Here is a 56,903-nt window from a genome sequence, read left to right on the forward strand (position 1 = left end):
CGGGGGGGCGGGGTTTGTTTCTTCTGTCTTCTTCTTTTTTTTTTTTTTGTGTCTGTGGCGGTGGGGGGTCGTTGGGGGGGGTGGTGGTTCCCCCCCCCCCCCCCCCCCCACCACCATTCCGATACGAGTCAGCGCCGGGACTCGGCGTTCCGGCGGCGGAGCGCGTAAGCGCCACCGGCCGCCAGGGCGACGGCCGCCGCACCGCTGGCTGCCAGCAGCGGGCCGGCGGCACCGGACTCGTCATGTGCCGTGGCTCCGCCACCCGCCGGCACTGCGCCCACCGGCCGCTGCTCGACCTGCGGTCGCTGCTGCGGCTTCATCGGAACGGCGGGCTTGGCCGTCGGCTGCGGCCTGACCGAGGTCGGCCTGGCCGCAGGCGACTGCTGCGCCGGTTGCTGGGCCGGCGGCGGTGCTGCCGGCTGCTGGGCCGGCGGTGCCGGAGGCGCCGGAGGCGGTGCAGGCGGCAGGGCAGGTTGCTCGACTGGCGGCTTGACCTCCTCCGGTGGGCAGTTCTCGAAGCAAGGCGGCGGCTTCAGGCAGTCCTCGGGTTTGCACTCCGGCGGCTGCAGGCAGTCTTCCGAGTTTTCGCACTGGTCATCGGTCGTGGACACCAGCGGTGGCTTCGCCAAATTCCCTTCGGCGTTCCCCACAGGAGTCAGGCCGATCGACGTGCCCAACACAAAGGCGGCGATCCCGCCAAGGCGAACAAGCGTTGAGGACACTCGAGCCTCCCTTTGATCATTCGAGCGAGAATCCCGCATCCGAGATCTTTTCCCCGATCGCCTCGCTAGATCTGAAGGCGACTATTCGTAACGGTAAGCACGGTCATTCGGGTTGGCAGCGGCAGCAATGCATGATCATACGATCGGGGTGCTGTTGATATGTCCAATTGGGAATACTCTTCACGCAAGGTGAGATCGACACCGATGTAGCGCTCCGATCACCCCGTTGGTCGTCGATCGACGCCGCGAAACCAGGGAGAATCGTCACAGATCGTCACCACTGGATTGCGTCGTGAGGCGACGATCGTCCATTTAGCCAGATCGTCCGCAAATATGATCTGAACGCTTTGGAGATCAATTGTTCAAGGTTGTCGAAAAATGATTTTGAGAAAACGATCGAGGCTGTTGATCTGGGGTGATCGCGCTGACGTCGGATATTTGCGATCAATTTTCGATCAATTCGCGCGAGGATGTTCCCCAAAGTGCCCCGAAAAGCCGGAAAGGTGCCGCGCGGACGCCGCGCGGCGCCGCCGGTCATCGGCGGTGATCAGGTAGCGGTGGTGCGGCCTGTCGTATTCGACGCATTCGCCGTGGAACCGGAATCCGAGCTTGTCGAGCACACGCGCCGATGCCGGGTTCCGCGGGTCGACGACCGCGGTCAGCTCCGGCAGGTGGAGCCGGCCGAACGCCGCGGCGAGGCAGAGGTGGCCGACCTCGGTGGCGAGGCCGTGTCCCCACCGCCGGCGCGCCAGCGTGTATCCGAACTCGGCGCCGTCCCCGTTCGCCTCGAATCCGGCGTCGCCGATGAGGTCGCCCGTCGAGCGCTCGATCACGGCCCAGAACGCGTAGCCGTGCGAGCGTTGGTGCTGGATGTAGTCGTTCACCATCGCCGCGCTCTCCGCCGCCGAGGCCGCGTTCCCGTAGGCGACGTAGCGCATCACTTCGGGATCGCCGTAGACCTCGTGGATCGCGGCGTGATCTTCGGTCCGGAACGGGCGGACCTGCAGGCGGGCGCTCATCAGCGGGAACCGGATAGCCACGCGGCAACCCTTTCGCGTTCGCGAGCCGGAAGGCAAGCCATTAACCGCGCTGCGGGGCGCGCTATAGTGACCGTCTACCTGATCTCGGTCACTACGAGCCGGAGGTGTTCCCGTGCCGCGACCGCTGATCCCCGACCGAGTGGGCGCGATCCTCGGCGCCGCCGAGGATCTGGTGCTGCGCGACGGTTTCGACGGCGTGAGCGTCGAGCGGATCGCTCGCCGAGCGGGGATCGGCAAGGGCGCGATCTACCGCGAGTTCGACGGCAAGCACGAGCTGATGGACGCCCTGCTCACCCGGTGCATGCGTCGCCTGGTCGAGCGGGTGCGCCAACGCGTCGTCGCGGCGCCCGCGCCGGTCGGTCTGAGCACCGTCTACCGGTTCGGGTTGGAGGCGTTGCTCGACGACGCGCTGATGACCGCCGCGTTCCTCGACGACGAGGCGGTTCTCGGCTCCCACGCCCGCGCGGTCGGCGGCGATCGGTACCGGCAGCGCTTCGCCTGGATCACCGACTACGTCGAAGCCCTCCACGAGGCCGGATCGCTGGCGACCGACGCCCGGCCCGAGGCGGTTTCCCTCGCGCTGTCGTCGTTCACCATCGGCCTGCTGTCGGCGAACTCCATGCTCGGGCCGCTGACCCGGGATCAGCTCGCGGCGGCGGTGGACGTGGTGATCACCTTCGTCGAGCGGGGCCTGGAACGCCCGCCCGAATCCGCCGCGACCGACGCCCACCTGCTGCTCCTCGGCCGCCTGACCGAGCAGCTCGGCACCGACCAGGCGGGACGGCCATGACCGGTTTCGCCACCGTCTCCGATCTCGAACTCGCCGGTGGCCCGGTGCGGCTGTACGCGGCGGGCGCCGAGGACCGCGAACCGGTCCTGCTGCTGCACGGGGCGATGTTCGACACCGTCGAGCTGCTCTGGCATCGCGTCCTCCCGGCGCTGGCCCGCACGCACCGCGTCTACGCGATCGACCTGCCGAAGCACGGCGGCAGCCGGCCGTGGCAGCGGACGGTCGACCAGGAGTTGTGCGAGCTCATCGTGGAGCGGCTCCTCGACCACCTGGGCATCGAACGGGTCACCCTGGTCGGGCATTCCATGGGCGGCGGCATCTCGCTCGGATTCGGCCTGCACCACCCGGAACGCGTTGCCCGCGCGGTCTTCTCAGCACCCGGCGGGATAGGCGCCCGGCGCCCGGCGCAACTCGCCACCTGGCTGGCGCTGCGGACGCCCGGCCTGCTGAGCGCGTCGAGCCGCTACCTGGCCAACTCCGCCACCATGATCCGCCGGTCGATGGTGCGCGGTCTCGCCGCCGGTGCGGCCACCGAGGATTTCGACCGCATCGTCGAACTCGCCCGCGCCGAGGCGCAGGCCAAGGCCCGCCATCGCGAAAAGGCGCTCGACGACTGGCAGATCCTCGCCTACGGGCCCTTCGGCATGCGGCTGGACTACCTGCCGGAGCTGGGGCGGCTGGCCGTGCCGAGCTTGTGGTTGCGCGGATCGGACGATGCGCTCGTCGGCGATCGGGAGGTCCGGCAGGCGGCCGCGGCGGCGCCGGGCGGGAGGGTGGCGGTCGTATCCGGAGCCGGGCACCTGCTCCCGCTGGACCGGCCCGGCGAATTCCACCGGCTCATCGCCGAATTCCTGGCCGCGGACCAGTCGTGAGCGGTCCCGGCGTCAGGACCGGTCGGCGGTGGCTTCGGGTGCCCGGACCGGCAGCATGGCCAGGAGTCCGAGCACCAGGATGAGGACGATCCCGGCCATGCCCGCGCGTTGCGTGCCGAAGATCGCGATGAAGCCGCTGAACGCCAGCGGTCCGAGGAAGCTCACGGCCCGACCGGTGGTGGCGTAGAGGCCGAACGTTTCGCCTTCGCGGCCGGGGGTGGCGATGCGCGCGAGGAAGGTCCGGCTGGCCGATTCGGTCGGTCCCAGGAAGGCCGCCAGCAGCAGCCCGCACACCCAGAAAGCGGCCTTGCCGGGCAGCACCACCAGCGCCGATCCCACCACGACGAGTCCGGACAGCGCCGTGACGATGACGGGTTTCGGGCCGAACCGGTCGTCCGCGCGTCCGCCCAGGAACGCGCTGGCCCCGGCGAGCAGGTTCGCCGCGATGGCGAAGACCACCACCTCGCCGGGGCCGAAGCCGAAGGTGCCCGCGGCGATCACGCCGCCGAAGGTGAAGATCGCGGCCAGGCCGTCCCGGTAGAGCGCGCTGGCGACCAGGAAACCGAGCGTCTGCCGGTCGCTGCGCCACATCCGCGCGATCCGCCGGCCGAGCACCCGGTAACTGCCCAGGAACGACCGATGCGTCCGGCCCGCGCGAGCGGGTGCTTCCGGGACGACGAGGAGCACCGGCAGCGCGAACAGCGCGAACCACGCGGCCGCGAACAGCGCCACGGAACGGATGTTCAGCCCGTCCTGCGAGGTCACGCCGAACAGGCCAGCTTCCGGCTTTACGAAGCCGAACAGCACCACCGCGAGCGCGATCAGCCCGCCGAAATAGCCCATCGCCCAGCCGAATCCGGAGACGCGGCCGATCGTCGCGGGCGTCGAGACCTGGAGCAGCAGCGCGTTGTAGTTCACGCCGGCGAACTCCACGAACACGCTGCCCGCGGCGACCAGGACCAGGCCGAGCAGCAGGTACGCCGAGTCGTCCTGGACGAAGAACAACGCCGCGGTGCAGGCCACCACGAGCGCGGTGTGCACCGCCAGCCATCTCTTGCGGCGCCCGCCGGCGTCGCTTCGCAGGCCGGTCACCGGCGCGACCAGCGCGATGCACGCCCCGGCGATCGTGAGCGTGACGCCGAGCGCCGCCGAGCCGCCTTGCGGATCGTCGGCGACCGAGCCCGTCAGGTACACGGTGAACACGAACGTGAGGATCACGGTGTTGAACGCCGCCGAGCCCCAGCCCCACAACGACCAGCAGAACACCGAACGCCAGTCCCACCGGGCCGCAACGCCCGGATCCGCAGCCACGTCCACCACGCGATCAGACCAGCCCGCCGCCACCCGGGCCACTCGGCGGAATCCGCGTCACCGCCGGGTTCACCAGCGGATTAGGGGAAGCCGGGGGCCTCGGCAGCGCCGAGTCCCCCGGTCGTTCACCCCTTGACGCACACGACCTGCTTCAGGTGGGTGACCACCTCCACCAGGTCGGTCTGCGCGGCGACCACCGACTCGATGTCCTTGTAGGCGGCCGGGATCTCGTCCACCACGCCCTCGTCCTTGCGGCACTCCACCCCCGCGGTCTGCGCCTCCAGGTCCGCGGCGGTGAAGGTCTTCCGGGCCTTGGTCCGCGACATGCGCCGGCCCGCGCCGTGCGAGGCCGACTCGAACGACCGCTCGTTGCCGAGGCCGCGCACGATGTAGGACCCGGTGCCCATGCTGCCCGGGATGATGCCGAGATCACCCGCGCCCGCCCGGATCGCGCCCTTGCGCGTGACCAGCAGCTCGACGCCGTCGTAGCGCTCCTCCGCCACGTAGTTGTGGTGGCAGGAGATCGGCGTGTCGAACCTGGTGCCCGGCACCGTGTCCGCCACCGCGAGCTGCACCAGCGCCAGCATCGTGGCCCGGTTGCGCGCCGCGTAGTCCTGCGCCCAGAACAGGTCCCGGCGGTACGCCTGCATCTCCGGGGTGCCCGCGACGAACACCGCGAGGTCCGGGTCCGGCAGGTCCGCGTTGTGCGGGAGGCGCCGGGCGATGTCGATGTGCCGCTTCGCCAGCTCGTTGCCGATGCCGCGGGAACCGGAGTGCAGCATCAGCCACACCCGGTCGGCGTCCGGGCCGCCCTGTTCGAGGCAGACCTCGATGAAGTGGTTGCCGCCGCCGAGGCTGCCGACCTGCGCCCGCGCCCGGTCCTGGAGGCTCTGCACGCCCGGGTGCAGGTCGCCGAAGGCGGACCAGAACTCCTGCCACCCGCCGACGCCCGGCACGCGCGCCGGGTTCACCGGCGTGCGGTGCATGGCGAAGCCGACCGGCACGGCCGATTCGATCCGCCGCCGCAGGACGCCGAGGTCGTCGGGCAGGTCGGCGGCCGTCAGGGACGTGCGCACCGCGCTCATCCCGCAGCCGATGTCGACGCCGACCGCGGCAGGGGACACGGCGTTGCGCATGGCGATCACGCTGCCGACGGTGGCGCCCTTGCCGTAGTGCACGTCCGGCATCACGGCGAGGCCGTGCACCCACGGCAGGTTGGCGACGTTGTGCAACTGGCGCATGGCAGCGTCTTCCACGGACTGCGGGTCTGCCCACATCCGGATCGGTACCCTTGCGCCTTCGACTGCCGCGTACATCTTTCTTCCTGACTCCCGGTCGACTAGACCCGGCAATGATCGCGGGTTTTCCTCAGCAGTGCCACCGAATTAACCGAACTCCCGCGAACTGATCACGTTGGACGGTCGAAGGCCGGCCGGCAACGTCCTCTGAGGACACGATGTCCCGGAGCCGACGCGCGCTAGTCGCTCGCGCGACACCGGATCATCACCGCGGCGACGCGGAATCGGCAGTAACCTCCCCCGCATGACCCGCCGCATCGAGTACCGGAGCACCTACGAGTGGCCCGCCGCTCGGGTGTTCGCCGTGCTGATCGACCCCGACTACGTCCGCGAGCGGCTGCGCGTGCTCGGCGGCGACAACGAACTGCTGGAGCACGAGGCGACCGGGACCGGTGCGCGGTTCCGGATCCGGCAGGGCGTGCGCGCCGAAGCGGTTCCGGCGATCGCCCGCACCGTCGTCGGCGGCGATCTCGCGATCGACCGCGCCGAGGAGTGGCGACGCGAAGCCGACGGGAGCTTCGCGGGCGAGGTGACGGCAGGAGCCCTGGTGATGCCGCGCTCGATCACGGCGGTGCAGCGCTTGCGTGCCTTGCCTGCGGGCCCGGCCTGCGAGTTCGTCGTAGAGGGCGAGGTGAAGGTGGCCATCCCGCTGCTCGGCGGCAAGTTGGAGGGCCTCTTCGCCGGCGAGGTGCGCGGCCTGCTCGAGTCCGAGCACGAGTTCACGGTCGGGTGGCTGGCCGAGCACGGCTGAGGTAGCGGCTCGCCGGAAAACCGTTCGATCGGGCCGGAAGCCGTTTGCTACGGTGACTCCGATCGGAGCAAGGGAGACCAGACGTGGTTGGTGACGACGACATCTCCGGGTGATGCCCGGACGTGAACGGCCGCCGGTTGGCGCGCGGGAGCGCAGCCGCCGCGTGGCGATCTTGTCGTCCCTTTCTCAGCCGTCGGGCGCCCAGGCGTGCCCGCATCACCACGAGGGTTCTCGCATGTCCGATGCATTCATCATCTGCTCCAACCTGTCCTTCTCCTGGCCCGACGACACCCCGGTGTTCCAGGACTTGTCGTTCACCGTCGGGGGCGGGCGCACCGGGCTGGTCGCGCCCAACGGCGCGGGGAAGAGCACGCTGCTCAAGCTGATCGCCGGCGAGTACCGGCCCGGCGCCGGGACCGCGTCCGCCGAAGGCGTGCTCGGCTACCTGCCGCAGACCTTGCCCCTGCTCGGCGATCCGACCGTGGCCGAGGTCCTCGGGATCGCCCCGGTGCTCCGCGCGCTGGCCGCGATCGAGTCCGGGGACGCCGGCGAGGAGCACTTCACCACGATCGGCAACGACTGGGACGTCGAAGAGCGCACCCGCGCCCAGCTGGACCGGCTGGGCCTCGGGGACGTCTCGCTCACCCGGCGCCTGCACACGCTCAGCGGCGGGCAGGTCATCTCCCTCGGCCTCGCCGCGCAGCTGCTGAAGCGGCCCGACGTGCTGCTGCTCGACGAACCGACCAACAACCTCGACCGCGGCGCGCGCCGCAAGCTCTACGACGTGCTCGACGACTGGAGCGGCTGCCTGCTGCTGGTCAGCCACGACCGGGCGCTGCTCGACCGGATGGACCGCATCGCCGAGCTCGAGCGGGGAGAGGTCCGCTTCCACGGCGGGAACTTCACGTCGTACGAGGAGGCGGTGCGCGCCGAGCGGGAGGTCGCGGAGAAGAACATCCGCAGCGCCGAGCAGGAGGTCAAGCGCGAGAAGCGGGAGATGCAGCAGGCGCGCGAACGAGCGCAGCGCCGGGCCAGCAACGCCGCCCGGAACATCGACAGCGCCGGGCTGCCGAAGATCGTCGCCGGCGGGCTGAAGCGGCGCGCTCAGGAATCGGCGGGCAAGGCGAACGACACGCACGCCGCGCGGCTCAGCGATGCCAAGGCGCGGCTCGACGATGCCGAGCGGTCACTGCGCGACGAGCAGCGGATCACGCTGGAACTGCCCGGGACCAACCTGCCGGCCGGGCGCACGGTCTTCCTCGGCGAGCGGCTGCAGGTGCACCGCGGCGAGCGGGCCCTGTTCGCCGGCGACGGCGTCGACCTCGCGATCCGGGGGCCTGAGCGGATCGCGCTGACCGGACCGAACGGCGCCGGGAAGTCCAGCCTGCTGCGCGTGATCAACGGCGATCTGGCGCCATCCGGGGGGAGCGCGAAGCGGGCCGACGGGCGCGTCGCCTACCTGTCCCAGCGGCTGGACCTGCTGGAACTCGACCGCACGGTGCTGGAGAACCTGGCGGCGTTCGCGCCGGGAATGCCCGAGGCGCAGCGGATGCACCTGCTCGCCCGGTTCCTGTTCCGGGGCTCCCGCATCCACCTGCCGGTCGGTGTCCTCTCCGGCGGCGAGCGCCTGCGCGCCACCCTGGCCTGCGTCCTGTTCGCCGAGCCGGCGCCCCAGCTGCTGCTGCTCGACGAGCCGACCAACAACCTCGACCTGCTGAGCATCGGGCAGCTGGAGAGCGCGCTCACGGCGTACGAGGGCGCGTTCGTGGTGGTGAGCCACGACGAGCGGTTCCTCGCGAAGATCGGCGTGGATCGCTGGCTCCGGCTCGCCGGTGGCCGGCTGCTGGAGACGGCGGCACCCGACGGCGAATCCCTTTAGCCGCTGGGGAATCACCAGCCTGCGGCGGTCCGGACCTTCTCGGCGAGGACCGCCGGCGGCTCGTGCGAGGAGTCGAGGACGACGTCGTCGAGCCCGGCCGCGTCGATGATCCCGGCGAGTTCGGTCGTGCGATCCAGGTGCCAGCGCAGGCCGGGCTCGTCGTCGGCGTGCCGCCGCCGGAGGCGGTCGCGGGCGACGGCCGGTTCGACGACGAGCCGGACCAGCAGGATCGCCGTCGAATCCAGCGCCGCCTGGTAGCGGGCGACGGCCGAGCGCTGCTCGATCACGCCCGCGACGATCAGGTGCCGCGCGCCGGCCCGCCGGTAGTTGGCGGCCAGGTCGCGCAGGTTCCGCAGTTCGAGCACGTGGTTGAACGGGTCGTCGGCGGGGCTCGGCCAGCACTGGCGGATGTGGTCGAGGTCGATCAGCGCGTGGGGCAGGCCCGCCCGCACCTCCAGCTCGCCGATCGCCTCGGCGAGGGTGGACTTGCCCGCGCCGACGGTTCCGTTGATGAAGACGACGTCGAATCCGGTCATGGCTTCCTCGGGGACCTCCCGCTACTGCGCTGGCGCGCGCAGGGCGGCGACCGCGGTGGCGAACATCGTGGACTTGATGGCGCTCAGGGTCGCCCGGTCCTTGCCCGCCAGCGGGCGGACGATCTCCGCGGCGTTGCGGACGACGTCGGCCTCGGGCGCGGTCTCGTCGACCAGGCCGAGGCCGCGGGCCTGATCGCCGCCGAAGCGCCGGCCGGTCGTCATCGACGCGACCGCCGCGGCCGGGGTGATCTTGCCCTGGATGAGCGCGGCCATCCCGGGCGTGAACGGGATGTTGATGTCGGCCTCGGGGAAGCAGAAGTAGCCGCGGTCGGCGCGCATGACCCGGAAGTCGTGCGCCAGGGCCAGCATCGCCCCGCCGCCGAAGGCGTGGCCGTTGATCGCGGCGACGGTGGGGACCGGCAGGGTCAGCACGCGGGCCAGCAGCTCGTGGATCTCCGTGCGGTAGGAGTCGAGCTGGTCGTAGTTGTTCAGCAGCCAGTCCAGGTCGAGCCCGTTCGAGTAGAACTTGCCCTGCCCGGTGGTCACGAGAGCGCCGGGGGACGGGGCGTCGACGACGGTGTCCAGCAGCGAGTGCACCGTCTTCAGCCACTCCGGGGAGAAGCGGTTCTCGTCGTCGCCGAGGTCGAGGACGTAGACGTCGTCCTCTTCGCGGAGCTCGGGCATGGTCAGTCCTTTCCGGAGGATGTGCGTGGTCTTTCGCGCCGGTCGGGCGGCGGGAAGGCGAGGACCGCGCGGACGGCCGCATCGAGGCGGCGGCGCGCGTCGGCGCTGATCTGCGTGGTGCCGTCCGTGGTGGGGGCGGTCAGTTCCCGGCGGAACAGCGCGGTCGGCAGGTCGACCACGCAGGTGGTGATCACGTCGACGCCGGGGCCGTCGCGCCGGTCCCAGAGCGCTTGCGCGAGGCGGCGCATCAGCGACACCAGCCGCCGGTCGAGGCCGATGAGCTCGTCGGCGAGTTCCGTCGGCAGTTCCGGGCCGAGCAGCTGGTCCCGGCGCACGGTCATCAGCATCCTGGCGGCGGCCGGCCGCCGGTTCGCGAAGACCGCCGGGGTGTCGGCGGCGGCGACGACCGCGTTCACCGCCGAGTCGAGGCCGGGCAGTTCCCCGAGCGCCTCGTCGACGAGTTCCTTCTGCAGTTCGAGGAATTCGGTCGCGGCACGCAGCCACAGCCTGCCCCGCAGCGTCGCGAGCGAGCCGAAGGCGTGGTAGATCGCGCCGTTGGACACCCCGGATTCGGTGGCGAGCCGCCGGATCGTGAGCCGCTCGGGGCCGCCTTCGGCGATGAGCCGTTCCGCGGTGTCGAGCAGCCGGTCCAGGTCATGCGTGCGTGGGCGAGGCACGCCGCCAACATAACAGAGCACGTGCTCTGAAACTGCGATGGTGACGCGCACCACTCGGCGAGCGGTGGTGGGAGCTGCTTGAGCGCGGCAGGCGTCCGGGCATCGCCACGCGCACGATTCCCTTGGCGCGTAGACGACTCAGGCCAGGCTCGGGGGGGTGCCGACGGCTCAACGACGCTCGGGCGGCGCACCAATTTCGGAGGTCTTTCCAAAGGCTCCATCGGGCTCACGCGAAGGCGTCCGGTGCCCGACACCGTTGGCGATTTCGCGCAAAATCAACACCCTGCACCCCCGGCGGCCACGTCCCGCACTTGCCCGCATGTTGCTCTGAAACGGCACCTTGGGCAGGATCGGAAACCTCCCGTGACGCATCGGGAGAGCGCCGGTGCACGCGGGATCGCCACCGGCTCCGTGCCACCCGGGACGGCGCGGTTTCGCGGGAAATCGCGCCATCGCCGGGTGATCAGGGTTTGCGGGCGAGGCCGCCGATGTGCATCGCGTGCGCCGGGTTCTGCGGGTCGGGGACGTCGTCGCCGGGACGCCACTGGTTGTTCGGCACGAGTCCCGGCTCGATCAGTTCCAGCCCGTCGAAGTAGCGGATCTGCTCGTCCCAGGTGCGGAAGCAGCGGGTTCCCATGCCGCTGTCGGCGAACACGCGGGCCAGCTCCTGGGCGCGCGGCTCGCCGGTGTCGCAGGTGTTCGACACCAGCAGGTAGCCGCCGCTGGGCAGCCGGTCGCGGATGCTGGCCGCGACGCCCTCCGGGTCTTCCTCGTCCTCGAGGTGCATGAGGATTCCGCCCAGCAGCACCGCGAACGGCTTGGTGGCGTCGATCAGCCGCGCCGCCTCGGGGTGATCGAAGATCGCGTCCGGGCGGCGCAGGTCCGCGTTGATCACCGTGGTGGTGGTTTCGTCCGCCAGCAGCGCCCGTCCGTGGGCGAGCACGATCGGGTCGTTGTCGACGTAGAGCACGCGGGTCTCGGGCGCGATCTCCTGCGCGACCTCGTGCACGTTGCCCGCGGTGGGCAGGCCCGACCCGATGTCCACGATCTGCCGGATGCCCGCCTCACCCACCAGGTACTTGACGGCCTGGCGGAGGAAGCAGCGGTTGGCCTGCGCCAGCAGCGGCGTCTCCGGGACCACTTCCTTCATGGCCTCGCACGCCGCGCGGTCCACCGCGAAGTTGTCCTTGCCGCCGAGGCAGTAGTCGTAGACCCGTGCGATCGAGACTTCCTCGGTGTTGACGTCGACGAGTTCCGGCGGCTCCTGCCCGGTGTCGAGCAGTCGTTCCAGCGGCCCCCTGGGTTCAGTCACTCCGCCCCGTCCATCCTCGTCGCGGTAAAAGTGTCACCGACAGTACAACATCGACTCCACCTACCTGGTGCTTCGGTGGAGATCGTGGACCGCGTTTCGCTCGATCCGCCACGAATTGCGTCGAACGGAGCAGAACCAGTTCGTACCGTGGTTCGGTGCTGCGTGCTGCCGCGGGAGCAGCACGGGCAAGCTGGGCGGGTGGACGAGCACGACTGGTACTACGACAACGCCGAGCCGCCGCCCCGGGGTGGGGCGGCGGTGGAACGCGCCTGCGTGGAGCGGATCTACTGCCTTGCCTGGCCGAGGTTCACCGACGCGGACTGGGAGAAGCTGGGCCGGGTCTACCAGGTCCTCCCCGGCTGGCAGGCCGACTCGCCCGACGTGGCCAGGTGGTTCTCCACGGCCGAGGACGATGTGCACCTGTGGGCCTCTGTCGAACCCTCGGGGGTTGCAGGTCTGCGGCGTGCTGCCCGCCGGCACCTGGCAGGAGTGGGACGTCCGGTTCCGCCAGGCCGTCGCGGACGCGCGCCTGCCCAGGTTCAGCTGACGTCCCGCCAGGCGCCTGCGGCCGCCGCGGCCTTCACGTACTCGCTGAAGTTGCGGGGTTCCGGGCCGAGGGCGCGCCGCACGCCACCGGAGACGCGGTTGTCCATGTCCCGCCGGAGCGGTGCCACCGCCTCGGCGAAGTCGGCCGCGTCTCGCGGCGACCAGCCCGAGGCCGTCAGTTCGGCGACGAAGTCCTCCGGCGACAGCGGGACGTAGCTACGACATGATCGGCTGCGCGAGCCCCGCGAGCAGGGCGTGGAGCGTCCGGCTGGGATTGTCCTTGCGGTACAACAGCTCGACGTTCGTGTGCAGCTGAGGGGTGAACTGCACGATGCGCGTGCCGGGCACCGGCGCGCGCTCGGCGTGCCACCGGTCGGTGAACGCGCACCCCAGTCCGGATCCGGCCATCTGCTCCCAGACGAGGCGCTCGTCGGTCTGGCACACCACGCGCGGGCGCAGGCCGAGCGAGCTGAACCAGGCGTCGAGCTGACTGCGCCGGTATCCGCTCGCGGGCACGATCAGCGGCAGCCGGGCCAGGTCCTGGTGCGGCAGGGGAGAGGCCGCCGGAATCCCGTCGGGACACAGCAGCACGATCTCGCGACGCCCCAGCGACAGCGTGGCGAGCCCGTCGGCGGTGGAGAACTGGTGCGGTGACGGGACTTCGACGATCCCGGCCGTCGCCTGGCCGTTGCGCACGACGGCGGCGACCTCGGCCGGCCCGTCGAGCCGTTCCAGCAGCACCGTCGCAGTCGGGCACCGCTCGGCCAGCACCCGGAGCAGCCGCGGTGCCGCGCCGGCACCGAGCGTGGGCGTCGCGGCCAGCACGAGTTCGCGCTCGTCGCCCAACGACAGGATGTCCGCGACGTGGCCGAAGATCGCTCTCGCGTGTGCGGTGACCGCGAGCCCCGCCGGCGTCGGGTACAGGCGTTTTCCTGCGGAAGCCAGCAGCGGGGTGCCCACTTCCCGCTCCAGCGCCCGCACCGCGCGGCCGAGTGCCGGCTGCGAGACGTGCAGCGCGCGGGCGGCAGCCGTCATCGTGCCGTGCTCGACGACGGCGGCGAGGTAATGGAGCTGCTGCAGGTTCATGCCGATAGAGCATGTAAGCAAGCCCAACCGGACTTGGACAAGTGCTTGGTTGGGTCGATCCAATGGATGAGCCGGTTTTCCCAGCGAAGGGGCGAATCCATGAGACGGATCTTCAGGTCGGCGGCCGCCTCGGCGGTCGCCGTCGCGTTCTTGACCACCACGGCGTCCGCCGCGCCGGAGCAGGAACCGCTCGACATCCTGCTGACCGACGACGACGGGCACGCGGCGCCCACCCTGGCGGCGTTGAAGCAGGCGTTGACCGCGGCCGGGCACCGGGTCACGGTGGTGGCCCCGTGCGACGACCAGTCCGGCAGCGGCACCCAGCTGTCCTCGAACTACGCGTCCGGGGAGCCGGGGCCGGAGAACACCATCACCGCCGAGCAGCTGGCGCCCGACGTCTGGTCGGTGTGCGGATCTCCCGGCGACGCGGTGCTGTTCGGGCTGCAGCACGTCTTCACCTCGGGACCGCCGGACGTCGTGGTCTCCGGCGCCAACCCGGGCCAGAACTCCGGTGCCGTGGCGAACCACTCCGGCACGGTCGGCGCCACGATCACCGCCGGTGAGATGTCGATCCCGGCCATCGCGATCAGCGTCGAGATCGATCTCACCGCGAACCCGCCGCAGCTCGGGAACGTGGCCGCCGCGGCCGACTACACCGCCCGCGTGCTCGATCGGTTGCAGGGCACGTCCGGCGGCGCGGGGCTGCTGCCCGAGCACGTGAGCCTCAACATCAACTACCCGGTGGCGCCCGAGGTCAAGGGCACCCGGATCACCAAGACCGGTCGCAACGCGTTCGTCCGGCCGAAGTACGAGCCCACCGACCTGTGCGAGAACTGCTACGTGATCCGGCCCGAGGTGGACCTGTCCCGGGACCCGGTGGCCGACTCGGACAACAACGCGTTGGCGGCCGACTACGTCTCGATCACCCCGCTGGACGGCGACTGGACGGCCTCCGACGGAGTCCGCTCCTCGATCCGCCAACGGCTCGGTACCTTGCGCTGAGCCGTCACGGGCAGCTCCGGGTGTCCAGCGACACGGTTCCCGTCGCGTAGCCGTGCTCGTCGAGGAGCCTGCCGACGAGCTTCACCGGCCGGACGACGACGCTGCGGTCGACGATGTCCAGGTGCGGCAGGCGGCGCGCCATGTGCGTCTCGAGCTCCTGCACGTCGATCAGGGAACGCAGCCACACCGCGATGATCAGGTTGTACGGGCCGGCGGTCGACGTGACGGCGCGAACCTCCGGAATCCGGGCCAGCGCGCGGGCGGTCTCCTCCAGGTGCGCCGGCGACACCCGGGCGAAGAACCAGGCGTAGACCGGCCAGCCGGACAGCTTCCGCGCGAGCTCGCAGCGCAGCCGGAGCTGCTGGTTGGCGATCAGCCGGGCGAGCCGCCGGCGCACCGTGCTGGTGCTCGTCGCCGCCGCTTCGGCGAGGGTGCCGACCGGTGTCCGCCCGTCGGCGGCCAAGGCCACGGCGATCGTCCAGTCCGCGTCGCTCAGCGGCCCCGGGGCCCGGTCGCCGGCCTCGTCGGCCTCCCGGAGCATCCGCGCGACCTGGTCGTGGTCGAGGGCGCGCAGCCGCCACCGGCTGGCCTCCGTGTACGCCCGGACCACCAGGTGGCTGCGCACCTGCCGCAGGTGCTCGACGCGGGTCATCCGGTCCAGCAGGTAGCCGGACAGGACCTCCGGGCTGGGCGTGTTGACCGTGACCAGGACGTCGCGGCCGCCGGCGGTGACGTCGACCGTCATCGCCTGCGGGTCGGTCGCCAGCTCCCGGGCCACGGTCAGCCCGCGGCCCGGCTCGCACTCGATCTCGACGAACGCGTTGGCCTGGGTGGGGGAGATCGGCGGGTAACCGGAGATCCAGGCCAGGCCGGACCGCTCCAGCCTCGCCCACCGGCGCGCGGCGGTGACCGGGTCGACCCCGAGCACGGCGCCCACCTGCGACCAGGCGGCGCGGGGGGCGATCTGCAGGGCGTTGACGAGTTGGAGGTCCAGTTCGTCGAGGGACGTGGCTTGATCCTGCATCTGGGCCGTGATTCTGCTGCGTTCCTGCGTTCGGGCTAATGAAAGCGTCTCATCGCTCACCCTTCGTGTCCAGGTTGGCGGCCGACATCGAGGAGCGTGCAGTGGGCGGTCAGGGCATCGAGGGCGACATCACGGCCTACCGGGGGCTGGTGCGGGCCGAGCAGGAGGCGTGGCGGGAGCGGCTGCTCCGGCTCAGCCACGACCTGCACGCCGAGCCGGAGCTGTCGTTCGAAGAGCACCGGTCGGTGACCAAGGTGACCGACGTGCTCCGCGATGCCGGCTTCACCGTCGAGCCCGGCCCGGCGGACGTGCCCACTGCGTTCACGGCCGAATACGGCTCGGGCGAGTTCACCGTCGGCATCTGCGCCGAGTACGACGCCCTGCCCGACATCGGGCACGCGTGCGGGCACAACATCATCGCCTCCGCCGCGGTCGGCGCGGCGATCGGGCTCGCCGCCGTCGCCGACGAGCTCGGCGTCCGGGTGAAGGCGGTCGGCACCCCGGCCGAGGAGCACGGCGGCGGCAAGGTGCTGCTGCTGGAGCGGGGCGTCTTCGATGACGTCACGGTCGCGATGATGGTGCACCCGGCCCAGTACGACACCCACCCCGGCCACTTCTCCAGCCAGGCGGTGAGCCGGTTCGCGGTGACCTACGGCGGCCGGGCCTCGCACGCCGCGGCGGCTCCGCACCTGGGCGTTAACGCCGCCGACGCCGCCGTCGTGGCCCAGGTGGCGATCGGGTTGCTGCGCCAGCAGATCGCCGCGGACTGCCGGATCGGCCTGTTCGTGCGCGAAGGCGGCGCGGTCACCAACATCATCCCCGAACGGTCCGTCGTGGACTGCGAGGTGCGCGCGTTCGAATTCGACGAGATGTCGGAGCTGAAGCAGCGGGTGCTGGCGTGCTTCGAGGCCGGGGCGCTGGCGACCGGGGCGACGATGGCCGTCGAACCGACCGAGCCGGACTACGCCGAGCTGGTGCAGGAGCCGGAGATGTCGGAGCTCTTCGCCGCGCACATCGAATCGCTGGGCCGGGAGCTCCGCGACACCCGCGGCACCCGGGGCGGCTCGACGGACATGGGCAACGTCTCCAAGGTGCTGCCCAGCATCCACCCGAGCATCGCGATCACCGGCTGCGAGCACCCGCCGCACACGCACGGCTTCGCCGCCGCGGCGGCCACCCCCGCCGCCGACGATGCGGTCTTCGACGGAGCCGTCGCGATGGCGCTGACCGCGGTCGACGTGGCGATCGATCCGGTGCTGCGGCAGAAGTTCCTGGCCGAGCAGGCCACTCGCGGCACGGCCGCGACGCGGGTCTGACCGCCCCGCCCTAGTTCCCACCTCTCCTGGCGACCACGGAGGAAGCCATGTCCGGCATGACGGTTGCGCGGAAGCTGCCGCGTCCGACCCGCGGTTCGCGCGGGCGACTGGCCTTGTTCGCGCTGCTCGCGCTCGTCCTGGCCGCGGCCGCCGAAGCCATCGGCAGCCACAAGGTCGCCATCGGGCCCGGCGCGATCACCCTGTTCCCGATCATCTGGGGCCTGCTGCTCGGGGCCGTGGTGAGCATCCAGCGGTTCCGCCCGGTGCCCATCGGCATGCAGCGCGCCGCCACCTATGTGGTGGAGATGGGCGTGCTGCTGCTCGGGGTGCGGCTGGCGTTCGTGGTCGGCCACGAGCTGCCGGTGCTGAAGCAGGCGAGCTTCGCGCTGCTGTTCCAGGAGATCGGTCACCTGTTCGGCACCGTCGCGTTGTCGCTGCCGCTGGCCGTGCTCCTGCGGATGGGGCGGTCCGCGGTGGGCGCGTGCTTCTCCATCGACCGCGAGGGCTCGTTCGCGATGGTGTCCGAGCGGTTCGGGCCCGACTCCGAGGAATACCGCGGCGTGCTCGGCATGTACATCTTCGGCAGCGTCGTCGGCGCGCTGTACGTGACGCTGCTCGCGAGCCTGCTGGCCGGCAGCGGGATCCTCAGCCCGCTGGCGCTGGCGATGGGCACCGGCGTGGGGTCCGGCTCGGTGATGGCCGCCTCGTCGGCCGCGATCGCCGCGCAGTACCCGGAGCTGGCGAACCAGATCGTCGCCCTGGCCACCGTGAGCAACCTCGTGACCAGCCTCGCCGGCGTCTACATCGGCATGTTCGTCGCGCTCCCGCTGGCCGACCGCTTCTACGAGCTGCTCACCCGCGGCCGCAAGATCGAGCCCGCGGCCGCCCCGGACCTCTCGGCGGCGGAGCTCGAAAGCGGCAGCCCGAGCCGGGTCCGGCCGTTGCCGGCGATCCTCATCGCGCTGGTGACCATGTTCGTCTCCAACGCCGTCCACGCGGGCGGTGTCGAGCCCCGCGCGCTGCTCGGCTTCGCGCTGGTGGCGACCGTCGTCTTCGCCGGCCTGGGGATCAAGCGGCTGACCAAGCTGCCCGCCGTCGCCGTGACCTCCGCGCTGGCCATCCTGCTCACCTCGCCGATCTCCCCGGTCGCCGACGCGGTGATGTCGCTGGTGAAGCCGGTCGAGTTCCTCGCGATGGCGACGCCGATCCTGGTCTTCGCGGGCCTCAGCATCGGCAAGGACCTGCCCGCGCTCAAGCGGATCGGGTGGCGGATCGTCCCGGTGGGGCTGATGTCCTTCGCCGCGTCGTTCCTCGTCTCCGCGCTGATCGCGCAGGTGTTCCTCGGCTGACCGGGCGAGCGGCGGCTGCGGCGAAGAGATCTTGCGGTGATCCGCTCCGGGTTGTCTGATGACCTCATGCGCAGGACTGGCGCCATCGCGCTGATCGCGGCACTGACCGCAGGCTCGCTGATGCTGGGCAATCCCGGGGCGACCGGGCACGGGGCATTGGGCGTCGACCTCGACACGGTGACGATTTCCGAGCTCCAGGCCAGGATGTCGCGCGGAGCGCTCACCTCGTCGGAGCTGACCGCCGCCTACCTGGGGCGGATCCGCACGATCGATCCGAAGATCAAGGCGGTGCTGCGCACCGATCCGGCGGCGATGGCCCAGGCGGCCGCGAGCGATGCCCGGCACCGCCGCGGCACCGTCCTCGGCCCGCTCGACGGAATTCCCGTGCTGCTCAAGGACAACGTGAACACCCGCGATCTGCCGACGACGGCGGGCTCGCTGGCGCTGGCCGGGAGCCCGCCCGGCTCGGACGCGGTCCTGGTGACCCGTTTGCGGGACGCGGGCGCGGTCATCCTCGGGAAGACGAACCTGTCCGAGTGGGCGAACTTCCGCGCCGGGAAACCCACCTCCGGGTGGTCGGCGGTGGGCGGGCAGACCCGCAACCCGTTCGTGCTGGACCGCAACCCGTGCGGTTCGTCGTCGGGTTCCGCTGCCGCGCTCGCCGCGTCGCTGGCGCAGGTGGCCATCGGCACGGAGACCGACGGCTCCATCGTGTGCCCGGCGGGGATGAACGGGGTGGTCGGCCACAAACCGAGCCTCGGCCTCGTCAGCCAGTCCGGCGTCGTGCCGATCTCGGCGGAGCAGGACACTGCGGGCCCCATGGGGCGCAACGTCATCGACACGGCGCTGACCTTCGCGGTGCTGCAGGGCGAGGAGAGCGCGTTCTCGCCGCTGGGCGACCTGCGCGGCAAGCGAATCGGTCTGTGGCGGCTGCCGTCGCTCGGGCCGGACGTCGACGCCGTGATGGCCGCCGCGGCGCAGCGGCTCACCGCGGCGGGTGCCGCAGTGGTGGAGGTGACCCCGCCCTACCAGGACCGGCTGGGCGAGCTGGAGTTCCCGGCGCTGCTGAGCGAGTTCCACCGCGACATCGACGCGTACCTCGCGACCCGGCACGGCCCCCGCGACCTCGCCGAGCTGAGCGAGTTCAACCGCCGCACCCCGGCCGAGCAGACCTGCTTCGCCGGCCAGGAGCTCTTCGAACAGGCGCTCGCCGCGCCGCCGACGACCGATCCGCAGTACCAGGCGATGCGCGCCGAGCTGGCGGACCTCTCCCGGCGCTCGATCGACGAGACCTTGGCCGCGCACGACCTGGACGCCATCGCCGCGCCGACGAACCCGCCGGCGTGGACGACCGACTGCGAGCGCGGCGACAACGACGTGATCCCGTCCTCGACGCCGGCCGCGGTGGCGGGCTACCCGTCGGTCTCGGTACCCGCGGGTTCCGTCGGTGAGCTCCCGGTCGGGTTGCTCCTCATGGCGGGCGACCGGCAGGACGCCGAGCTGCTGTCGCTGGCGGCCGCCGCCGAGCGCGAGCTGAAGGCCTGGCGGGCGCCGCGCTACCTGCCGACGGTCGGGCCCGACCCCATCGGCTGACGCGGCTTCCACGTGCCGGATGAATCGTTCCGCCGGCAGCGCACCGGTGGGCGGATTTCCGCGCTGTTCTTCGGAATCGCGTGCCGCCTGTCGTCCGATCCGGTAGCGGGGCGCTGCGCGCCCTGGGCGGCCGCGCGGCCCCGGCGTTATGGTGCGCAGGTCCGCGGTGTTCGGCTCGAACACCGCGTGCTTGGGGGAACTGATGCGGGAATGTGCGCCACACCTCGGAAGGACCGCGGACGTGCTTTCACCGGCCGTCCACCCGCGCTGCGCCGTTGCCCGGTGCGCGCGCCGAGGGGCACTCCGCACGGGAAGGATGGATCGTCGTGACTGATGTCGCAGAGTTCGCGCTGTCCAGCCTCGCAACGGTGGTCCGGATCGAAAAGCCCTGGGGCTACGAGGAGATCTTCGCCGTGGTGGCAGGCCGATACGTCGGCAAGGTGCTGCACATCCGGGCGGGCGAGTCGATTTCGCTGCAGTACCACGAGAAGAAGGAGGAGACGATCGCCGTGCAGTCCGGCATCGTGCTCCTCGACCTGGGGCCGAACCGCGATTCGCTGGTCCGGATGGAGCTCGACCCCGGCCAGACGGCGAGCATCCCGTCCGGCGTCGTGCACCGGGTCACCGCGGTGTCCGACGCGGTCCTGCTGGAGGCATCCACGGCGGAGCCGGGCTGGCAGGCGGACATCGTCCGCCTGGAGGACGACTACGGCCGTGCCACGACCGCGGCCCGGTGACTTGCGCCGTCACGGGCGGAGTTCGGCGAAGATCTCGAGACGGCGTGCGTGGTAGGCGAGGTCTTCCGCGTCGTGCACGACGCCGAGCCGCTGCTGCTCGTGGAAGGACACCACCTCGCGGCGCAGCCGGTGCCGGATGAGCTGCGCCAGGGTTTCCTCGTCGAGGAGCCCGGCGGGCCCGTCGGCTGCGGCGTAAGCCTGCACGAACGAGCGCATCGCCGCGGTGTCGATCGCGGACTTCTCCTCGGCCCATTCCAGGGCGGCGTAGGCGACCTCGACCGCGGGCGGGACCACGCACGCCTCGTCCCAGTCCACCACGGCCGTGAGGGCGCCTCCGTCGGTCAGCGTGTTGCCCGGGTAGAAGTCGCCGTGCACGGCCTGGCGTTCCCGGTGGGTGCGGTGGAATTCCGCGAGCCACGAATCGAGTTCCGGGTCCGCGAGAGCCGGTACCGCAGGCGGTTCGGACCCGTCCAGGCCTGGTTCCAGGCCGGACGGGACGGGCCGCGGCGGCGGCCGCATCCCGGCCAAGGAACGGTGCAGCCGCGCGAGCAGCGAGGCGGCCTGCGCCGGGACGCCGGGCGTTTCGCGGGTCGGCCACGCGCCCGGGACCAGCGGCCAGACCGACATCGGGCGGCCGTCGACCCGGACCACCGCGCGCCCGTCGCCCGTGGCGACCGGAGCGACCGCCTCCGGCACCTCGGTCGAAGCGTGCGAGGCGATGGCGTAGCACCACTCGGCTTCCTCCGTGCTGCGCCACTCCGGCCCCACCCGGACGACGTGGTCGCCGACGGCGAACGCGGCGGACTCCTCGCCGCCGTGCAGCCGGACGGGATCGCCCGCGAAGCGCAGACCCCACCGGGCATCGAGCGCCTGCCGCGCGGTTTCGGTGAACGAGATGTCTGCGAACGGCACGGAATCCGGCTCCTTCACCGGCCGCTCTGGTCGCGAACGGCCGGCGCTCGATGCGGTCGGTGGGCGGTTTCGGTCACGTCGCGGTGCCCTGCAGGAGGCCGCGCGCGGCGAGATTGGTCATCAGCGCACGGATGCCGAAGGTCCAGTCGGCCGCGTCCTCCGCGGTGTTCACGACGTTGATCAGGCTACCGAGCGCGGGGGAGGAGATGCGCACGACGTCGCCGGGCTTGTGGGTGAAGCCCTGGCCGGGGACGTCGCGGTCCTCGGTGGGGGCGAACATCGTGCCGGTGAACAGCACGAACCCGTCCGGGTACTGGTGGTGGCGGCCGTGGGCGTGCCCGATCAGCTCCCGCACGTCGCGGCTGATCTCGCGGACCGGGTTGACGCCGTCCAGCCGGTAGCCGTCGGTCCCGGCGATGGCCAGGCCGATCTCCAGGTCCTGCGCGTCGTCGAGGGTGAACTGGTCGTCGAAGAGGCGGAGGAACGGGCCGATCGCGCAGGACGCATTGTTGTCCTTGGCCTCGGTGAGCAGCAGCGCGCTGCGCCCCTCGAAGTCGCGGAGGTTGACGTCGTTGCCCAGCGTCGCCGCCACCGGGACGCCGCGGGAGGTGACCGCGAGGACCAGTTCGGGCTCCGGGTTGTTCCACGTCGAGCGTTCGAGCACGCCGATCTCCGCGCCCGTGCCGACCGCGGACAGCACCGGGGCCTTGGTGAAGATCTCCGGGTCCGGGCCGATGCCGACCTCCAGGTACTGCGACCAGAGGCCCTCCTGGACGAGCACCTCCTTGATCCGCTGCGCCTCGGCGGAGCCCGGCTGCACCTGGGAGATCCGGCCTTCGATGACGTCGCCGAGCTTCGCGCGGATCTCCTCGGCCCGGCGGAGGTCGCCCTCGGCGCGCTCCTCGATCACCCGCTCCAGCATGCTCCGCACGAAGGTCACGCCCGCCGCCTTGATGACCTGCAGGTCGACCGGCGCCAGGAAGTGCGGCCGGGCGCGGTCGCCGGACAGCGTGGCCTGGAGGAGGTCGGCGAGCCGCCAGTTCCGGCCGCCCTCGTGCGTCCGCACGACCTCCCCGGCGTCGGCCCGTTCGAGCAGCCCGGCGACGGTCGGCTCGACACCGGTCAGGTCGACGACCGACGCGCCGCGCACCGCGGCGACGCACGGGCCGCCGCAGTCCGGGTCGAAGACGCGGGCGACCAGCGTCGCCCGGTCCGCGTCATCGGGCAGGACGTGATCGGCGTGGGCGGAGAGGTTCACGGTGCCTGCCTTCCTCGGGACTTGCCGGAGCGATCCGAAGGGGATTGCGATCAGCGCTCCCCGCCGGGATCCGAACGTGGCCCAGGTGATCGCGCGAACTCCGGCGCGCCGCGGCTGCGGATGGTTGCGGCGGCTGCATGGCCGAACTATGGTCCGAACATCATACGAAGTCAACCGGATTCCGGGCCCGGCGCACGCGCCCGCGCACATCGGTGTCCGATGTGGACTCGATGGGGTTCCCGCCGGGCGGGATGATCAGGCTTCGTGCCTCGGCCACGTCCCGGGAGGGGAACTTGAGCGATCTCTTCGCACTCAACGGCAAGAACGCGGTCGTCACCGGCGGCGCGCAAGGCATCGGTGAGGCGATCGTGCTGGGGCTGCGCGATGCCGGGGCGCGAGTGTTCATCTGCGACATCAACCCGGAGGTCGGCAACGCCACCGCCGAGCGGCACGGCGTCGAGTTCGTGGCCGCGGACGTCACCGACCCCGCCAGCGTGGAGGCGGCGTTCGAGCACGTGGCGACGACGGCCGGATCGCTCGACGTCGCGGTCAACAACGCCGGGATCGTGCACAACCACCCCAGCGAGGACCTCGCGGACGAGGACTGGCGGCGGGTGATGTCGGTGAACCTCGACGGCGTCTTCTACTGCTGCCGGGCGGCGGGCCGGCGGATGCTCCAGCAGAGTTCGGGGAGCATCGTCAACACCGGCAGCATGAGCGGCCACATCTCCAACCACCCGCAACCGCAATCTGCTTACAACACGGCGAAAGCGGGCGTCATCCACCTGACGAAGTCGCTGGCCGGGGAGTGGGCCGACCGCGGCGTGCGGGTCAACTCCGTCTCGCCCGGCTACGTCGGCACCGAGATGACCAAGCGCGGGATGAGCAACGAGGAGTGGCGCCGGGTCTGGGTGGGCGACACCCCGATGAAGCGGGTCGCCGAACCCCGCGAGATCGCCCCCGCCGTGGTCTTCCTGGCCTCCGACGCCAGCAGCTACTGCACCGGCACGGACCTCGTCGTCGACGGCGGCTACACCGTCTGGTGATATCGCCTGCGGACGGCCCGTCCTCGACCGGTTGGCGAGGACGGGCCGTCGGCCGGCTACGCGCGTGCGAGCGCGTCGATGACCACGAAGGCGAAGTTGTCCGGTGCGCCTGCGTCGCGGATGAGTTCGGTGAAGCGATCGACCGCTTCCCCGGGATCGCCTGCAGCCTCCAAGGCGTCGCGCAGCTGCTGTTCGGGCACTACCGCGTGGAGCCCGTCGGAGCAGAGCAGATATCGGTCGCCGCTGTGCGCTTCGCGCAGGTGGAGGTCCGGTTCAACGGTCCCGCCGCGTTGCAGGGCGCGGAGCAGCGTTGCCCGGTTCGGGTGCGTCGCCGCCTCCTCCGGCGTCAGCTTTCCCTCGTCGACCAGCGACTGCACGAAGGTGTGGTCGTGGGTGATCTGGGTGAGCTCCCCGTCGCGCAGGAGGTACGCCCTGGTGTCCCCGACGTGCGCCAAGGCGAACTGGGCGCCCGACCACAGCATCGCGGTCAGCGTGGTACCGACGTTCTCGTGCGCCGGGTCGGCTGCGAAGTCGTGGACGGCCTGCCGCGCGCCGTTCGCGGCCGCGCCGAGAGTCTTCAGCAGGTTTCCCGTGGGCGCCTCGGCGTCGAGAGCCCGGAGCGCGTCGACCGCCGCGACGCTCGCCGCGCGGTCCATGCCCTGCGCGCCGAATCCGTCGGCGACGGCGAACAGGTTCCTGCCCTCGTACACCGCGTCTTGATTCTCCTCCCGCACGAACCCCCGGTCATCTCGAGCAGCAGAGCGCAGTTGCCATTCCGCTGGTACATCGGCCATTTCGGTTTCCCTCCTCGACAGGTGATCGAGGAGGAAGGCCGCCAACTCCCCGCGGGCCGCGGTGTCGGCCTCGACCTGGCGCCAGTACGAGCCGACCTCGGCTGCCGCGGCGAGCGGGGGAAGGTCGCAGACCACCCTGATCCGGGCCAACGGCATGCCGAGCCCGCGCAGCCACGCGACCAGCCGGGCGTGTTCGAGCTGGGACCGGTCGTAGGAGCGGTAGCCCGAACGCGGATCGACGTCCGCCGGTGGCAGCAGCCCCAGCTCGTCGTAGAGCCGCAACGCCTTCGGAGTCAGCCCCGTCGCCTGCGCGAACTCGCCGATGCTCAGCCTGGACATGGCTCCCTCCTCGTCCCGGGCGTCTCGCCCGGTGACCCGACCCTGCGGGTTGTCCCTGGGTGAAGGTCAAACTCCCGCCGACGGCGGGCGGTCAGAAGCCGAAGGTCGTGACCTGGGGGAGGGTGCCGGCGCGCAGGTGCCGGAGGATGTACTGCTCGTGGGGCACGGCCGGACTCGGCGGCGTGTCCAGCGGAAACCACTGCAGATCGGCGGTCTTCTCGGGCTCGGCCCGCCTGGGCCGGCCGTTCCAGCGGCGGCATTCGAAGAAGAAGTCCACCCGTTCGTTGATCGCCCGGTGGTCGCCCTGCGTTCGGTGCATGACCGACAGCGGCACGAGGTCTCCGGCGGAGATGCCGATGCCGAGTTCTTCGGCGGCTTCCCGGCGCGCGGCGTCGATGACGGACTCACCGGATTCGACGTGGCCCGCAGCGGCCATCGCCCAATGCCCGTCCATGTACCCGGTGTTGCGGCGCAGCTGCAGCAGCACCTCCTCCTGGGCGGCCGACCTGCGGAGCGCGATGTAGACGGACGGAACGACCTGGAACCGATCAACCATGGAACCGACCCTAGCCCCAGGATTCCGGGGCCGGTGGGCGATATCGGGCTCCCCGGTAGCAGACGGGATCGGAGCGAGGAGGCGCTTTCCCGCCTTCCCGGCCGAATGGCTCGTTCTTTGGTGGCCGATCGGCTGACCGGTGCGGGCCGGACTCGGCCTTGCGGATGATCCGCGATAGGGGTGGTCGCGGCGATCCTGATCCTGATCGTGATCGGACTCGGCGATGGGCCGAGTGGGCTGCGATGTCAGGAGGAACTCGTGTCAAGCTCAGCGGCCGGTGCCGGGGCGATGAAGCCTCTGATGCGCCGGCAAGCGGTTCGGTGCGCGGACGGGCTCGCGTCGTGCGGATCGCGGAGGTGGGGTCGATGACGACTGCCGTGGCGGCACGACCGGTGCGGCGGCGCATCGGTGATCTCGACTCGCTGCGCGGGTTCGCGCTGTGCGGGATCCTGTTCGTCAACATCCCGGACATCGTGCACATGGGCTGGGGGCCTGCGATCGGGGTGGCCGATCCGGTCCGCTCGGCGCTGAACATGTTCGTGCAGCAGCGGTTCCACCCGATCTTCGCGTTCCTGTTCGGCGTGGGATTCGCGCTGTTCCTGGACCGCGCGACCGGGCGAGCGGCCCGGCCCCGGGTGCTCTTGCTGCGGAGGCTGCTGGCGCTGCTGGTCATCGGGATCGGGCACCAGTTCCTGCTGCCGGGCGAGCCGCTGCTGATCTACGCGGTCGTCGGTCTGATCGTGCTGTTGCCGACGTCGGTGCTGCCGCGGTGGGTCGCGCTCTGGGGCGGCGCCGGGCTGCTCGCGGTGGGGTTGTTCGGGCTGAACGGCGGAGTCGGCCTGGTCCCCGGCTTGTTCCTGCTCGGCGCGGCCACCGTCCGGTACAGCGTGATCGACACGCTCGACCGCCGGGCGGGGCAGCTCGCGATCACCTTCGGACTCTCCGCGGTGCTGGCCGGTTTCGCTCTCTGGTTGCAGGTCAACAGCAAGGGCTCGGCGTCGTTCTTCGTGATCTGGGCGGCGGCGGGACTGCTTGGCGGGCTCGCCTATGCGTCCGGTTTCCTGCTGTTGTGCAGGACTCGCGCCGGTGGCGTGCTTTCCGCGGCGTTCGCGCCGCTGGGGCGGATGGCGCTGACGAACTTCATCACCGCCACCCTGCTGACCTTGGCGGTGGCGCCGGTGATCGGCCTGGGGCAGGACTCCATCCGGTACGACCTGATGCTGCTGCTGGCCGCCGGGATCCTGGTGGTGCAGTGGGTGTTCTCGCGCTGGTGGCTGAGCAGATTCGCATTCGGGCCGCTGGAGTGGGTCTGGCGCTGCGTGACGTGGTGGAACCGGGTTCCGCTGCGCGGACAGGTCGTCTGACGCCGGCGTCACCCGGGGAAGGTCTTGGCGCGCGGCCGAGGTGTTTCTAGAACGCGGGTTCGTCAGCGGGCGGTGGAGAAGACGCCGATCCCGTTCGCCACGGCGCGGGGAACGCCGTCGGAGGGAACGTTCTTGATCACCGCCCGGGGCTGACCGGGGTCGCGCGCCGCCAAGGTCGACGAGCCGCCGCCGTCGAGGTTGACGGCATCGGCGGCCCCGAAGGACCGGATCAGGTCGGCCAGCTCGCGGACGCTCAGCCCGGTGCTGGCGGCGGAGCGCCCGTCCACGGTCAACAGGTACGCGATCCGCCCGTCCGAGCTGGCACCCGCGGCGGTGCGCGGCGCCAACGTCCCGGTCTCCAGGCCGGGCAACGGCTTTCCGGCGCGGAGGATCGGGAATCCGCCGACGGCGAACTCCAGCGGCGGTGCCTCGGCCGCCTCCAGCCGGGACTCGACCACGACCCGGTCGCCGAGGTTGAGCTTCTCCAGCTCGGCGGCGCCTTCCTCGCGCCCGACGAGGACGACGGTGTCACCGGGAATGGCGCCGGCGCCCGGCTCGTCGTGCTCGGCGCTGACAACGCCGTTGCGGACGACCACTTCTTCGGTGTCGGTGGTGCACGGCGCGGAGCGATCGGTGTCGGTGCCGCACACCGCTCGCACCCTGGAGACCTCGCCCCACGCCGAGGTGTAGAGCCCGATTCCGCCGACCGGCACCGCGTACTGGTTCAGGCCCGCGAGGTCGGCCGTCGTCCCGCCGCTGCGCACCACGCCGGTCAACGACACGCTGGAGACTCGCGCGCGCCGGTCGACGCCCAGACCGAACACGTCCTTCGTCGAGGTGCCCGCGGGCAATCCCGGCCCGAAGCGCTGCCCGTTGGGAACGGCGGCTTTCAGGTCCACGCCGTCGGCGATCGCGGGCCCGACCGAGGAGCCCGTCGCGGCGACGCCCTCGTGCGTCTCGCTCAGGTGGAAGAAGTCGCCGTTGACGCCTGCGACCGCCCGCTGCGCATTGGTCATGTCGTCGATCTCGTCCCGGGCGGCCACCGCGGGCGGGTGCAGCAGGTCAAGTTCGACGTCGGGATCGCGCAGGTCCGCGGTCAGCAGGTATCCGACGACCGGCCCGTGCTCGGTGGAGAGCTCGAAGGACCGGTAGGTCACGCCCGGCGCGATCTGCTCCTCGGCAAGGTGCGGCTGATCGGCCGACGCGGGCGCGGCCGGTGGTAGCAGTGCGCCGAGGAGGACGACGGCACCGAGCGCAGCCAACCAACGTGGGAATGCCGCAGAAGTCATCGCCGTCCGCCTCTCCGCAAGATCGAACCGGCGGCAGCGTAGCGCCGTGGCAGCGGCCAGGAGATTCTCCGGCGATGAATTGCCAGTGAGGCGCGGGCGAATTCCTCGTTCCCGGTGAGGGCGGAGGAACAACAGGGAGAACGGCCGGGTTCCCGAGGATCCGGGTTCTTCCGGAGGCACGTCGAGTAGGCTCGGCGGTCCTGTTCCAGCCGGTTGACATTCGGTTCAGAGGGGGACGTCATCACCGGGATGGAGACCGTCGCGGGCAAGGTCGGCCAAGCCGTTGCCCAGCGGGCCGTGAAGTCGTGGCTGGAGGAGCGCCGCAAGTCGAAGGAGCGGACCGCGTCGCTGGTGGAACTCGCCGCGGCCGAGCTGTCGACGGTGCGGCAGCGCAAGCGGTTGGAGCACCTCGCCGAAGGCATCGGGCACCAGGTCGGCGACCAGCTGGAACCGTTGCTGGAGACGAAGTTCTCGGCGTTGCCGGACAACGAGGTCCGTGCGGCGCTCGATGCGGTGGTGGACGCGATCGACGACGCGGATCTGTCCGACGAGGCGATCCTCGACGCCGACGCCGACCCTGAGGTGCTGGCGCGGCGCATCCGCCAGCAGGTGCCCAACCACGCCGGGCTGTCCGAGCTCGCCACCAGGCTCCACGACCTCGCCCTCGACCAGGCCTGCCGCTACCTGGTGCAGGTGATCCGGCAGCTGCCCGCGTTCCAGCCCCGCGCGCTCGCCGGGGTCCTCGGGCGGGCGACCGCGCAAACCGCCCAACTGGACGAGATTCTCGCCCGATTGCCCAGGACGAGCCTGCACGCCCCGCAGGGCGCGGAGAACGACGAGGAGTTCCGCGGGGAATACCTGCGGTACATCGCGAACGCGCTCGACCGGCTGGAGCTGCTCGGGCTCAGCATGCGCCATCGGCCCAGATTGTCGTTGAGCGTCGCCTACCTGAGCCTGACCGTGTCCGAGCCGGACGACGACCCGCGAAACGGCGCCGCCACGGCGGACAAGTGGTTCGCCGCCCAGGACGACCACCGCCGGACTCGAACGCGCGTGGAATCCGCGCTCACGAACCGGACCTTGGTGCGCGGCGATGCCGGTTCGGGCAAGACGACGCTGCTGGACTGGCTCGCGGTCACCGCCGCGCAGGGCGGGTTCACCGGCCGGCTCCGGGAGTGGAACGGGTGTGTGCCGCTGCCGATCCGGTTGCGGCGCTACGCCGATTCGCCGTTGCCCGCGCCGGAGCAGTTCCTGGACGAGACCGCCAAGTGGCTGGTCGGCCTGATGCCGCCCGGCTGGGTCCACCGGAGCCTGCGGTCCGGCGAGGCATTGGTGCTGGTGGACGGCGTGGACGAGCTTCGGCCCGCGAAGCGGAACCAGGTGCGGGAATGGCTGCGCGACCTGGACGCGACCTTCCCTGAGACGAAGGTGGTCGTCACGTCGCGCCCAGCGGCGGCGGACGAGCGCTGGCTGACCGAGCAGGGCTTCTCCTCGGTGCTGCTGGAGCAGATGGGGCCGACCGACGTGAAGACGTTCCTCGGCCGTTGGCACGACGCCGCCCGCGACGCCGACGCGCTGCCGTGCCCGGTCGATGCGCTTCCGGCGGCCCAACGTCGCTTGATGAACCAGCTCGACAGCCGGGAGCACCTCCGCGCGCTGGCGGCGAACCCGTTGTTGTGCGCCATGTTGTGCGCGCTCAACCTGGGGCGGACGTCGCAACTGCCGCAGAACCGGATGGAGCTCTACCAAGCCGCCCTGAGCATGCTGCTGGAACTGCGGGACGCCGAGCGGGAGATCACCGGACTGCTGAGCCTGACGGAGAAGTCCGTGCTGCTCCGCGACCTGGCGTGGCGGCTCACCCTCGGCAACCGCAGCCAGCTGTCGACGGCGAAGGCCCGCGAGCACGTCGAGCGCAAGGTGCGGTCGATGCCGAACACCACGGCCGACCCCGGCGCGATCGTCGCGCACCTGCTGGAACGCAGCGGAGTGGTGCGCGAACCGGTGCCCGGCCAGGTCGATTTCGTGCACCGGACGTTCCAGGAGTACCTCGCGGCCGCCGAAGCGATCCAGGACGGCCAGATCGAGGCACTGGTGGCCCACGCGCACCTGGATTCGTGGTGGGAAACCGTGGTGATGGCCTGCGGCCACGCCCACCGCAACGAGGTGGGCGAGCTGCTGACCGGAATCCTGGACCGCGCCGACGCCGAGCCCTCCCGGGCCCGGCGGCTGCGGCTGCTGGCGGCGGCGTGCCTGGAGACCGTGACGGATGTGGATGCCGCGGTGCACGACCGGGTCGACCAGGTCATCCGCGATCGCCTGGTGCCGCCGAGGAGCCTCCGGGAAACGGCGTCGCTGGCCTCGATCGGGCACCGGGTGCTGCACTACCTGCCCACCGACCTGACGGACCTGTCCGTTGCGGCGGCGGAGTCGACGGTGCGCACCGTCGCGCTCACGGCCACGCCGGAGGCGATGTCGCGATTGGCCTGCTACGCGAGCGATCCGCGTCCTGAGATTCAGCGGGAACTCGCGAAGGCGTGGCAGTACTTCGACCCGGAGCGCTACGCGCACGACGTGCTGGCCGATGCGCCGTTGGTGAACGGCTCGATCTGGGTGGATTCCAGGAGGTTCATCCCGCACCTGCCTGCTCTTCGCAACGTCAACCGCGCCGACGTGTGGCTGCCGAACCACGAACCGCTGGATACGCTCGAGGTCCTCGCCGGGATCAGAAAGATCGAGATGATCCGTGCCGTTCTGCGCGGGGACATCGATGTGACTCCGTTGCTGGAACATCAAGGGTTGCGGTCGGTACTGCTGTTCTTCGCCGACAGCTACACGAACCTCGCTGCGCTGGGGCAACTCCCGGAGCTTGTCCAACTGTACCTTTGGCACCGCCAGGAGCACGCAGACTTGGGTTTCCTGGAGAATCTTCCGAAACTCGTCAGCCTCTCGCTCGGTGACCTGGGCTCGGGAACGGACCTCTCACCGTTCGGGCACCTCCGAGCACTCGAGTACTTGAGCATCGACGGCTGGCCGCGCGGGTTCGCTTTGACCGCACTTCCAGAGCTTCCGAACCTCGGGAAGCTGAGACTGGGGCACCACACGGCCCCGGATGCGCTGGAGGGAATCGCGGCCCACCCGGCCCGTGTCGCCGAGCTGACCCTCGTTGGCGACGTCGTGGCGAACCTGGCACCCGTTTCCGAGATGCCGAGCCTGGAACGGCTGGTCGTGCTGGGCACGAGCAGGCAAATCGTCGACCTGCGCCCGCTCGCCGGGAGGTCGCTGCAGGTCGAATTGTCCAGACGAGATCGGCACGTTGGCCTCGGCGAGCTCGGTGATGGTGTCCGCGTGCGCTGGGTCAATTGAGGGACGCTTGCCGAAGATTCGACCCGGACAGTGCGGGGATAGCAGCCCCGGAGCCAACCCCGACGGCGGTGGGGCGTCTACCGGGGAACGGATCGATCGAGGAGGGCACGTGGACGTCGCCTGGGGGATGAGCAACTCCGAGTTCGCCTTCCTGCTCTTCTTCCTGATGGTCCTGTTGCGCGGTGGCATCTCCCTGCTCAACCTGCTGGCCAGGATCGGGCCCAAGACCGGCTACTTCGAGCCTGACCAGTACCAGCTCGCCTACCTCAGCGGCGGCGTCGACAGGGTGGCCGACAGCATCGTCGCCGAGCTCGTCGCGGCCGGGGCGCTGCGCGTCGATGCCGACGGAAAGCTGCGCGCCACCGGCATTCGCGTGCAGCACGAGTACCAGCAGCGGGTGCTGGACTGGGCGGGCGACGGCATCGCGATGGCCGAGCTGCGGCGCGCCTTCCGCCGGTCCGGGACCACCCGTGCGCTGGCGGCGTGGCTGAGCGTCCACGGCCTGATCAGCGGGTCTGGCCGGTTGCAGGCGCTGCGCGTGCTGATCGGGCTGCTCGGCGCCGTCGCCGCGGCCGGGTTGATCCGCGTCGTCGATTCGCTGATCCGCGGCTACTTCTCGCCGGAGTGCCTCCTCGTTTCGCTCGTCGTGTTCCTGTGGGTGGGAACGCTGCACCTCGGGTGGGAGCCGAAGCGCACGTTCAAGGGCGACCGGGTGGTGGACCGGGCGCGGGCCGCGTCGGAGGTGCCGGCCGGAAGCCGGCACGCTCGGCAGGCGTTCAGCCATCCGGTCCAGGTGGCCACAGCGGTGGCGATCCACGGGATGGAGCAGTACCCGGACGAGCGCGTGGTCGCCCATCTGAACATCCCGCTGCCGTGGTGGAAACGGGCTCTCCTCGGCGGCCTCGGCGGCGGCGATGGGGGAGACAGCGGCGACGGCGACGGTGGCGGGGAGTGACGCGGCGGCCCGCCGTTCCGGCAGGGCGCCGAAGATGATCGTCCTATTCGGACGTTCTCGGCCCGCGCGCGGTCGTCGTGGCGCCGGGGGGCGTTACTTAAGGGAGAATTAACCGCGTCGTATGTGGCCGGGAATCACGCACCGCGCATAGTCTGTCACTCGAAAATCTATTGTGGAGAGTGGTTGTGATCGGCGCGTGATCTGAGTATGGTCATTCGACGTGACCGGCCAGTCGGGGCAATGAGGGTCGCTTCTTGACAGGTGCCGCCTACACGCTTTAGGGAATAATGGGTCAGATAGGCTCGATGACGGAGTTCGGTTTCGGCTGGCTGACACCGGTCCTGTCGTACGTGATGGCTTGCGTCGGCGCGGCGCTCGGCTTGCGCTGCATGGTGCGCGCGCTCGCGACGACCGGCCGCGCGCGGCGCAATTGGTTGATCAACGGTGCCGTCGCGATCGGCACCGGCATCTGGACGATGCACTTCATCGCGATGCTCGGCTTCCACGTCACGGGCACCGACGTCCGCTACGACGTCCCGCTCACGGTGCTGAGCCTGGTGGTCGCCATCGTGGTGGTCGGCATCGGCGTCTTCGCGGTCGGCTACAGCCGTTCCAAGGTGCTGGCGGTGCTCGTCGGCGGCCTGATCGCCGGCGTCGGGGTGGCCGCCATGCACTACGTCGGGATGGCGGCGATGCGGCTTTCCGGCATGGTCAGCTACGCCCCCGAGATCGTCGCGTTGTCCGTGCTCATCGCCGTGGCCGCCGCGACCGCCGCGCTGTGGGCGACCCTGAACATCCACGGCCCGCTGGCCGCGTTCGGCGCCTCGCTGGTGATGGGCGTGGCGGTCAGCGCGATGCACTACACGGGCATGGCCGCCGTGAGCGTCCACCTGCACGACGTGGCCGCGCCCGTGGCCGGCGCCTCGCCGATGCAGTTCATCTTCCCGCTCACCGTCCTGCTGGGGTCGTACCTGTTCCTCACCTCGGCGTTCGTCGCGATTTCGCCGAACGCGTCGCGGAAGCCCGATTCGGACGACGCCGGGGGAGCGTCGGAGAATCCCGCGGAGACCGCCGCCGGAAGAATTTGATCAACGGAATTCCCGCCGCGCATATCGCGTGAATTGATCGGTCGCCCGCCGCGTCCGCAACAGTCGTTTCTCGAAAATCCGGGATGGATGGTTCATGCCCGAAAAACGCCGGTATTCCGGCATTGGATTCCCGCGCCTGCAACCGAAATCGGTGCGCGCGAAGACCGTTGCGCTGCTCGCGGTCCCGGTCGTTTCGCTCATGGCGCTGTGGTCGATGGCCACGGTCTCGGCGGTGCAGAGCGCGTGGACGCTGCACCAGGTCGAGCAGCTCAACGAGAAGCTGGCCGGCCCGGTCCGGGACCTGGTCGGCAGCCTGCAGGGCGAGCGCGCCGCGGCCGTGCGGTATCTGGCCGCGCCGCAACCGGCGGCGGAGCAGGCCTTCGCCGCCGAGCGCGCGCGCACCGCGCAGGCCACCACCGCGCTGCTCGACGGCGTGACCGTCGCCAGGGCCGACATCGCGAGCCTCGCCACCGACGTGAACGAGCGCATCGACGTGCTCGTCCAGGACCTCGACCGGTTCCAGAACGCCCGGCCAGCGGACTGGACCAGTGCCTACGTCGAGTACTCCGCTGCGATCGAGCACGCGTTCGCGGTGGAGGAAGTGCTGACCACCGTGCAGGACGGGCAGGCGGCCGCGACCGCACGGGTCGTCCTCCAGCACAGCCGCGTCGCGGAGACGATCGCCCGGCAGGACGCGATCGTGACCTCGGTGCCGGCGGGCGCGAGGATGACGCCCGAGCAGCACCGGGCCTTCGCCGTCGCACTCGGTGGTCAGGACGTGCTGACCGATGGCCTGCTGCCCGAACTCCCGGCTGCCGGCCAGGAGGCGTACCGGCGACTCGTCGATGGCGACGATTACCGTTCCCTCTGGGCGATGCAGAAGGACATGCTCGAAGCGGGCGCCGTCACGTTCGCCCCGGACCAGTGGCGTGGCGCGGTGCAGACCCTGACGCAGGCGGTGGACACCAGCCAGGCCAACGCTCGCGCCGCGGGCGCCGCCGAGGCGGAAGCGGCGAGCCGATCGGTGACGATGCAGGCGGTGTGGACGGTGCTCCTCGGCCTGGTCGCCGTGCTTCTCGCGCTCGCGGTGTCGGTCCGGATCGGTCGCGGCATGGTGATCGAGCTGGTCGGCCTGCGCGACTCGGCGCTGGAACTGGCGAACCGGCGGCTCCCGCAGGCGATGCGCAGGCTGCGGGCCGGGGAGAAGATCGACATCGATGCCGACGTCCCGGTGGTCGCGCCCGGCGAGGGCGAGATCGGCCAGGTCGGCGACGCGCTCAACGCGGTTCAGCGCTCGGCGCTGCAGGCCGCGGCCGAACGGGCCGAACTGCTCACGGGGGTGTCTGGGGTGTTCGTCAACCTCGCCCGGCGGAACCAGGCCCTGGTGCACCGCCAGCTCGGCATCTTGGACGGCATGGAACGCCGGACGGAAGACCCGGCCGCGCTGGAAGATCTGTTCCGGGTCGACCACCTGGCGACGCGGATGCGTCGACACGCCGAGGGGCTGATCATCATGTCCGGTGCCGCACCCGGTCGGGCCTGGCGCCAGCCGGTGCCGCTGATGGACCTGGTCCGCTCGGCGGTCTCCGAGGTCGAGGACTACCCGCGCGTCGAGGTCCGCCGGATGTCCGGGCTGTCCGTGCTCGGCTCGTCGGTCTCCGACGTCACGCACCTGTTCGCCGAACTCGTGGAGAACGCCACGACGTTCTCGCCGCCCGACAGCACCGTGCTGGTGCACGGCGAGCCGGTGGGCACCGGGTTCGTGGTGGAGATCGAGGACCGCGGCCTGGGCATGAGCCCGGAGCGGCTGGCGGAGGCCAACCGGCTGATCGCCGAGGCCCACCGGCTGGAGCTGTTCGAAAGTGATCGGCTGGGCCTGTACCTGGTGAGCCGCCTGGCGAACCGGCAGGGCATCACCGTGTCGCTGCGCCGCTCTCCCTACGGTGGTACCACGGCCGTGGTGCTGCTGCCGATGTCGATCCTCACGCCGGAACCGGCCGAGGACTCCCGCGACCAGCCGTCCGAACCGGACGAACCCGCGCGACCGCCGAAGAAGGCGATCGCGACGAGGCTGCCGGTCCGGACCGCGGTGCCGGCGCGGCAGCAGGTCTGGGTGGAGCCGGCGACGGCCGACGAGCCCGAGCCGGAACCGGACACCGGGGGTCTGCCGCGCCGGACCCGCCAGGCGAGCCTCGCCGCCGGGTTGCAAGCGGACAACCGCAAGCGAACCGACCCGGCCGCCGCGTCCATGCTCTCGCCCGACCAGGCGCGAAGCATGATGTCCGCGCTCCAGCAGGGATTCGCCCGCGGGCGCGGCGCGGCGACCGACGACTCCGCTGACGCCTGAGACGAGGAGCATCCATGTTTGGCACGACCGAACGGTCCGGGGAGCTGAGCTGGCTCCTGGACGAGCTGGTCCACAACGTGCCGCGAGTCAGACTCGCGCTGCTGCTGTCCAACGACGGCCTGGCCATGGCCGTGTCGTCGGGCGTCCGCGACGAGGACGGCGAGCACCTCGCCGCGGTCGCCTCGGCGCTGCACAGCCTCGCGAAGGGCACCGGCAGGCATTTCGACGCCGGCTCCGTCCGGCAGACGATGATCGAGCTGGACGGCGGCTTCCTGTTCGTCGTGGCCGCCGGCGGCGGCACCTGCCTCACGGTGTTCGCCGACGCGGGCGCCGACATCGGTTTCGTCGCCTACGAGATGGCGCGGCTGATCAACCAGGTCGGCGAGCACATGCACGCCGCGGACCGCTCGCCCGGCCAAGCCGGGGGTGACCGATGACGGCATCGGGGTGCGGGCCGTGAACGGGCCTCACCAGAACTGGTACGACGACGCGGGGCCGATGGTGCGGCTGTACGCGATGACCGGCGGCCGCGCCCGGCCGGGCCGCGGCACGCTGGACATCATCACGCTCGTGGTGGCCGCCACCGCGCCCGAGCACGACCTGACGCTCACCCCGGAACAGGTCGGGATCCTCGGCCTCTGCCGGGGCAGGCGGGTGTCGGTGGCGGAGATCGCGGCCCGGTCGAACCTGCCGCTGAGCGTCGTCCGGGTGCTGCTGGCAGACCTGCTCGACGCCGGGCACGTCCGCATCGAGCGCCCCACGCCGCCGCGCGAACTGCCGAGCGAAGACGTACTGAGGGAAGTGATCAATGGCCTCCGCGCGCTCTGACCACCGGATCGGCGGGCCCGTCACCGCGCTGAAGATCCTGATCGCCGGCGGGTTCGGCGTCGGCAAGACGACGATGGTGGGCGCGGTCAGCGAGATCAGGCCGCTGCACACCGAGGAGCGCCTCACCGAGGCCGGCGTCGGCGTGGATTCCACAGCCGGGGTGGAGCAGAAGACCACCACGACTGTGGCGATGGACTTCGGCCGCATCACGCTGCGCGACGAGTTCGCGTTGTACCTGTTCGGCACGCCGGGGCAGGATCGCTTCTGGTTCTTCTGGGACGACATCGCGCAGGGCGCGCTCGGCGCCGTCGTGCTCGCGGACACCCGCCGCCTGCCGGACTGCTTCGCATCGGTGGACTACTTCGAGCGCCGCGAGATCCCGTTCATCGTGGCGGTCAACCAGTTCACGGGCTCGCGGCGCTTCGGGGTGGAGGAGGTCGCCGCGGCGCTCGACCTCGACCCGGGCACGCCGGTCGTCATCTGCGACGCCCGGGAACGCGAGTCGGCCAAGGAAGTCCTGATCGCCCTGGTGGAACACGCCGGCCGCGTCTACGCCGAACGCCGCTGAGCATCACCGCGGACTGCGAAAAGGGGTGTGCCCGCCGGGACTTCCGGCGGGCACACCCCTTTTGCGGTGTCAGTTCTTCAGGGCGTCGGTGACGGTCAGGCCGTCGCTGGTGAACCGGGCGAGCAGGCCCGGGTCGACGCCCGCGATCTCCAGCGCCGCGATGGTCGCCGGGAGGCGAGCGCGGTCGGAGCCGTCGGCGATCTTGAGGGCGATCGCGGTGCCGTCGGGCAGCGCGGCTATCTGCACCGCTTCGAAGCCGTCCTTGGCGATCAGGCCGGGCACCGCCGCCATCAGCGCCGTGGTGTCCCGGCGGGAACCGGCCACCATCTCCGGGTGCGCCCGGAACGCGTGCGCGACGACGCCCTCCGGGCTGTCGGCGGGCGCGCTGGCGATGCGCCCGGCTGCGGTGGCCAGGCCGCGCAGCGAGACGGCGAACAGCGGCGCGCCGCAGCCGTCGACGGCCACGTTGGCGATCCGCTGCCCGGTCAGCTCCTCCACTGTGGACGCGATCTCGCGCTGCAGCGGGTGCGCTGGATCCAGGTAGTCCGATGTGGACCAGCCCTGCCGGCGGCTGACGTGCAGCATCGACGCGTGCTTGCCCGAGCAGTTGTGCGCCAGCTTGCTCGCCGGGCGGCCCGCGGCGATCCAGGCCTCCCGCTCGGCCGGGTCGAAGGGCAGGTCGGCCGGGTTGCCCAGGTCGGCCTCGGTCGACCCGCCCGACTCCAGCACCCGCAGCGCGCCGGCGAGGTGGATCTGCTCGCCGGAGTGGCTGGCGGCCGTGAGCGCCAGCAGGTCCGGCGGCAGCGACAGGCCGAGCCGGACCATGGCGACCGCCTGCATCGGCTTGGCCGCCGAACGCGGGTAGCAGGCCGTTTCGGCGTCGCCGGCCTGGAACAGGATCGAACCGTCGGGAGCGACCACCACGACCGAGCCGTGGTGGACGCTCTCGACGAGGCCGTCCCGCAGCACGTGCACCAGCGGCACGTGCGCGGGAACGCCGACCGGCGGGGTGCGGGTCATGCGTCGGCCTTTTCGAGCACCGAGGTGTCGATCTTGCCGCGGACCCGGAACCAGCCGATGACCAGCGCGATGATGATCACCGGCAGGGCCATCAGCGTGATCCGGCCGATCTCGTCGAAGGCCATCAGGACCACCACCGACGCGAGGAACACGAGCGTGACGATCTCGGTGTACGGCGAGAACGGCAGCCGGTAGCTCGGCCGGGTCACCTCGCCGCGCTGCGCCTTGCGGACGAACAGCAGGTGGCAGAGCACGATGATGGCCCAGGTGGCGAGGATGCCGATGGAGGCGAAGTTCAGCACGATCTCGAACGCCTCGGCGGGCACCACGTAGTTCAGCCCGACGCCGACCACGCAGACGGCGGCGGTCAGCAGGATGCCGCCGTAGGGCACCTGGCTCTTGTTCATCACGGCGGTGAACTTCGGCGCGGAACCGGCCATCGACATCGACCGCAGGATGCGGCCGGTGGAGTACAGGCCCGAGTTGAGGCTGGACATCGCGGCGGTGAGCACCACCAGGTTCATCACGTCGCCGGCGTAGGGCACGCCGATGTGCGAGAGCACGGTGACGAACGGGCTTTCGCTCTTGCTGTAGGCGCCCCACGGCATGAGCATCGCCAGCAGCACGACCGAGCCGACGTAGAACAGGCCGATCCGCCACATGATCGAGTTGATCGCCTTCGGCATGATCTTCTCGGGGTTCTCGGTCTCACCGGCGGCGACGCCGACGAGCTCGACGGAGGCGTAGGCGAAGACCACGCCCTGCATGATCAGGACCAGCGGGATCACGCCGGCCGGGAAGATCCCGCCGTTGTCGGTGATCAGCTGCGGGCCGGGCAGGTTGCCGTCGATCGGGTGCTGGGTGACCAGCAGGAAGATCCCGACGAACATGAACAGCACCAGCGCGGCGACCTTGATGATGGCGAACCAGAACTCCAGCTCGCCGAACAGCTTGACCGACACCAGGTTCAGGGTCAGCACGATCGCCAGCGCGATGAGCGCCAGCACCCATTGCGGGATCGGGGTGAACGCCGACCAGTAGTGCACGTACAGCGCGATCGCCGTGATGTCGGCGATGCCCGTGGTGGACCAGTTCAGGAAGTGCATCCAGCCCGCCGTGTAGGCGCCCTTCTCACCCATGAACTCGCGGGCGTAGGAGACGAAGGAACCGGACGAGGGCCGGTGCAGGATCAGCTCGCCGAGCGAGCGCACGACGAAGAACGCGAACAACCCGCACACCGCGTAGGCGATCGCCAGCGACGGGCCGGCCTGCGCGAGCCGGCCACCGGCGCCGAGGAACAGCCCGGTGCCGATCGCGCCGCCGATGGCGATCATGTTGATGTGCCGCGCTTTCAGCGACTTGCTGTAACCAGCGTCGCCGGCGTCGGCCGGGCCGTCGCCACGCTGCGACGGCTGCAGGGTCTGGTCGGTCATTGGATTCAGCTATCCCCGTTCTCATCAGCTGCGGGCACCGCGGTAGCGGCGGCCCCGACGATGTTGCTGAGCGTGCTTTCGACGTGGGTCAGGTGATGGGTCATCGCCTCGGCCGCGGCGATCTCGTCGCGGCCGCCGATCGCATCCAGGAGCAGCCGGTGCTCGACGTTCGACGCCGGGCGCCGGTCACCGAGCTGGTTCAGCAGCGTCGACTGCCTGGCCAGCGCGTCCCGGATCTCCTCGATGACCTTCGCGAAGACCGGGTTGCCCGATGCCTGGGCGATGGTGATGTGGAACAGCGAGTCCAGCGCCACCCAGGCGGTGTTGTCGGTCTCCTGCTCCATCCGCTCCACCAGTTCGGTGAGCGTGTCCAGGTGGTCCGAGGTGTGCCGGCGCGCGGCGTAGCCCGCGGCCGGGACCTCGACGTGCCGGCGCGCTTCGAGGAGGTCGCGCGCCGAGTAATGGCCGAACACCGGGTTCTCGACCGGCCGGTTCGACACCACGAACGTGCCCTTGCCGGTCTTCGACGCCGTGAGCCCGAGGGCCTGCAGGGCGCGCAGGGCCTCCCGCACGACCGACCGGCTGACTTCGAACTCCTTGCTGAGGCCGGCCTCGGCGGGCAGCTTGTCGCCCACCGAGTACTCGCCTCGTTCGATGGCGTCGCGGAGGGTCTCGAGGACTGCCTCCATCGCGCCGACTCGCCGGATGCCATGTCCGGCTGCCCGGCTGTCGGACAGGTTCATGGCACGAAAGAGTGAACGCGAACACGTTCCGTTGTCAAGCCTTCGGACAATTACGCCCGAAAAGGTAAAATATGACCGTTTGGTGCCGATGTGACGCTTGTGTCCGATGTGGCTACCGCTGGGTCGAAACCCGAGGGCCACCCCGTGAACCGAGCTCATCTCGACCGGTACCATCCCGCCGCTGAGGCGCAGGTCTCCTGCGCGAATCGCAACGTACGGTAACCGGTCGTCGCGACGTCAGCGGCGCCGGGCGAACACCCCGATCGCGTCGTAGGCGATCCAGGAGCCCTCGTCTTTGTGCAGTTCGAGGACGTTCTCCCCGGCGCGGAAGAGCTCGGCCGGTAGCGACCGCTCCAGGTAGGACGGCTTCAGCGGCGATCCGGCGACGGTGCTGTCGCCCAGCGTCGAGCCCTTCGTCGCGCCGCCCGCGAAGACCAGCCGGCCGACGGTGGTCCCGTTGACGGTGAGCACCGCGGAACCGGGGGTCGTCGCGTGGCTGTCGATGAGCCACAGCGCCAGGTCCACGCCGGCGGTGGGCGCGGCGGCGAGGTCGGCCATGCCGTCGTAGAGCCAGCGCTCCTGCTGATCGACGGAAGGGGACGGAAGGTGAAGACCGGATGATGGCCCGGCGGCCGAGACCCGTCCGGCGAGGGCGGTCGCGGCCCGGTCCCGTTTGGGCACATGTGAGGGGCCGTAGCCGCACCGCCATGCGAGCCGATCCTGAAATCGTCTCTAAGATGCGTCGGTGCAGATGTCCCTGGAGGTTCCCCACGACGTGCACCGCCTGCGGCGCACGATCCGGTTCCTGTCCCGTCCTTACGTGCTCCTCACCCGCATCCTGGGCGGGGTGCTCGCCTTCCTCGGCGTGGTCCTGGTCGTGCTGGACACCTCCTCGGCGGTCGGGTACGCGGCCGCCGCCGGCGGGCTGGCGGTGGTTTTCGCGATCGGGCCGATCATGGTCGCGGTGGGGATGCGCACCCAGGCCGCCGCCATCCAGCACGGGTACCGCCTGACGCTGGACGACGAGTGGATGCACATCGCCTACCCGCTGGTCGAGTCGCGGTGCCGGTGGGAGGGGCTCGATCGCGCGGTGGATACTCCCGAGGCCTGGTACGTGATGTTCGGCAAGGTGCAGGCCGTGGTCGTCCCCAAGGACGTGATGACCCCGCAGCAGCGGGCCGAGTTCGAGGCTTTCGTCGCGGCACGACGCTGATCCGCCCGCGTGGTGCGGGATTTCCCCTCTCGGCCGTCGCAGCGGCGCTAAGATCATCGGCGGAACGTCGCATTGGGCCTGGTGGGATGGGGTGGGTGGCTCGTGGGCGATGAGGGCGAGACCAAAAACGAGCAGAGCGGCACCGTGAACGGGCCGGTCGCTCAGGTCGGCAACGTCTACGGCGGCGTCCACTTCGGTGGGCGGCAACGGGATCCGGTGGTGCCCCGGCAGCTGCCGCCGGCCGTCGCGTCGTTCTCTGGGCAGGCGGACGAGACCGCGGCGTTGAACGCGGTGCTGGCGGAATCCGCCCGCCTGGTGGTGATCTCGGCGGTCGAGGCGACGGCGGGCATCGGCAAGACCGCGTTGGCCGTGCACTGGGCGAACCAGGTGGCGGAGCGGTTCCCCGACGGCCAGTTGTACGCGAACATGCGGGGTTCCGACGCTTCCGGCTGGCCGGTGCGGCCGGGTGACGTGTTGCGGAGCTTCCTGGAGGCGCTGGGGGACGACAAGATCCCGTCGGACCCGGCGGCGCAGGCCGCCCGCTACCGCACGCTGCTGGCGGACCGGCGAGTGCTGGTGGTGCTCGACGACGTCCGCGACGCCGAGCAGGTGCGCCCGCTGCTGCCCGGCGGTTCCACCGCGTTCGTCGTGGTGACCAGCCGGAATCAGCTGACCGGCCTGATCGCCGAAGGTGCCCGCTCGATCACCCTGGACCCGCTCGGCGCGGACGAGTCGCGCGAGCTGCTGGCCCGCCGGCTGGGCGACGACCGGTTGGCGGCCGAGCGGCAGGCCGCCGATGAGCTGATCGAGCTGTGCGGGCGGCTGCCGCACGCGCTGAGCGTCGTCGCCGCCAGCGCGGCGAGCGCGCCGTTGTCCGCGCTGGCGGCGGAATTGCGGAATTCGGTCGGCCCGCCGGGTGTCGGTGACCTGCCGACCAGGATGGCGGCGGTGCTCGATTGGTCCCGGGCGCGCAGTGCGCCACCGCCGGTCGAGGGCGACTGGCGGAGCCGGGTCTGGGTTCCTGGCTGGGTGCGCAGCTCGAAGGTCCTCTTCGCGGCCGCCGCTGCCGTCACGGCGACCACGTTGTTCGTGTCCACCGGCATGATCGCCGCGTCCAGCTTCCTCGGGCTCGGGTACTTCCTGATCCGGTTCGCCCTGCTCTTCGCCGGGCTCGTGCTCATGGAGCGGCCTGGCGGGCGGAGCGTGATCGGCGCGGGGCTGGTCGTCGCGAACGCGGTCTACTGCCTCGTGGATGCGCTCGCCTCGATCCACGCCGAGGCCGATGTGTGGGTGTGGCTGGAGTTCTTCGCGGTGATCGCCTTCACCGTCCTGCTGGCCATGCGGTGGGCCCCGTTCGACGCGGTGCCGCGGCGGGCGCGCTTCGTGCCGCCCAGCCGGCGCCCGCTCGCCTACGTCGTGGTCGGGGCGGCCGCCGCGCAGTTCGTCATGCTCTTCGCCGGGATCCCGCACGAATACGGCAGCATGACCGTGATGGCCGGCGTCGGCGCGTTGGCCGCGCTGCTGCCGGTGGTGGCCATCGGCGGCCTGTGCGCGGTCACCGCGCTGACCGAGCCCGGGGACGAATCGCAGCGGACGTTCGTCGCCGCGACGGTTGCCGCGTACCTCGGCCCGGAACTGCTGCTCCTGCTCGGTTCGCTGCTGCTCGGGCCGCAGTTCACCTACCTCGGTGGCGCTTTTTGGTCCGACGGGCAGCTCGTCGGTTCCTGGGGCGTTTTCGCGTTCGCGCAAGCGGTCGTGGCGTCGGCGCTGCTGGCGTCGACGCTGGTGCTGCTGCGGCGCACCGACGCGCGGGACTGACGTCAGCGATCCAGGCGCTCGGCGGTCTTTTTCTTGGTCGAGCGGCCGACCTGCTGGTCCGATTCGAGGTCTCGCAGCGCCGTGAGCCCTCTGCTGCGGTTGACGCGGCCGAGCGCGCGTGCTGCGTCGAAGCGCGTCTGGTCGCTCTTCGCGCCGGCCGCAAGCGCGGCCAGCAGCCGTTCCGAGGTCGTCCGGTCGCCGGCCTTCTGCGCCGCGTGGAGCCGGATGGATTCCGCGACCGCCGCGTCTTCTGCCAGGCGTTCCAACGCTTTCCGGGCTGCGCCCGGCCTTTCCGAGTGCGCCTTCTCCAACGCGTTCATCCGGAGCGCGCCCGGCAGGCTCCGGTCATTGCCGATCGCTTGCACCACTTGGCCGTGTACCGGTCCGTTGATCTAGTTCCTGTGCGCCCGAAGACGTTAAACCGCAAGGTCGTTCGCGCGGCGCCGATTGCCAAGATCGATAGCGCGAGCACGAACCGGTCGTTAGGTGATCACGGCGCTCCAGCCTGCCGTCCCTCAACGACCGCCTTAGTCATGCGCTGGGCGCAACCCGTGCCACGGCTTGGAAAACGCCGCCGGGATCCCCGCGAGGTCATATCCGCTGTCTGCTCAGCCGGTTGCCGGAGCCAGCTGATCAGCGCGCAAGGCTTCGAGCGCCTCGGCGGTTGCCGCGTCGGCTGGGAGGTGGACGACCAGGCGGTGGTCGTCGGGTCCTGGGATGGCGAGACTTTCGTAGGCCAGGCGGATCTCGCCGGCGATGGGGTGCGTCCACCGCTGGACGCCGGTCGAGGGCGGGAGAGTCGCTGCGCTCGCGAATCGGCGGCTGAATTCCGCGCCCGCCGTCACCGACAGCTCGTCGGCCAGCGCTGCCGACATCTGATCGCCGAGATCGGCCGCCGCGCGCAATGCCGCGGCCTGCTCGTCCGCGACGCGATCCCACTCCGGGAACGCCGTGCGCGCTCTGGCATCGGTGAACACGAACCGCGCGAGGTTCGGCGAGTCTGTGTCGAGGACGCCGACCGGCATCGCGAGCAGCCGGAATCCCTCGGTGTGGCCGAGGATGTCGGATTGCGAGTCGGCGATGAACGCGGAACCGGGCTCCAACCGGTCGAGCAGGGCGCGCAGGGTGGGGCGCAACGAGCGCACCGGCGCGGTCGCCTGCGGGCACACCGCTCCGTCGCTGAGCTTGACGAGGCGGTGCAGGTGCACGCGTTCCTCGGGCGAGAGGTGCAGGGCGTCGGCGAGTGAGCCGAGCACCTGCCCGGACGGCCTGCGGTCGCTGCCGCGTTCCAGGCGCGTCAGGTACTCGACGCTGATGCCCGCGAGCGCGGCCAGCTCGGACCGGCGCAAGCCCGGGGTGCGGCGCGTTCCGAGCGACGGCCCGGCCTCGGACGGCGCGGTCGCCTCCCGTCGGGCTCGCAGGAATTTGCCCAGCGTTTTGTCGGTCACGCGCCCGAGTCTAGGTGGCCGTGCGCGTGGTGGAATCGGATCGGGCCGGAGACGGGCCCCGACAGGGCCTCCCTCCGGCCGCCGGCACGCAACAGCCTGGTGGGCATGAGTGCTTCCACCCGCATCGAGCACCTCCGAAGCCGAACCCGCGCCCGTCGTGCGGCGGTCGGCACGGAGGTGGTGTGACGATGCGATACCGCCTGTTCGGCCGAACCGGCCTGCGCGTTTCCGAACTCGTCCTCGGCACCATGGTCATCGACGACGCACGCGAGTGCCGGCGCATCATCGATGCTTACGCCGATGCGGGCGGCAACGTCCTCGACACCGCTTCGGCCTACGGCGAGAGCGAGAGCATCCTCGGCACGGTCGTCGACCGGCGCGACCGCTTCGTCATCGGCACGAAGTACACGTTGTCGCGGGATGCCGCCGACCCCAACGCTTCCGGCAACCACCGCAAGAACCTCGTGCTGTCGCTGGAGCAGAGCCTCCGCCGCCTGCGCACCGACTACATCGACATCTACTGGGTGCACATCTGGGACCGCCACACCCCGGTGGAGGAGACGATGCGCGCCCTGGACGACGCCGTGCGGGCGGGGAAGATCCTCCACATCGGTGTGTCCGATGCTCCGGCGTGGGTCGTCAGCCGCGCGAACACGCTCGCGCAGTGGCGGGACTGGACGCCGTTCGCGGGACTGCAGGTGCCCTACAACCTGCTGAACAGGGACATCGAGCGGGAGCTCCTGCCGATGGCCGAGGCGTTCGGGATGAGCGTGACGACGTGGGCGCCACTCGCGGCAGGGGTGCTCTCCGGCGCGGTGGGCCGGCGAGTCGATCCCGCCAAGCTCACCGAACGGGACCGCGCGGCGGCCGACGCCGTCCGCAAGGTCGCCGGCGAACTGGGCGTCCGGCCGGCCCAGGTGGCGATCGCGTGGACTCGCAGCAAATCCCCGGCGGTGCTGCCGATTGTCGGAGCCAGCAGCGTCGCGCAGATCGTCGAGAACGTCGGCGCGGCCGACGTCGTCCTGCCCGCGGAGGCGGTCGAACAGCTCGATTCCGCAGTGGAGTTCCGGCTCGGTTTCCCCGGCGACTTCATCGCCAAGTGCGAGACGAACCCGTTCGTCTTCGGCGACAACGCGACGAAGGTGGATGCCTGGCCGTCCTGAAGCGTGAGACGCGCCGCGCTGCGGCGTGTTTTCGGGTGCACGGCAAGGGCGGCCGTGCCATCCTCGGCGTCGCGTGATCATCTCGGCTGAGGAGTGGTTCGGTGCCATCGGTTCGTGCTGGTTCGGTTGTCGTGCTGGCGGCTGCGCTGGGTGCCGGGGTGCTGGCGCCGCCCGGCGCCGCGCAGCCGGGTCCCGCCCAGGACCTGGACGTCCTCTTCGTCGGCGCGCACCCGGACGACGAGGCATCGCTGCTGTCGACGTTCGGCCGGTGGCGCCACGACCACCAGGTGCGCACCGGCGTCGTGACCATCACCCGAGGTGAAGGCGGCGGCAACGCGGTCGGGTCGGAGGAGGGACCGGCGCTGGGCCTGCTGCGCGAAGGGGAGGAGCGGCGCGCGGTCGGCGGCCTCGGCGTCACGGACGTGTACAACCTCGACGAGCCCGACCTCTACTACACGGTGAGCGCCCCGCTGACCGAACAGGCCTGGCGCCACGACGACGTGCTCGCGAAGCTCGTCCGCGTCGTGCGCCAGACCAGGCCCGAGGTCGTCGTCACCATGGATCCCGCGCCCACGCCGGGAAACCACGGCAACCACCAGTACGCCGCACGGCTCGCGCTCGAGGCGTACCGCCAGGCCGCCGATCCCGCGGCGTTCCCCGAGCAGGTCGACGACGAGGGCTTGGCGCCATGGTCGGTGCGCCGGGTGCTGTCGAACGCGGCCGGGGCGGAAGAGGAGGTCCAGGGACCGGACTGCGAGAAGCGCACCACTCCGGCGGATTCGCCCGGGCCCGAGTACTACGTGCACGGGATCGCCGGCGACATCAACTGGGAGCAGCGGGAACGCGCCGCCGAACGCGAGTACAGGAGCCAGGGTTGGGCCGGCCGGCCGGACATCCCGGCCGATCCCGCGCAGGTCGGCTGCGATCACCTCACCGAGATCGCCAACCGCGCGCCGCACGCGCCAGGCGCGCAAGGCGCGGACGCGCCGCTGCTCGGCGCGCTGCTGCCGATTTCCGGTGGCCTCCCGGTCGGTACCGGGCTGGCCGCGACCGCGGAGCGCCAGCGGATCACGCCCGGCGAGCGCACGCAGGTCCGCGTCGAGGTGACGGCACCGGCGGAATCGGCGCTGCAAGCGGGCCGGGTCGCGCTGGATCTGCCGCCGGGGTGGGAAGCCCGGGGCGACGGCGCGCACGGGACGATCGAACCGGGAGCGACCGCGCGAGTCGACTTCACCGTGACCGCGCCGCCGCGGCAGGCCGCCGCGCGCGTGCCGGTCCCGGTGCGGATCGAAACCCCGCAGGGACGCGGGGAGAGCGAGCTGCGGTTCGACGTCGTGCCACCGGTCGTGGCAGAGCAGGCGCCGCTGCCGGGTGTCGCGGAGTTCCAGCGGTGGACGGCGCAAGCGGGATTCCCCTTGCTTGAGAACAAGGTTCCGCCGATTCAGACCGTTCCGGCGCTCGGTGAGCGCGACGTTCAGGTGATCGTCCGCAACCACAGCGCACAGCCTCGCTCCGGCGCGGTTCGGTTCGCGCCGCCGCCGGGATTCGACGTGCAGAACGGTGAGCAGCGGTTCGAGCAAGTCGGTGCCGGTGAAACCGCGTCGCTCACGTACGAGGTGCGCAGCACCGACCCCGGGATGCCCACCGGAATGCAGGGCCGCGACCACGCCTACACCTTGACCGCCCGCACCGACGACGTGAGGAGCGAGACCACCGCAGCCCTCGAACTGGTACCTGCCACGACGATCCCGCAGGCCGGATCGGATCCGGTGGTGGACGGCGAAGCCGGACCGCAGGAGTACCCGGGCGCCCCGCTCGACGTGTCCGCGCTGTGGGAGGGCGAGCAGTGCTCGGCTCCGGATTGCGCCGCCACGGCAAGGCTGTCCTGGCGCGGTGACAAGCTGTACGCACTGGTCGACGTCGTGGACGACGAGCAGGGTGCGCTGCTGGCTCCGGAGGACTGCAAGCGGCACTGGCGCACCGACGCGGTCGAGATCACCATCGACCCGAAGGCGGACTCGGAGAACACGTCGAGCACCTTCAAGGTGGCCGTCCTGCCGTCCACCAGCGGGGCCGGAAGTCCTTGCTATGCAAGGGATGCGGACTACCACCAGGGCCCGGGCGAGGAGACCGCGCCGGGCGTGGAGCTCGCGTCGAAGCCCCGCGAGGGCGGTTACGCGGTCGAGGTGGCGATTCCGCAGCAGGACCTGCCGGGATCGGTCGATCCCCGGCGCCTGGGGCTGAACGTCCTGGTGTACGACTCGGACACGCAGGACCTCACCGGCCAGTCCCGGATCGGCTGGTCCACCTGGGGCGGCGTGCAGGGCGACCCGTACCGCTGGGGCCACGCGCTCCTCCAGGACCGGCCCGCGGGAGAACCGACCCCGCCACCGGCCCCGGTGCTCCCGTTGGACGCGCTGTCCTCGGTGGACTCCGCGGGTTCCATCGAGCAAGCCGTGCGCCTGAACACCTCGCTGGGCGGTGCCCCGCCGGCGGGCGATTCGGCGACTCGGCTCACGAGCGCACGAGCAGGTGGAGGCGAGATCCACGCCGGCCTGGAGGCGAACGGCCCGGGCAGGATCCACCTGTTCGCGGTGGACGCCGACGGAGCGGTCCTGGCGGACCAGGAGATCGGAGTGGACGGCCAAGGAGAGCGAACCACGACGATCGCGGTCCCCAACGGCAAGCCGACGCGGCTGCTAGCGGGATTCACCACCCCGAACGGAGCCACGGCGGCATCAGCCGCCGAGATCAGGTAGGCAGCGCGCGGAATCGCCGGAACGGCCGCCTACCGCGCCCAGAGCGCCGGTGTGTCCGCAATTTCAATGGAAATCGGACCTTCGATTTCCATTGAAATTGCGGGAGCTGTCCACAGGCGGGGTAGGTTGTCCACAGCCGTCGGCGTGTCGTGATGCCGACGGCGAAGGTCCGGGTCTGCTGGGGGAAAGCCCCGATGACCACGAGACCGGCCCGGGCCAGGGTCGGTGCATGACGTTCTCACGTGCATGTCTGATCGCGGCGCCGCTGTGCTTCGCCGGGTACGGTGTCGTTCGCCTCGTCGGGAGGATGGACGGGCAGTACGGGCCCGGTCTCGACTGGCAGGTCGCCCACCTCGTGAACCTCGTCGGCCTCGCGTTGCTCGTCCCCGCAGTTCTGGGGCTGCGGAGGCAGTTGCCAGGGCGCGGTGGCACGTTCTGGGCCGTCGTCACGTTCGTCGGCGTGGGTACCTCGGTCGTTCAGTTCGTGATCGACGTCGTGGCCGGGCTGCTGGCGACGGACAAGGCCGGGATGAGCGCGATCAGCGCTCAGGTCAGCGCCATCCCGGGTGCGCGCGTCGTCTTCTACGTGGTCGGGCCGCCGTTGCTGTACGTCGGGCTGTTCGCCTTGACGATCATGCTGGCGAGGGCGAAGGCGGTCGCGTGGTGGTGCCCTGCGCTCGTCCTGGTCGGATCGATCCTGCCCGTCGTGTCACTCGACCTGATTCCGATCGGAGCCCTGTGCGTCCTCGCCGCGCTCGTCCCGCTCGTGCGCGGGCAACTCGGCACCCGGCGCCGCGAGATGGCCGCGGCAGGAACGTGACGGGGCCGCGCCCGGTCCGGCGCGGCCCCGTTGTCCGCCCGGGTCCGAAATCCGTGCTGGTCAGCTTCGCGATCTTGGCCCGTGGAGCCTTCTTCGGCCTCTCGAACTCCTCCGCTTCGGGACGTGGGAACCCGCCAGGTTGCCCCGAACGTGCCAGGCGGACGTCTGATGTGGACACTTGCACCGCATGCGTAGGCTTCGGCGGGTGGATGGGCACGAGGCGGGAGCAGTGGTGGGACGGGAAGCGCCGTTGATCACGATCGGGGTGCCGGGTTCGTTCGCCTGGAAGGTGTTCCACGAACGCCACCCGGCGATGATCGAGCAGCTGTGCGCCGCGTTCCCCTACGGGGCGGGCGTGCGCGGCAGGCTGGCGGAGCTGCTGCGCGAGACGACCGGGGGAGTGGTCGAGCCGCTCGGCGATGACGCGCCCGACCACGGCGTTTGGGCGGCCTGGGCGGCGGACCGGCTGGGCAGGCCGTGGTCGGACTGCTCTTTCCTGTGGGCGGAGAGCTACTTCTTCCGCAAGCTGCTCGCGGCCGTCGGCTACTTCGAGCCCGGACCGTGGCACGGGATCGATCCGTTCGCTCCCATGAAGGAAGCGGAGCTCCGCAGCGCCGGCACCGCCGAGGCGCTGGCGGCGCTGGACGCGTTGCCGCGGCTGAGCGAGGCGGATCGCGATGACACCGTGGTGCGGGCGGCGGTGTGGGGAAACCAGGCCGACCTCGCGTTCCGGATGTCGGCGGGCGCCGAGGGCGCCGCGGCCGGGTTGGTGACCGGCGACAGCCAGGTGTTCTGGTCGTTGTTCGGCGAGCCCGGCCCGGTCCACCTCGTCGCCGACAACTCCGCCGGTGAGCTGGCCGCCGACCTGGTGCTGACCGATCACCTGCTGGCGACCGGCCGCGCGAACCGCGTCGTCCTGCACGTCAAGCCGACGCCGTACTACGTCTCCGACGCCACGCCCGCCGACGTCGTCGGCGGCCTGCGCCACCTGGTGGTCCTCGCCGGGGAGGCGGGCGCGGTCGGGCAGCGGATCTGGGACGGCCTGCGGGACGGGCGGATCGAGGTGCGCGCCCATCCGTTCTTCTGCGCGCCGCTGGACTACCGCGCCATGCCGGCTGATCTGCGCGCCGAGCTCGCGTCCGCGTCGGTCACCATCATGAAGGGCGACCTGAACTACCGGCGCCTCGTCGGCGACCGGTACTGGCCCGCCACCACGCCGTTCGCCGACGTCGTCGGCCACTTCCCGTCCCCGGTGGTCGCATTGCGGGTCCTCAAGTCGGAGGTCGTGGTGGGCCTCGACGACGCGACCGCCGCCGATCTGGACGGCACCGGCGATGCCTGGCGGACCAACGGCTCCCACGCGCTCATCCAGGCGGCGGCTCCCGGTGATGCGGCGGTCGCGCGTTGACCCGGAAAGCGGCGACGCTGGAGTCCGCCGGGCTCTGAAAGAGACGATCTGGCGCAGTCGTGGGCCCGAGAACGACAACGCCCTCGGCGCGATGCCGAGGGCGTTGTCCCAACGTCGACAGGAGAACGCGGATCAGCGTTCGGCGTGCCGCTTCGTCTGGTCCAGGAGGGCCGCCAGGACGACCAGGGCGCCACTGGCGATCAGGATCAACGACACGCCCCAGGTGGCGTGGCTTTCGCTGGCGCCGACGATCGCCAACGCCAGCATCGGTGCCAGCCCTCCGGAGATGGCGCCGCCGAACTCCCGCCCGACGCCGACCCCGCTGACGCGCACCGAAGCCGGGAACTGCTTGGACAGGAACGCTCCCTGCGGCGCGAACATCGCCGGTGCCAGCACGCCGGTAGCGATCACCAGGCACAACCAGATCGCGGTGGTGTCCCGGGTGTCGAGCAGCACGAAGAACGGGAAGGCGAACAGTGCCGACGCGACGCCGCCGACCAGGACTACGCGGCGGCTGCCGAAGCGGTCGCTCGCCCAGCCGAACACCGGCGCCATGACGATCGCGGCAGCGCTGGCCAGCGCGATGCCGAATGCGCCCACATTCGCCGCGACGCCTTGGAATTCCGACAGGTAGGCGAGGGAGAAGGTCTTGAAGATGTAGCTGAGGGCGTTGTACCCGAGCGCGATCCCCATCACGACGAGCAGGCCGCGCCAATCCCGCTTCAGCAGCGTGACGAGCGGGATCTGCGCCTTCGCCGGCTTTTCGGCACCCTGCTCGAATGCGGGGGACTCCGGAATCCGGCGTCGCACCCAGATTCCCACGCCCACCAACGCGAAGCTCGCGATGAACGGGATGCGCCAGCCGCCGGACCGCACGAACTCCTCGCTGACGCTGGTCAGCGCTCCGACCGTCAGCGACGACAGGAGCAGACCGACGTTGAGTCCGAGCGCGGGCCAAGCTCCCTGCCTGCCGCGCCGGTCCGAGCTGGCGTGTTCGTAGGCGACCACCGCCGCGCTGCTGTACTCGGCGCCGGAACCCAGGCCCTGGAGGACTCGCAGGACGACGAGGGCGATCGGGGCGAGCACGCCGATGGTCTCGTAGGTGGGGAGCAGGCCGATCAGCCCGGTCGCGGCTCCCATCAACACGAACGTCATCATCAGGACGTTCCGGCGGCCGATGCGGTCGCCGAGGTGGCCGAACAGCAGCCCGCCGATCGGCCTGGCCAGGAAGCCCACCGCGAACGTGGCGAAGGCGGCCAGCGTGCCGGCCGAGCCGTCGGTCTTCGGGAAGAAGAGGCCGCCGAAGACCAGCGCCGCCATCGAGGCGTAGAGGTAGAAGTCGTACCACTCCAAGGCGGAACCCACGATCGTCGCGGTCGCCACCCGTCGGCGGGTCGAGCTTTCGTGCAAGCCAGAACCGGGATCGGGCTTGGAGAGCAGGTCGGTCATGAAGCGATCCTCGATCGTCGTTGAAGGAGAGAACTGCCGGCCGGGCGCAGCACGTGGTTGCGCCGCAAGGGGCTCGCGGGTCAGATGTCGGCCGGGGACTCGCGCACGGTCCGGGCGATGTCCGTCAGTCCGAGCCGGTCGAAGGCTTCGGCGGCGATGTGGCTGCCGATGAGCAGGCTCGACGTCGCCGCCGGGGACGGGGCGTTGAGCACGTGGATCGCGTGCGGGGTGTGGCTGATGACGAAGTCGTCGACCAGCTCGCCGGTGGGCTTGACGGCCTGCGCCCGCACGCCGCTGCCGTGCCTGCGCAGGTCTTCGCCGTTGATCTCCGGGATCATCCGGCGGACTTCGCGGACGAACAGCGGCCAGATCAGCGATCGGCTGATCTCAGCGAGGCCGTAACGCCAATAGCGCCGGGCGAGCCCGCGCAGGGCGGGATCGCGCAACAGCTCGCCGAGCATGCGCGGGTCGACGTCGCGCCACCGGTAGCCCTGGCGCGCCAGGGCGGGCACGGCGTTGGGGCCCACGTGCACGGTGCCGTCGAGCATCGGCGTCACGTGCACGCCGAGGAATGGGAGATCCGGGTCGGGAACCGGGTAGACCGGGTTGTTGATCAAACCTCGGCGAGCCGGGCGGATCTCGGCGTACTCGCCGCGGAAGGGCATGATCCGCACCGGCGGCCGGTGCCCGGTGGCCTCGGCGATCTTGTCGCTGTGCAGGCCGGCGCAGTTGACGATGATCCGCGCCCGGACTTCGCCGGTGGGGGTGTGGACGACGGTCCGGTCGCCGGCGGCGGTGAACGACCGCGCCGGCGAGTTCGTGCGCAGGTCGCTGCCGAGTTCGGCGAGCTCGGCAGCGAAGGCGCGGCACACCCGGCCGAAGTCGGTCATCGCGGTGTCGGCGACCGCCAGCGCGCCGACACCGGCGACGTGGGGTTCCCGCTCGGCGATCTCGCCGCGGCTCAGCCGCTGCACCGTGACGCCGTTCTCCCGGCCCCGGGCTTCGAGCGCGTCCATCCGCGGCAGCTGCTCTTCGGCCGTGGCGACCACGATCTTTCCGGTGCGCTTGACCGGCACGCCGTGCTCGTCGCAGTAGCGGATCATCGCTTCTCCACCGGCGCGGGCCAGCCGCGCTTTGAGGCTGCCCGGTGCGTAGTACAGGCCGCTGTGGATCACGTTGCTGTTGTGCCCGGACTGGTGCGCGCCCCACCGGGATTCCTTCTCCAGGACGGTCACGGAGGCATCCGGATGCGCGCGCAACACCGCCCTCGCCGTTGCCAGCCCGAGCAATCCACCGCCGATGATTGCGACGTCGACGTCACCGGACATCCGGAAACCTTCCCTTCGAGTTGATTCGCAGCGAATGTATACAGTCGCTGCGGATTGGGCAAGGGGTATCCTGGCGCAGTGACTCGTGCAGCCCGGACCAGCAACAGCGCCGAGGTGATCGCCGCGCGGCTGCGGAAATCCATCCGGGGTGGCGAGCTCCTCCCCGGCACCCGCCTCGTCCAGGAGCAGCTGGCCGGTGAGCTGGAGGTCAGCCGCATCCCGCTGCGCGAGGCGCTGCACGCCCTCGCCGCCGAAGGCCTCATCGAGGTGCAACCGCAGCGCGGCATGATCGTCGCCGAGCTCAGCCACGGCGACATCGCCGAGCTCTTCGAGCTGCGCCTCCAGCTCGAACCGCACCTCGCCGACGAGATCGTGCGCGGCTGCCGCGAACGCGACATCGACGAACTGCAGGCCATGGCCGATCGGATGCGCGAGAAGGGCGCGGACGCGGCGGGCCGCGCGTCCCTCAACTACCAGTTCCACCGCCGGATCTACGAGATGTCCGAGCGGCGGCTGGCGCTGCGCTTCATCGACCAGCTGCTGCACCTCGTCGAGCCCTACAGCCGCCGCTGGGTCCGCTCCGGGCGCGACCTGAAACGCATCGACGACGAACACCAGGCGATGGTCGACGCGCTCAGGGCCCGCGACGCGGAAGCGCTGCGGCGCACGATCACGGCCCACGTCGAGGGAGGCCGGGACCACGTCCTCGCCGCCCACGACGAGCCCTGAGCGGCACCCGGCATCGCGCGGCGTACCGGGCCCGTCACCGGCTGTTCATCATCGTCCACAACGGACACTCGGCGGCCCGCCGGAGCCGACCCGTCCTTGGCGCGGACCACGGGCTCCATGATGTGCTACCTCGGCGACCGACCGGAGTTGAGGAGAGACGATGAGGCTGCGCGAGCTGGTGCACGAGTTCGACCTCGGGTTGTCCGTCGTGGAAGCGGGTGCGGCCGGGCTCGCCGGCGAGGTGCGCCGCGCCTACGTGACGGACCTGCCGGATCCGAGCCGGTTCCTGCTCCCCGGTGACCTCGTGCTCACCAGCTGCCTCTGGTACCGCGAGCCCGCCGACAGCCGGCCGTTCGCCGCCGCGCTGGCGCACAGCCGGGCGGCCGGGCTGGTCGTCGGACTGCTCGTCACCAGGGCGATGCCCGCGGGCCTGGTGGCCGCGTGCGCCGAGCTCGGCCTGCCGCTGCTGGTGATCGCCGAGGACCGGTCGTTCACGCCGGTCTGCGAGATCGTGCTGGCGGAGAAGCAGCGGCTTTCCCTGCAGCAGGGGCAGATCGCCGACCTCGTCGGCGTGCTCGGCTCGGACACCGCGGCGCCCGGCGAGGTGTCGGCGCACCTGCGGATGCTCGGCGCCGACCCGCACCTCCCGACGGTCGTGGTCGCGGCCTCGGCCGGCCCCGGCGACGGCCTGGCGGAGAACCTCGCCGACCTGCTGGCGGCGCCTGGCCGTCGCCTCCTCGTGCACGCCGACGACGAGAACGCCGTGCTGCTGGTCAACGGTGCGGCGGAGCACCTCGACGGCGTGGCAGCCGAGTTGTCGGCGGCCGAGCTGCCCGGCCGGAACCGGCTGCTGGCGGGCGTGAGCGAGCCGACCGCCAGCGTCAGCGACCTGGGTTCGGCGCTGGAGATCGCCCGCCGGCGGCTGCGTTCCGCGCGGGGCCACGGGCCCGGCCGGGCGCCGGTGGTGGTGTCCGGGTCGAAGGTCGATTCGCACGCCGTCCTGCTGTCGGCGTTACCGGCACGGCTGCGCCGCTCGTTCCGGCACCACATGCTCACGCCGCTGGCCGACTACGACGCCGTGCACGGCTCGGACCTGATCGGCACCCTCACGTCGTTCCTCGAATCCTGCGGTTCGTGGCAGCGCTCCGCCGAGGAGCTCCACGTGCACGTGAACACGCTCAGGTACCGGATCCAGCGCATCGAGCAGCTGACCGGCCGAAGCCTGTCCTCGATGCGCGACCGCGTCGACCTCTACCTCGCGCTCACCTGCCTGGACGTCGCCGAGAACAACCAGCCCGCAACGGGCACGGCCTAGCAGCACGAGGTTCGCGAGTGCTCGTTCCGGTAGGAACCGGCTTCAGCACTCACGAGCCCTTGCGGTCAGGACGGGAGTTCGCCGGCGACGAGGACGCCGCGGCAGACGACCGCGACGATGTTCTCCGGCGCCAGGTCGGCCGCCCGCTCCCAGGGCCTGCCGCGCAGGACGATGAAATCCGCGCCCAGGCCCGGCGCGATCCGCCCCGTGACGTTCCCGAGACCCATCGAGGCGGCGGCGTCGGACGTGGCCGCGCGCAGCGCGGTCTCCGCGTCGAAGCCGAGAACCTCGGTCATCCGGACCACCTCGGTCAGCTGGTCGCCGAACTCCACGAAGTAGCCGCTGGCGTCGGTGCCGAGCACGAACCGCACCCCGGCGCGCGCCGCGGCCCGGAACAGCTCGTCGCGGCGGGCGACCAGCTCGGCGGCCTTGTCCCTGGCCTCCGCGCTCGCGGCGGCCCCGCCCCGCGCGATGATCTCGTTGATCAGCAGCGTCGGCCCGACCGGCGTCCCGCGCGCGGCCAGCACCTCCGCCTGCTCCGCGGTGAGCTCGGTGCCGTGCTCGATGGAGTCCGCGCCTTCTTCCAAGGCGATCTGGATGCCGATCTCCGAGTGCGCGTGCGCGGACACGAGCATGCCCAGCGCGTGCGCCTCGTCGATGGTCGCCCGGAGCTCCTCGCGGGTGTGGTTGCGCCAGCCGACCTTGTCGCCGATCGACAGCACCCCGCCGCTGGTGAAGATCTTGATCCCGGTGAGCCCGGCCCGCGCCCAGGTGCGCACCAGCTTGCGGCACTCGTCGGGGCTGTCGGCCAGCGGCGCCCGCTCCTTCACCGCGGGCGGGACGAACAGGTCGCCGTGGCCCGCGGTCATCCCGACCGGGCCGCTGACCAGCAACCGCGGCCCCGGCATGATGCCGAGGTCGAACGCCCGCCGCGCCGCGGCCTGCGCCTGGTCGCCCGCGAGGTCCCGCAGCGTCGTGACGCCCCGGCGCATCGCCTTCTGCGCGTTCGCGGCGGCGTGCAGCGT

51 protein-coding genes (1 of these 51 running past the window's edge) are annotated in these 56,903 nt (G+C 71.0%); 27 read left to right on the top strand and 24 right to left on the bottom strand.

All coding sequences use genetic code 11. From position 1 onward, the window contains the following. Positions 1 to 128: 128 nt before the first annotated feature. Together AC07FN_RS04390 and AC07FN_RS04395 are read right to left on the bottom strand one after the other, a co-directional pair. Positions 129 to 611: a hypothetical protein gene (locus AC07FN_RS04390; protein WP_478394332.1), complete on the bottom strand. Its 483-nt coding sequence runs from the start codon at positions 609 to 611 to the stop codon at positions 129 to 131. Between the two features lie 566 nt (positions 612 to 1,177). Continuing rightward, positions 1,178 to 1,762: a GNAT family N-acetyltransferase gene (locus tag AC07FN_RS04395; RefSeq protein WP_478394333.1), complete on the bottom strand. Its 585-nt coding sequence runs from the start codon at positions 1,760 to 1,762 to the stop codon at positions 1,178 to 1,180. A gap of 112 nt (positions 1,763 to 1,874) precedes the next feature. On the opposite strand from AC07FN_RS04395, the gene AC07FN_RS04400 reads away from it, so the two are divergent. Both AC07FN_RS04400 and AC07FN_RS04405 read left to right on the top strand, forming a co-directional pair. After that, positions 1,875 to 2,552, top strand: a complete 678-nt coding sequence (locus AC07FN_RS04400) for a TetR/AcrR family transcriptional regulator (RefSeq protein ID WP_478394334.1) — start codon at positions 1,875 to 1,877, stop codon at positions 2,550 to 2,552. Next, positions 2,549 to 3,424 (top strand): alpha/beta fold hydrolase, encoded by an 876-nt coding sequence (locus AC07FN_RS04405; protein WP_478394335.1) that lies wholly within the window; start codon positions 2,549 to 2,551, stop codon positions 3,422 to 3,424. Before AC07FN_RS04400 ends, AC07FN_RS04405 begins: the two co-directional genes overlap by 4 nt. 12 nt (positions 3,425 to 3,436) lie before the next feature. On the opposite strand, the gene AC07FN_RS04410 is transcribed toward AC07FN_RS04405, so the two are convergent. Next, positions 3,437 to 4,741 (bottom strand): MFS transporter, encoded by a 1,305-nt coding sequence (locus tag AC07FN_RS04410; protein ID WP_478394336.1) that lies wholly within the window; start codon positions 4,739 to 4,741, stop codon positions 3,437 to 3,439. A 119-nt stretch (positions 4,742 to 4,860) separates the two neighbouring features. Then, complete coding sequence (locus AC07FN_RS04415; RefSeq protein ID WP_478394337.1) at positions 4,861 to 6,051, bottom strand: RtcB family protein; 1,191 nt, start codon at positions 6,049 to 6,051, stop codon at positions 4,861 to 4,863. 226 nt (positions 6,052 to 6,277) lie between these two features. On the opposite strand from AC07FN_RS04415, the gene AC07FN_RS04420 reads away from it, so the two are divergent. Both AC07FN_RS04420 and abc-f read left to right on the top strand, forming a co-directional pair. Continuing rightward, on the top strand, positions 6,278 to 6,784 hold the full coding sequence (locus AC07FN_RS04420) for a DUF2505 domain-containing protein (protein ID WP_478394338.1): 507 nt from the start codon (positions 6,278 to 6,280) through the stop codon (positions 6,782 to 6,784). 235 nt (positions 6,785 to 7,019) lie between these two features. Then, positions 7,020 to 8,663 (top strand): ribosomal protection-like ABC-F family protein, encoded by a 1,644-nt coding sequence (abc-f, locus tag AC07FN_RS04425; protein ID WP_478394339.1) that lies wholly within the window; start codon positions 7,020 to 7,022, stop codon positions 8,661 to 8,663. An 11-nt stretch (positions 8,664 to 8,674) separates the two neighbouring features. Here abc-f and AC07FN_RS04430 read toward each other — a convergent pair whose 3' ends face one another. From AC07FN_RS04430 to AC07FN_RS04445, 4 genes are all read right to left on the bottom strand, one after another. Then, a complete protein-coding gene (locus tag AC07FN_RS04430) occupies positions 8,675 to 9,199 on the bottom strand; it encodes an AAA family ATPase (protein ID WP_478394340.1) in 525 nt (174 codons plus the stop codon). 21 nt (positions 9,200 to 9,220) lie between these two features. Further along, positions 9,221 to 9,883: an enoyl-CoA hydratase/isomerase family protein gene (locus tag AC07FN_RS04435; protein WP_478394341.1), complete on the bottom strand. Its 663-nt coding sequence runs from the start codon at positions 9,881 to 9,883 to the stop codon at positions 9,221 to 9,223. Positions 9,884 to 9,885: 2 nt separating this feature from the next. After that, entirely contained in the window at positions 9,886 to 10,560 is a 675-nt protein-coding gene (locus tag AC07FN_RS04440) for a TetR/AcrR family transcriptional regulator (RefSeq protein WP_478394342.1), read from the bottom strand. A gap of 463 nt (positions 10,561 to 11,023) precedes the next feature. After that, positions 11,024 to 11,872 (bottom strand): SAM-dependent methyltransferase, encoded by an 849-nt coding sequence (locus tag AC07FN_RS04445; RefSeq protein ID WP_478394343.1) that lies wholly within the window; start codon positions 11,870 to 11,872, stop codon positions 11,024 to 11,026. Positions 11,873 to 12,070: 198 nt separating this feature from the next. On the opposite strand from AC07FN_RS04445, the gene AC07FN_RS04450 reads away from it, so the two are divergent. Further along, positions 12,071 to 12,634 carry a hypothetical protein gene (locus AC07FN_RS04450; protein ID WP_478394344.1) on the top strand — a complete coding sequence of 188 codons (564 nt, stop codon included), beginning with the start codon at positions 12,071 to 12,073 and terminating at the stop codon, positions 12,632 to 12,634. Here AC07FN_RS04450 and AC07FN_RS04455 read toward each other — a convergent pair whose 3' ends face one another. Further along, positions 12,635 to 13,504: a LysR family transcriptional regulator gene (locus tag AC07FN_RS04455; RefSeq protein WP_478394345.1), complete on the bottom strand. Its 870-nt coding sequence runs from the start codon at positions 13,502 to 13,504 to the stop codon at positions 12,635 to 12,637. Positions 13,505 to 13,603: 99 nt separating this feature from the next. Between AC07FN_RS04455 and surE the strand changes: the two genes are divergently transcribed. Then, positions 13,604 to 14,506: a 5'/3'-nucleotidase SurE gene (gene surE / locus AC07FN_RS04460; RefSeq protein WP_452615705.1), complete on the top strand. Its 903-nt coding sequence runs from the start codon at positions 13,604 to 13,606 to the stop codon at positions 14,504 to 14,506. A gap of 4 nt (positions 14,507 to 14,510) precedes the next feature. Here surE and AC07FN_RS04465 read toward each other — a convergent pair whose 3' ends face one another. After that, complete coding sequence (locus AC07FN_RS04465; RefSeq protein ID WP_478394346.1) at positions 14,511 to 15,530, bottom strand: Lrp/AsnC family transcriptional regulator; 1,020 nt, start codon at positions 15,528 to 15,530, stop codon at positions 14,511 to 14,513. Positions 15,531 to 15,595: 65 nt separating this feature from the next. On the opposite strand from AC07FN_RS04465, the gene AC07FN_RS04470 reads away from it, so the two are divergent. The 4 genes from AC07FN_RS04470 to AC07FN_RS04485 all read left to right on the top strand — a co-directional run bounded on the left by AC07FN_RS04470 (position 15,596) and on the right by AC07FN_RS04485 (position 20,525). Beyond that, positions 15,596 to 16,846: an amidohydrolase gene (locus AC07FN_RS04470; protein WP_478394347.1), complete on the top strand. Its 1,251-nt coding sequence runs from the start codon at positions 15,596 to 15,598 to the stop codon at positions 16,844 to 16,846. Positions 16,847 to 16,902: 56 nt separating this feature from the next. Further along, positions 16,903 to 18,195 carry a DUF3100 domain-containing protein gene (locus AC07FN_RS04475; RefSeq protein WP_478394348.1) on the top strand — a complete coding sequence of 431 codons (1,293 nt, stop codon included), beginning with the start codon at positions 16,903 to 16,905 and terminating at the stop codon, positions 18,193 to 18,195. 66 nt (positions 18,196 to 18,261) lie between these two features. Next, on the top strand, positions 18,262 to 19,788 hold the full coding sequence (locus tag AC07FN_RS04480; protein WP_478394349.1) for an amidase family protein: 1,527 nt from the start codon (positions 18,262 to 18,264) through the stop codon (positions 19,786 to 19,788). 326 nt (positions 19,789 to 20,114) lie between these two features. Beyond that, positions 20,115 to 20,525, top strand: a complete 411-nt coding sequence (locus AC07FN_RS04485) for a cupin domain-containing protein (protein ID WP_452615700.1) — start codon at positions 20,115 to 20,117, stop codon at positions 20,523 to 20,525. 9 nt (positions 20,526 to 20,534) lie between these two features. On the opposite strand, the gene AC07FN_RS04490 is transcribed toward AC07FN_RS04485, so the two are convergent. Together AC07FN_RS04490 and AC07FN_RS04495 are read right to left on the bottom strand one after the other, a co-directional pair. Next, a complete protein-coding gene (locus AC07FN_RS04490; protein ID WP_478394350.1) occupies positions 20,535 to 21,437 on the bottom strand; it encodes a phosphotransferase enzyme family protein in 903 nt (300 codons plus the stop codon). Positions 21,438 to 21,510: 73 nt separating this feature from the next. Beyond that, the gene (locus tag AC07FN_RS04495; RefSeq protein ID WP_478394351.1) at positions 21,511 to 22,695 is read right to left on the bottom strand and encodes a fumarylacetoacetate hydrolase family protein; all 1,185 of its coding nucleotides are present in this window, start codon (positions 22,693 to 22,695) and stop codon (positions 21,511 to 21,513) included. A 293-nt stretch (positions 22,696 to 22,988) separates the two neighbouring features. On the opposite strand from AC07FN_RS04495, the gene AC07FN_RS04500 reads away from it, so the two are divergent. Next, positions 22,989 to 23,741, top strand: coding sequence for an SDR family NAD(P)-dependent oxidoreductase (locus AC07FN_RS04500; RefSeq protein ID WP_478394352.1), 753 nt, complete (start codon positions 22,989 to 22,991; stop codon positions 23,739 to 23,741). A 56-nt stretch (positions 23,742 to 23,797) separates the two neighbouring features. Here the strand turns inward: AC07FN_RS04500 and AC07FN_RS04505 are convergent, their stop codons facing one another. Next, positions 23,798 to 24,874, bottom strand: coding sequence for a MerR family transcriptional regulator (locus AC07FN_RS04505; RefSeq protein WP_478394353.1), 1,077 nt, complete (start codon positions 24,872 to 24,874; stop codon positions 23,798 to 23,800). Between the two features lie 91 nt (positions 24,875 to 24,965). Further along, positions 24,966 to 25,430, bottom strand: a complete 465-nt coding sequence (locus AC07FN_RS04510) for an NUDIX hydrolase (protein ID WP_478394354.1) — start codon at positions 25,428 to 25,430, stop codon at positions 24,966 to 24,968. Between the two features lie 365 nt (positions 25,431 to 25,795). Between AC07FN_RS04510 and AC07FN_RS04515 the strand changes: the two genes are divergently transcribed. Next, entirely contained in the window at positions 25,796 to 26,794 is a 999-nt protein-coding gene (locus AC07FN_RS04515) for a DUF418 domain-containing protein (RefSeq protein WP_478394355.1), read from the top strand. A gap of 62 nt (positions 26,795 to 26,856) precedes the next feature. On the opposite strand, the gene AC07FN_RS04520 is transcribed toward AC07FN_RS04515, so the two are convergent. Beyond that, positions 26,857 to 28,083: a phosphodiester glycosidase family protein gene (locus tag AC07FN_RS04520; protein WP_478394356.1), complete on the bottom strand. Its 1,227-nt coding sequence runs from the start codon at positions 28,081 to 28,083 to the stop codon at positions 26,857 to 26,859. 213 nt (positions 28,084 to 28,296) lie between these two features. On the opposite strand from AC07FN_RS04520, the gene AC07FN_RS04525 reads away from it, so the two are divergent. The 7 genes from AC07FN_RS04525 to AC07FN_RS04555 all read left to right on the top strand — a co-directional run bounded on the left by AC07FN_RS04525 (position 28,297) and on the right by AC07FN_RS04555 (position 37,232). Beyond that, on the top strand, positions 28,297 to 31,446 hold the full coding sequence (locus AC07FN_RS04525; protein WP_478394357.1) for an NACHT domain-containing protein: 3,150 nt from the start codon (positions 28,297 to 28,299) through the stop codon (positions 31,444 to 31,446). A gap of 109 nt (positions 31,447 to 31,555) precedes the next feature. Next, the gene (locus AC07FN_RS04530) at positions 31,556 to 32,401 is read left to right on the top strand and encodes a TIGR04222 domain-containing membrane protein (protein WP_478394358.1); all 846 of its coding nucleotides are present in this window, start codon (positions 31,556 to 31,558) and stop codon (positions 32,399 to 32,401) included. Positions 32,402 to 32,706: 305 nt separating this feature from the next. After that, positions 32,707 to 33,489, top strand: coding sequence for an MHYT domain-containing protein (locus tag AC07FN_RS04535; RefSeq protein ID WP_452615691.1), 783 nt, complete (start codon positions 32,707 to 32,709; stop codon positions 33,487 to 33,489). A gap of 94 nt (positions 33,490 to 33,583) precedes the next feature. Beyond that, positions 33,584 to 35,836 (top strand): sensor histidine kinase, encoded by a 2,253-nt coding sequence (locus AC07FN_RS04540; protein ID WP_478394359.1) that lies wholly within the window; start codon positions 33,584 to 33,586, stop codon positions 35,834 to 35,836. A gap of 14 nt (positions 35,837 to 35,850) precedes the next feature. Beyond that, positions 35,851 to 36,273: a roadblock/LC7 domain-containing protein gene (locus AC07FN_RS04545; protein WP_358565350.1), complete on the top strand. Its 423-nt coding sequence runs from the start codon at positions 35,851 to 35,853 to the stop codon at positions 36,271 to 36,273. Between the two features lie 19 nt (positions 36,274 to 36,292). Next, positions 36,293 to 36,664 (top strand): DUF742 domain-containing protein, encoded by a 372-nt coding sequence (locus AC07FN_RS04550; RefSeq protein ID WP_478394360.1) that lies wholly within the window; start codon positions 36,293 to 36,295, stop codon positions 36,662 to 36,664. Then, positions 36,645 to 37,232: a GTP-binding protein gene (locus tag AC07FN_RS04555; protein ID WP_478394361.1), complete on the top strand. Its 588-nt coding sequence runs from the start codon at positions 36,645 to 36,647 to the stop codon at positions 37,230 to 37,232. The genes AC07FN_RS04550 and AC07FN_RS04555 overlap by 20 nt, the downstream gene beginning before the upstream one ends. A gap of 69 nt (positions 37,233 to 37,301) precedes the next feature. Here the strand turns inward: AC07FN_RS04555 and AC07FN_RS04560 are convergent, their stop codons facing one another. The 4 genes from AC07FN_RS04560 to AC07FN_RS04575 form a co-directional block, all read right to left on the bottom strand. Beyond that, positions 37,302 to 38,252: an asparaginase gene (locus tag AC07FN_RS04560; protein ID WP_478394362.1), complete on the bottom strand. Its 951-nt coding sequence runs from the start codon at positions 38,250 to 38,252 to the stop codon at positions 37,302 to 37,304. Continuing rightward, positions 38,249 to 39,685: an amino acid permease gene (locus AC07FN_RS04565; RefSeq protein ID WP_478394363.1), complete on the bottom strand. Its 1,437-nt coding sequence runs from the start codon at positions 39,683 to 39,685 to the stop codon at positions 38,249 to 38,251. The genes AC07FN_RS04560 and AC07FN_RS04565 overlap by 4 nt, the downstream gene beginning before the upstream one ends. Before the next feature lie 5 nt (positions 39,686 to 39,690). Beyond that, entirely contained in the window at positions 39,691 to 40,374 is a 684-nt protein-coding gene (locus tag AC07FN_RS04570) for a FadR/GntR family transcriptional regulator (protein ID WP_478394484.1), read from the bottom strand. 291 nt (positions 40,375 to 40,665) lie between these two features. Continuing rightward, positions 40,666 to 41,109: a hypothetical protein gene (locus AC07FN_RS04575; RefSeq protein ID WP_478394364.1), complete on the bottom strand. Its 444-nt coding sequence runs from the start codon at positions 41,107 to 41,109 to the stop codon at positions 40,666 to 40,668. A gap of 70 nt (positions 41,110 to 41,179) precedes the next feature. Here AC07FN_RS04575 and AC07FN_RS04580 point away from each other — a divergent pair, with 70 nt between their 5' ends. Both AC07FN_RS04580 and AC07FN_RS04585 read left to right on the top strand, forming a co-directional pair. Further along, the gene (locus tag AC07FN_RS04580) at positions 41,180 to 41,641 is read left to right on the top strand and encodes a YcxB family protein (protein ID WP_478394485.1); all 462 of its coding nucleotides are present in this window, start codon (positions 41,180 to 41,182) and stop codon (positions 41,639 to 41,641) included. A gap of 102 nt (positions 41,642 to 41,743) precedes the next feature. Next, positions 41,744 to 43,459 (top strand): NB-ARC domain-containing protein, encoded by a 1,716-nt coding sequence (locus AC07FN_RS04585; protein WP_478394365.1) that lies wholly within the window; start codon positions 41,744 to 41,746, stop codon positions 43,457 to 43,459. A 2-nt stretch (positions 43,460 to 43,461) separates the two neighbouring features. On the opposite strand, the gene AC07FN_RS04590 is transcribed toward AC07FN_RS04585, so the two are convergent. Then, positions 43,462 to 43,824 carry a hypothetical protein gene (locus AC07FN_RS04590; RefSeq protein ID WP_478394366.1) on the bottom strand — a complete coding sequence of 121 codons (363 nt, stop codon included), beginning with the start codon at positions 43,822 to 43,824 and terminating at the stop codon, positions 43,462 to 43,464. Positions 43,825 to 44,067: 243 nt separating this feature from the next. Further along, positions 44,068 to 44,907, bottom strand: a complete 840-nt coding sequence (locus tag AC07FN_RS04595) for a helix-turn-helix domain-containing protein (protein WP_478394367.1) — start codon at positions 44,905 to 44,907, stop codon at positions 44,068 to 44,070. 188 nt (positions 44,908 to 45,095) lie between these two features. Here AC07FN_RS04595 and AC07FN_RS04600 point away from each other — a divergent pair, with 188 nt between their 5' ends. The 4 genes from AC07FN_RS04600 to AC07FN_RS04615 all read left to right on the top strand — a co-directional run bounded on the left by AC07FN_RS04600 (position 45,096) and on the right by AC07FN_RS04615 (position 51,057). Beyond that, complete coding sequence (locus AC07FN_RS04600; protein WP_478394368.1) at positions 45,096 to 46,070, top strand: aldo/keto reductase; 975 nt, start codon at positions 45,096 to 45,098, stop codon at positions 46,068 to 46,070. A gap of 101 nt (positions 46,071 to 46,171) precedes the next feature. Beyond that, entirely contained in the window at positions 46,172 to 48,829 is a 2,658-nt protein-coding gene (locus AC07FN_RS04605; RefSeq protein ID WP_478394369.1) for a sugar-binding protein, read from the top strand. Between the two features lie 229 nt (positions 48,830 to 49,058). Continuing rightward, the gene (locus AC07FN_RS04610) at positions 49,059 to 49,649 is read left to right on the top strand and encodes a hypothetical protein (protein WP_478394370.1); all 591 of its coding nucleotides are present in this window, start codon (positions 49,059 to 49,061) and stop codon (positions 49,647 to 49,649) included. A 205-nt stretch (positions 49,650 to 49,854) separates the two neighbouring features. Continuing rightward, positions 49,855 to 51,057 (top strand): damage-control phosphatase ARMT1 family protein, encoded by a 1,203-nt coding sequence (locus tag AC07FN_RS04615; protein ID WP_478394371.1) that lies wholly within the window; start codon positions 49,855 to 49,857, stop codon positions 51,055 to 51,057. Between the two features lie 132 nt (positions 51,058 to 51,189). Here AC07FN_RS04615 and AC07FN_RS04620 read toward each other — a convergent pair whose 3' ends face one another. After that, positions 51,190 to 52,506, bottom strand: a complete 1,317-nt coding sequence (locus AC07FN_RS04620) for an MFS transporter (protein WP_478394372.1) — start codon at positions 52,504 to 52,506, stop codon at positions 51,190 to 51,192. An 80-nt stretch (positions 52,507 to 52,586) separates the two neighbouring features. Next, positions 52,587 to 53,834 (bottom strand): L-2-hydroxyglutarate oxidase, encoded by a 1,248-nt coding sequence (lhgO, locus tag AC07FN_RS04625; protein WP_478394373.1) that lies wholly within the window; start codon positions 53,832 to 53,834, stop codon positions 52,587 to 52,589. A gap of 78 nt (positions 53,835 to 53,912) precedes the next feature. On the opposite strand from lhgO, the gene AC07FN_RS04630 reads away from it, so the two are divergent. Together AC07FN_RS04630 and AC07FN_RS04635 are read left to right on the top strand one after the other, a co-directional pair. After that, positions 53,913 to 54,563: a GntR family transcriptional regulator gene (locus AC07FN_RS04630; RefSeq protein WP_452615673.1), complete on the top strand. Its 651-nt coding sequence runs from the start codon at positions 53,913 to 53,915 to the stop codon at positions 54,561 to 54,563. A 160-nt stretch (positions 54,564 to 54,723) separates the two neighbouring features. Next, positions 54,724 to 55,878, top strand: a complete 1,155-nt coding sequence (locus AC07FN_RS04635; RefSeq protein ID WP_478394374.1) for a PucR family transcriptional regulator — start codon at positions 54,724 to 54,726, stop codon at positions 55,876 to 55,878. 65 nt (positions 55,879 to 55,943) lie between these two features. Here AC07FN_RS04635 and AC07FN_RS04640 read toward each other — a convergent pair whose 3' ends face one another. Further along, positions 55,944 to 56,903, bottom strand: partial view of a metal-dependent hydrolase family protein gene (locus AC07FN_RS04640; RefSeq protein WP_478394375.1) — the 3' portion only. The gene runs 243 nt beyond the window's last position; 960 of the gene's 1,203 nt are visible here — the last part of the coding sequence; its start codon lies off the right edge, out of view — the gene reads right to left on this strand; the stop codon is at positions 55,944 to 55,946.

The organism is Saccharopolyspora sp. NPDC045941 (assembly GCF_056431445.1).

What these genes read in the sequence shown, in the direction of transcription:
- AC07FN_RS04405 (WP_478394335.1), top strand. Translation starts at nt 2,549, where the DNA reads ATGACCGGTTTCGCCACCGTCTCCGATCTCGAACTCGCCGGTGGCCCG.
- AC07FN_RS04415 (WP_478394337.1), bottom strand. Translation starts at nt 6,051, where the DNA reads ATGTACGCGGCAGTCGAAGGCGCAAGGGTACCGATCCGGATGTGGGCA.
- AC07FN_RS04420 (WP_478394338.1), top strand. Translation starts at nt 6,278, where the DNA reads ATGACCCGCCGCATCGAGTACCGGAGCACCTACGAGTGGCCCGCCGCT.
- abc-f (WP_478394339.1), top strand. Translation starts at nt 7,020, where the DNA reads ATGTCCGATGCATTCATCATCTGCTCCAACCTGTCCTTCTCCTGGCCC.
- AC07FN_RS04430 (WP_478394340.1), bottom strand. Translation starts at nt 9,199, where the DNA reads ATGACCGGATTCGACGTCGTCTTCATCAACGGAACCGTCGGCGCGGGC.
- AC07FN_RS04435 (WP_478394341.1), bottom strand. Translation starts at nt 9,883, where the DNA reads ATGCCCGAGCTCCGCGAAGAGGACGACGTCTACGTCCTCGACCTCGGC.
- AC07FN_RS04455 (WP_478394345.1), bottom strand. Translation starts at nt 13,504, where the DNA reads ATGAACCTGCAGCAGCTCCATTACCTCGCCGCCGTCGTCGAGCACGGC.
- surE (WP_452615705.1), top strand. Translation starts at nt 13,604, where the DNA reads ATGAGACGGATCTTCAGGTCGGCGGCCGCCTCGGCGGTCGCCGTCGCG.
- AC07FN_RS04465 (WP_478394346.1), bottom strand. Translation starts at nt 15,530, where the DNA reads ATGCAGGATCAAGCCACGTCCCTCGACGAACTGGACCTCCAACTCGTC.
- AC07FN_RS04475 (WP_478394348.1), top strand. Translation starts at nt 16,903, where the DNA reads ATGACGGTTGCGCGGAAGCTGCCGCGTCCGACCCGCGGTTCGCGCGGG.
- AC07FN_RS04480 (WP_478394349.1), top strand. Translation starts at nt 18,262, where the DNA reads ATGCGCAGGACTGGCGCCATCGCGCTGATCGCGGCACTGACCGCAGGC.
- AC07FN_RS04505 (WP_478394353.1), bottom strand. Translation starts at nt 24,874, where the DNA reads ATGTCCAGGCTGAGCATCGGCGAGTTCGCGCAGGCGACGGGGCTGACT.
- AC07FN_RS04510 (WP_478394354.1), bottom strand. Translation starts at nt 25,430, where the DNA reads ATGGTTGATCGGTTCCAGGTCGTTCCGTCCGTCTACATCGCGCTCCGC.
- AC07FN_RS04515 (WP_478394355.1), top strand. Translation starts at nt 25,796, where the DNA reads ATGACGACTGCCGTGGCGGCACGACCGGTGCGGCGGCGCATCGGTGAT.
- AC07FN_RS04520 (WP_478394356.1), bottom strand. Translation starts at nt 28,083, where the DNA reads ATGACTTCTGCGGCATTCCCACGTTGGTTGGCTGCGCTCGGTGCCGTC.
- AC07FN_RS04535 (WP_452615691.1), top strand. Translation starts at nt 32,707, where the DNA reads ATGACGGAGTTCGGTTTCGGCTGGCTGACACCGGTCCTGTCGTACGTG.
- AC07FN_RS04540 (WP_478394359.1), top strand. Translation starts at nt 33,584, where the DNA reads ATGCCCGAAAAACGCCGGTATTCCGGCATTGGATTCCCGCGCCTGCAA.
- AC07FN_RS04545 (WP_358565350.1), top strand. Translation starts at nt 35,851, where the DNA reads ATGTTTGGCACGACCGAACGGTCCGGGGAGCTGAGCTGGCTCCTGGAC.
- AC07FN_RS04555 (WP_478394361.1), top strand. Translation starts at nt 36,645, where the DNA reads ATGGCCTCCGCGCGCTCTGACCACCGGATCGGCGGGCCCGTCACCGCG.
- AC07FN_RS04560 (WP_478394362.1), bottom strand. Translation starts at nt 38,252, where the DNA reads ATGACCCGCACCCCGCCGGTCGGCGTTCCCGCGCACGTGCCGCTGGTG.
- AC07FN_RS04565 (WP_478394363.1), bottom strand. Translation starts at nt 39,685, where the DNA reads ATGACCGACCAGACCCTGCAGCCGTCGCAGCGTGGCGACGGCCCGGCC.
- AC07FN_RS04570 (WP_478394484.1), bottom strand. Translation starts at nt 40,374, where the DNA reads ATGGAGGCAGTCCTCGAGACCCTCCGCGACGCCATCGAACGAGGCGAG.
- AC07FN_RS04580 (WP_478394485.1), top strand. Translation starts at nt 41,180, where the DNA reads ATGTCCCTGGAGGTTCCCCACGACGTGCACCGCCTGCGGCGCACGATC.
- AC07FN_RS04600 (WP_478394368.1), top strand. Translation starts at nt 45,096, where the DNA reads ATGCGATACCGCCTGTTCGGCCGAACCGGCCTGCGCGTTTCCGAACTC.
- AC07FN_RS04610 (WP_478394370.1), top strand. Translation starts at nt 49,059, where the DNA reads ATGACGTTCTCACGTGCATGTCTGATCGCGGCGCCGCTGTGCTTCGCC.
- AC07FN_RS04620 (WP_478394372.1), bottom strand. Translation starts at nt 52,506, where the DNA reads ATGACCGACCTGCTCTCCAAGCCCGATCCCGGTTCTGGCTTGCACGAA.
- lhgO (WP_478394373.1), bottom strand. Translation starts at nt 53,834, where the DNA reads ATGTCCGGTGACGTCGACGTCGCAATCATCGGCGGTGGATTGCTCGGG.
- AC07FN_RS04635 (WP_478394374.1), top strand. Translation starts at nt 54,724, where the DNA reads ATGAGGCTGCGCGAGCTGGTGCACGAGTTCGACCTCGGGTTGTCCGTC.